This is a genomic window from Agarivorans sp. Toyoura001 (assembly GCF_005405585.1).
Classification (GTDB): Bacteria; Pseudomonadota; Gammaproteobacteria; order Enterobacterales; family Celerinatantimonadaceae; genus Agarivorans.
Map to the genome: position 1 here is coordinate 1 of NZ_BJEQ01000023.1, position 57,671 is coordinate 57,671.

Annotated in this window: 51 protein-coding genes and 1 pseudogene (1 of these 52 running past the window's edge); 17 read left to right on the forward strand and 35 right to left on the reverse strand. The window is 43.0% G+C overall.

The genetic code is table 11. From position 1 onward, the window contains the following. Window positions 1-572, forward strand: a 572-nt coding sequence (locus tag FFR00_RS19430) for a transposase (RefSeq protein WP_137675080.1), incomplete at its 5' end; no start/stop codon positions are given. A gap of 403 nt (window positions 573-975) precedes the next feature. On the opposite strand, the gene FFR00_RS19435 is transcribed toward FFR00_RS19430, so the two are convergent. Next, window positions 976-1,860, reverse strand: a complete 885-nt coding sequence (locus tag FFR00_RS19435; protein ID WP_137675081.1) for an AbiH family protein — start codon at window positions 1,858-1,860, stop codon at window positions 976-978. Window positions 1,861-2,169: 309 nt separating this feature from the next. Here FFR00_RS19435 and FFR00_RS19440 point away from each other — a divergent pair, with 309 nt between their 5' ends. Beyond that, the gene (locus tag FFR00_RS19440) at window positions 2,170-3,150 is read left to right on the forward strand and encodes an integron integrase (RefSeq protein WP_137675082.1); all 981 of its coding nucleotides are present in this window, start codon (window positions 2,170-2,172) and stop codon (window positions 3,148-3,150) included. Window positions 3,151-3,435: 285 nt separating this feature from the next. Here FFR00_RS19440 and FFR00_RS19445 read toward each other — a convergent pair whose 3' ends face one another. The 14 genes from FFR00_RS19445 to FFR00_RS19510 all read right to left on the reverse strand — a co-directional run bounded on the left by FFR00_RS19445 (window position 3,436) and on the right by FFR00_RS19510 (window position 24,116). Beyond that, window positions 3,436-4,866 carry a sigma-54 dependent transcriptional regulator gene (locus FFR00_RS19445; RefSeq protein WP_137675083.1) on the reverse strand — a complete coding sequence of 477 codons (1,431 nt, stop codon included), beginning with the start codon at window positions 4,864-4,866 and terminating at the stop codon, window positions 3,436-3,438. A gap of 9 nt (window positions 4,867-4,875) precedes the next feature. Further along, on the reverse strand, window positions 4,876-7,953 hold the full coding sequence (locus FFR00_RS19450; RefSeq protein WP_137675084.1) for a PAS domain S-box protein: 3,078 nt from the start codon (window positions 7,951-7,953) through the stop codon (window positions 4,876-4,878). Window positions 7,954-7,984: 31 nt separating this feature from the next. Further along, on the reverse strand, window positions 7,985-8,926 hold the full coding sequence (locus tag FFR00_RS19455; RefSeq protein WP_235836265.1) for a phosphate/phosphite/phosphonate ABC transporter substrate-binding protein: 942 nt from the start codon (window positions 8,924-8,926) through the stop codon (window positions 7,985-7,987). Between the two features lies 1 nt (window position 8,927). After that, entirely contained in the window at window positions 8,928-9,626 is a 699-nt protein-coding gene (locus FFR00_RS19460; protein WP_137675085.1) for a CpsD/CapB family tyrosine-protein kinase, read from the reverse strand. After that, window positions 9,623-11,761: an SLBB domain-containing protein gene (locus tag FFR00_RS19465; RefSeq protein WP_137675086.1), complete on the reverse strand. Its 2,139-nt coding sequence runs from the start codon at window positions 11,759-11,761 to the stop codon at window positions 9,623-9,625. Before FFR00_RS19465 ends, FFR00_RS19460 begins: the two co-directional genes overlap by 4 nt. Window positions 11,762-11,772: 11 nt before the next feature. Next, window positions 11,773-12,588 carry an OmpA family protein gene (locus FFR00_RS19470; protein ID WP_137675087.1) on the reverse strand — a complete coding sequence of 272 codons (816 nt, stop codon included), beginning with the start codon at window positions 12,586-12,588 and terminating at the stop codon, window positions 11,773-11,775. Window positions 12,589-12,609: 21 nt separating this feature from the next. After that, window positions 12,610-12,972 carry an STAS domain-containing protein gene (locus FFR00_RS19475; RefSeq protein WP_137675088.1) on the reverse strand — a complete coding sequence of 121 codons (363 nt, stop codon included), beginning with the start codon at window positions 12,970-12,972 and terminating at the stop codon, window positions 12,610-12,612. Window positions 12,973-13,235: 263 nt separating this feature from the next. Further along, window positions 13,236-15,146, reverse strand: coding sequence for a methyl-accepting chemotaxis protein (locus FFR00_RS19480; RefSeq protein WP_137675089.1), 1,911 nt, complete (start codon window positions 15,144-15,146; stop codon window positions 13,236-13,238). Between the two features lie 235 nt (window positions 15,147-15,381). Then, window positions 15,382-17,193, reverse strand: a complete 1,812-nt coding sequence (locus FFR00_RS19485; RefSeq protein ID WP_161985210.1) for a sugar transferase — start codon at window positions 17,191-17,193, stop codon at window positions 15,382-15,384. A gap of 10 nt (window positions 17,194-17,203) precedes the next feature. Next, window positions 17,204-18,289, reverse strand: a complete 1,086-nt coding sequence (locus FFR00_RS19490) for a glycosyltransferase (protein ID WP_235836266.1) — start codon at window positions 18,287-18,289, stop codon at window positions 17,204-17,206. A gap of 10 nt (window positions 18,290-18,299) precedes the next feature. Then, complete coding sequence (locus FFR00_RS19495; RefSeq protein ID WP_137675091.1) at window positions 18,300-19,730, reverse strand: Wzz/FepE/Etk N-terminal domain-containing protein; 1,431 nt, start codon at window positions 19,728-19,730, stop codon at window positions 18,300-18,302. A 229-nt stretch (window positions 19,731-19,959) separates the two neighbouring features. Further along, complete coding sequence (locus tag FFR00_RS19500; RefSeq protein WP_137675092.1) at window positions 19,960-20,709, reverse strand: ABC transporter substrate-binding protein; 750 nt, start codon at window positions 20,707-20,709, stop codon at window positions 19,960-19,962. Window positions 20,710-20,947: 238 nt separating this feature from the next. Next, on the reverse strand, window positions 20,948-21,646 hold the full coding sequence (locus tag FFR00_RS19505) for a VC0807 family protein (protein WP_137675093.1): 699 nt from the start codon (window positions 21,644-21,646) through the stop codon (window positions 20,948-20,950). Window positions 21,647-21,995: 349 nt separating this feature from the next. Then, window positions 21,996-24,116, reverse strand: coding sequence for a methyl-accepting chemotaxis protein (locus FFR00_RS19510; RefSeq protein WP_137675094.1), 2,121 nt, complete (start codon window positions 24,114-24,116; stop codon window positions 21,996-21,998). Between the two features lie 210 nt (window positions 24,117-24,326). Here FFR00_RS19510 and FFR00_RS19515 point away from each other — a divergent pair, with 210 nt between their 5' ends. After that, the gene (locus FFR00_RS19515) at window positions 24,327-24,623 is read left to right on the forward strand and encodes a hypothetical protein (RefSeq protein WP_137675095.1); all 297 of its coding nucleotides are present in this window, start codon (window positions 24,327-24,329) and stop codon (window positions 24,621-24,623) included. Window position 24,624: 1 nt separating this feature from the next. Here FFR00_RS19515 and FFR00_RS19520 read toward each other — a convergent pair whose 3' ends face one another. From FFR00_RS19520 to FFR00_RS19565, 10 genes are all read right to left on the reverse strand, one after another. Continuing rightward, window positions 24,625-25,791, reverse strand: a complete 1,167-nt coding sequence (locus tag FFR00_RS19520) for an MFS transporter (protein ID WP_137675134.1) — start codon at window positions 25,789-25,791, stop codon at window positions 24,625-24,627. Window positions 25,792-25,822: 31 nt separating this feature from the next. After that, window positions 25,823-26,455 carry a LysE family translocator gene (locus tag FFR00_RS19525; protein WP_137675096.1) on the reverse strand — a complete coding sequence of 211 codons (633 nt, stop codon included), beginning with the start codon at window positions 26,453-26,455 and terminating at the stop codon, window positions 25,823-25,825. Window positions 26,456-26,718: 263 nt separating this feature from the next. Continuing rightward, window positions 26,719-26,967: a DUF3297 family protein gene (locus FFR00_RS19530; protein WP_137675097.1), complete on the reverse strand. Its 249-nt coding sequence runs from the start codon at window positions 26,965-26,967 to the stop codon at window positions 26,719-26,721. A gap of 555 nt (window positions 26,968-27,522) precedes the next feature. Beyond that, entirely contained in the window at window positions 27,523-28,581 is a 1,059-nt protein-coding gene (locus FFR00_RS19535; protein WP_137675098.1) for a linear amide C-N hydrolase, read from the reverse strand. A 249-nt stretch (window positions 28,582-28,830) separates the two neighbouring features. Further along, the gene (locus tag FFR00_RS19540) at window positions 28,831-29,028 is read right to left on the reverse strand and encodes a hypothetical protein (protein ID WP_137675099.1); all 198 of its coding nucleotides are present in this window, start codon (window positions 29,026-29,028) and stop codon (window positions 28,831-28,833) included. 127 nt (window positions 29,029-29,155) lie between these two features. Next, window positions 29,156-30,232, reverse strand: a complete 1,077-nt coding sequence (locus FFR00_RS19545; RefSeq protein ID WP_137675100.1) for a GGDEF domain-containing protein — start codon at window positions 30,230-30,232, stop codon at window positions 29,156-29,158. 238 nt (window positions 30,233-30,470) lie between these two features. Next, complete coding sequence (locus FFR00_RS19550; RefSeq protein WP_137675101.1) at window positions 30,471-30,896, reverse strand: hypothetical protein; 426 nt, start codon at window positions 30,894-30,896, stop codon at window positions 30,471-30,473. Window positions 30,897-30,989: 93 nt separating this feature from the next. After that, window positions 30,990-31,358, reverse strand: coding sequence for an STAS/SEC14 domain-containing protein (locus FFR00_RS19555; RefSeq protein WP_137675102.1), 369 nt, complete (start codon window positions 31,356-31,358; stop codon window positions 30,990-30,992). A gap of 200 nt (window positions 31,359-31,558) precedes the next feature. Then, window positions 31,559-31,789, reverse strand: a complete 231-nt coding sequence (locus tag FFR00_RS19560) for a cupin (RefSeq protein ID WP_373681419.1) — start codon at window positions 31,787-31,789, stop codon at window positions 31,559-31,561. 61 nt (window positions 31,790-31,850) lie between these two features. Then, window positions 31,851-32,438: a TetR/AcrR family transcriptional regulator gene (locus tag FFR00_RS19565; RefSeq protein WP_137675103.1), complete on the reverse strand. Its 588-nt coding sequence runs from the start codon at window positions 32,436-32,438 to the stop codon at window positions 31,851-31,853. A 359-nt stretch (window positions 32,439-32,797) separates the two neighbouring features. Between FFR00_RS19565 and FFR00_RS19570 the strand changes: the two genes are divergently transcribed. The 4 genes and pseudogenes from FFR00_RS19570 to FFR00_RS19585 all read left to right on the forward strand — a co-directional run bounded on the left by FFR00_RS19570 (window position 32,798) and on the right by FFR00_RS19585 (window position 35,671). Further along, window positions 32,798-33,088, forward strand: coding sequence for a DUF1330 domain-containing protein (locus FFR00_RS19570; RefSeq protein ID WP_161985211.1), 291 nt, complete (start codon window positions 32,798-32,800; stop codon window positions 33,086-33,088). Window positions 33,089-33,267: 179 nt separating this feature from the next. Continuing rightward, window positions 33,268-33,609 carry a helix-turn-helix transcriptional regulator gene (locus FFR00_RS19575; RefSeq protein WP_137675105.1) on the forward strand — a complete coding sequence of 114 codons (342 nt, stop codon included), beginning with the start codon at window positions 33,268-33,270 and terminating at the stop codon, window positions 33,607-33,609. Window positions 33,610-33,715: 106 nt separating this feature from the next. Further along, a pseudogene (arsB, locus tag FFR00_RS19580) lies at window positions 33,716-34,770 on the forward strand (ACR3 family arsenite efflux transporter). Between the two features lie 121 nt (window positions 34,771-34,891). Next, window positions 34,892-35,671 (forward strand): DUF4344 domain-containing metallopeptidase, encoded by a 780-nt coding sequence (locus tag FFR00_RS19585; RefSeq protein WP_137675106.1) that lies wholly within the window; start codon window positions 34,892-34,894, stop codon window positions 35,669-35,671. Window positions 35,672-35,673: 2 nt separating this feature from the next. Here FFR00_RS19585 and FFR00_RS19590 read toward each other — a convergent pair whose 3' ends face one another. Beyond that, the gene (locus tag FFR00_RS19590; protein WP_137675107.1) at window positions 35,674-36,141 is read right to left on the reverse strand and encodes a MarR family winged helix-turn-helix transcriptional regulator; all 468 of its coding nucleotides are present in this window, start codon (window positions 36,139-36,141) and stop codon (window positions 35,674-35,676) included. A gap of 53 nt (window positions 36,142-36,194) precedes the next feature. Here FFR00_RS19590 and FFR00_RS19595 point away from each other — a divergent pair, with 53 nt between their 5' ends. Further along, entirely contained in the window at window positions 36,195-36,506 is a 312-nt protein-coding gene (locus FFR00_RS19595) for a DUF2834 domain-containing protein (RefSeq protein ID WP_137675108.1), read from the forward strand. Window positions 36,507-36,701: 195 nt separating this feature from the next. On the opposite strand, the gene FFR00_RS19600 is transcribed toward FFR00_RS19595, so the two are convergent. The 3 genes from FFR00_RS19600 to FFR00_RS19610 form a co-directional block, all read right to left on the reverse strand. Continuing rightward, window positions 36,702-37,979, reverse strand: a complete 1,278-nt coding sequence (locus FFR00_RS19600) for an endonuclease (protein ID WP_137675109.1) — start codon at window positions 37,977-37,979, stop codon at window positions 36,702-36,704. An 18-nt stretch (window positions 37,980-37,997) separates the two neighbouring features. Continuing rightward, window positions 37,998-40,538, reverse strand: a complete 2,541-nt coding sequence (locus FFR00_RS19605; protein ID WP_137675110.1) for an ExeM/NucH family extracellular endonuclease — start codon at window positions 40,536-40,538, stop codon at window positions 37,998-38,000. 412 nt (window positions 40,539-40,950) lie between these two features. Further along, window positions 40,951-41,937 carry a hypothetical protein gene (locus tag FFR00_RS19610; RefSeq protein WP_137675111.1) on the reverse strand — a complete coding sequence of 329 codons (987 nt, stop codon included), beginning with the start codon at window positions 41,935-41,937 and terminating at the stop codon, window positions 40,951-40,953. A 521-nt stretch (window positions 41,938-42,458) separates the two neighbouring features. On the opposite strand from FFR00_RS19610, the gene FFR00_RS19615 reads away from it, so the two are divergent. Beyond that, window positions 42,459-44,378, forward strand: a complete 1,920-nt coding sequence (locus FFR00_RS19615) for a methyl-accepting chemotaxis protein (protein WP_137675112.1) — start codon at window positions 42,459-42,461, stop codon at window positions 44,376-44,378. On the opposite strand, the gene FFR00_RS19620 is transcribed toward FFR00_RS19615, so the two are convergent. Then, entirely contained in the window at window positions 44,356-44,628 is a 273-nt protein-coding gene (locus tag FFR00_RS19620) for a hypothetical protein (protein WP_137675113.1), read from the reverse strand. The genes FFR00_RS19615 and FFR00_RS19620 overlap by 23 nt on opposite strands. 455 nt (window positions 44,629-45,083) lie before the next feature. Between FFR00_RS19620 and FFR00_RS22065 the strand changes: the two genes are divergently transcribed. The 5 genes from FFR00_RS22065 (at window position 45,084) to FFR00_RS19645 (ending at window position 48,104) form a co-directional block, all read left to right on the forward strand. Continuing rightward, window positions 45,084-45,320 (forward strand): Imm32 family immunity protein, encoded by a 237-nt coding sequence (locus FFR00_RS22065; RefSeq protein WP_373681420.1) that lies wholly within the window; start codon window positions 45,084-45,086, stop codon window positions 45,318-45,320. A gap of 111 nt (window positions 45,321-45,431) precedes the next feature. Next, window positions 45,432-45,998: a thioredoxin family protein gene (locus tag FFR00_RS19630; protein ID WP_137675115.1), complete on the forward strand. Its 567-nt coding sequence runs from the start codon at window positions 45,432-45,434 to the stop codon at window positions 45,996-45,998. 208 nt (window positions 45,999-46,206) lie between these two features. Then, window positions 46,207-47,187 (forward strand): hypothetical protein, encoded by a 981-nt coding sequence (locus FFR00_RS19635; protein ID WP_137675116.1) that lies wholly within the window; start codon window positions 46,207-46,209, stop codon window positions 47,185-47,187. Window positions 47,188-47,568: 381 nt separating this feature from the next. Then, window positions 47,569-47,823 carry a type II toxin-antitoxin system Phd/YefM family antitoxin gene (locus tag FFR00_RS19640; protein WP_137675117.1) on the forward strand — a complete coding sequence of 85 codons (255 nt, stop codon included), beginning with the start codon at window positions 47,569-47,571 and terminating at the stop codon, window positions 47,821-47,823. A gap of 11 nt (window positions 47,824-47,834) precedes the next feature. Beyond that, window positions 47,835-48,104: a Txe/YoeB family addiction module toxin gene (locus FFR00_RS19645; protein ID WP_137675118.1), complete on the forward strand. Its 270-nt coding sequence runs from the start codon at window positions 47,835-47,837 to the stop codon at window positions 48,102-48,104. Window positions 48,105-48,135: 31 nt separating this feature from the next. Here FFR00_RS19645 and FFR00_RS19650 read toward each other — a convergent pair whose 3' ends face one another. After that, window positions 48,136-48,423 (reverse strand): hypothetical protein, encoded by a 288-nt coding sequence (locus tag FFR00_RS19650; protein ID WP_137675119.1) that lies wholly within the window; start codon window positions 48,421-48,423, stop codon window positions 48,136-48,138. Window positions 48,424-48,705: 282 nt separating this feature from the next. On the opposite strand from FFR00_RS19650, the gene FFR00_RS19655 reads away from it, so the two are divergent. Further along, window positions 48,706-50,316, forward strand: a complete 1,611-nt coding sequence (locus tag FFR00_RS19655; RefSeq protein ID WP_137675120.1) for an ABC-F family ATPase — start codon at window positions 48,706-48,708, stop codon at window positions 50,314-50,316. A gap of 96 nt (window positions 50,317-50,412) precedes the next feature. Here FFR00_RS19655 and FFR00_RS19660 read toward each other — a convergent pair whose 3' ends face one another. Next, on the reverse strand, window positions 50,413-51,252 hold the full coding sequence (locus FFR00_RS19660; RefSeq protein ID WP_255437939.1) for a DMT family transporter: 840 nt from the start codon (window positions 51,250-51,252) through the stop codon (window positions 50,413-50,415). A gap of 346 nt (window positions 51,253-51,598) precedes the next feature. Between FFR00_RS19660 and FFR00_RS19665 the strand changes: the two genes are divergently transcribed. Further along, window positions 51,599-52,795: an IS4 family transposase gene (locus FFR00_RS19665; RefSeq protein ID WP_137675122.1), complete on the forward strand. Its 1,197-nt coding sequence runs from the start codon at window positions 51,599-51,601 to the stop codon at window positions 52,793-52,795. 256 nt (window positions 52,796-53,051) lie between these two features. After that, window positions 53,052-53,954 carry a hypothetical protein gene (locus tag FFR00_RS21925; protein ID WP_235836268.1) on the forward strand — a complete coding sequence of 301 codons (903 nt, stop codon included), beginning with the start codon at window positions 53,052-53,054 and terminating at the stop codon, window positions 53,952-53,954. Window positions 53,955-54,075: 121 nt separating this feature from the next. Here the strand turns inward: FFR00_RS21925 and FFR00_RS19675 are convergent, their stop codons facing one another. The 3 genes from FFR00_RS19675 to FFR00_RS19685 form a co-directional block, all read right to left on the reverse strand. Further along, on the reverse strand, window positions 54,076-56,154 hold the full coding sequence (locus tag FFR00_RS19675) for a DUF4962 domain-containing protein (protein WP_137675123.1): 2,079 nt from the start codon (window positions 56,152-56,154) through the stop codon (window positions 54,076-54,078). A gap of 222 nt (window positions 56,155-56,376) precedes the next feature. Continuing rightward, a complete protein-coding gene (locus tag FFR00_RS19680) occupies window positions 56,377-57,072 on the reverse strand; it encodes a glutathione S-transferase (protein ID WP_137675124.1) in 696 nt (231 codons plus the stop codon). Between the two features lie 276 nt (window positions 57,073-57,348). Next, window positions 57,349-57,671: the final stretch of a PhzF family phenazine biosynthesis protein gene (locus tag FFR00_RS19685; protein WP_137675125.1), read on the reverse strand. 538 nt of this gene lie beyond the right edge of the window; 323 of the gene's 861 nt are visible here — the last part of the coding sequence; the start codon falls outside the window, past its right edge; it ends in the stop codon at window positions 57,349-57,351.

Below are 57,671 nucleotides of genomic sequence, written 5' to 3' on the forward strand. Positions count from 1 at the left end.
CTAAAAAACTCACCTTTCAGCACTACATCAACATTGTTACCGAGCGCTATGAGCGGCTTCAGCATCTTGAGCAAGAGCTACAGATAATTGCCCAAGACTGGTCTTGGTATCCGTTAGTCCAATACCTAACAGCGTTGCGTGGTATTCGCTTCTTATCGGCTATTACTCTGGTCGCAGAACTCGGTGACATGCGCCGTTTTGCTAACCCGCGTTCACTGATGAATTTTGTGGGCTTAACGCCCTCAGAATACTCCAGTGGTAACCGACAAAAACAAGGCGGTATTACTAAGTGTGGGAATACTCATGCACGGCGAATATTGATAGAAGCGGCTTGGGCTTACCGCTTTCCCCCCAAAGTTTCGAGAGAGTTACTGATACGCCAGCAAGACCAATCAATAAAACTACAGCAGCGTTCATGGGAGGCTCAGCTTCGATTATGTCGACGCTTTGCCCAACTCAAACATCGTGGCAAAGAACACAACAAAGTGGTGACCGCAGTAGCCAGAGAGCTATTGGGTTACATCTGGGACATTGCCCAGCGCTTTGACCCTAAGAGCCAACATATAGGGTAGAAATAGAAAGAAGCTAAGTATTTAAACAACTTGAGTGAGTAAGACCTGCGGCAGCGGTGAGAGCAATCCTCGAGGGCGTTAAGCGATGTAAACTCGCGCACCTAGACTGAGGCAAGGCTCCAAAGGCGTAAACAAGTAATGCGATAACCAACTCGCGAATATCAGCAAGGTCAACCGCCGACACTTACTTGCCAAAGGTCTCTCATTCAGGTTTTCTATGCCGGTGTTAATCGGTAGAAGTAGACTTGTGCGTGTTGACAGTGGGGATCATATCAACGCCCCGCTTAAGGGCAAAAATACACAGGCTAAAATTATTGAGCTTCGCGAGGACAGCCTGTGTATTTTTGTCCCAGCGAGCGAAGCGAGTATCTACAGCGGCTTGTTAGAGGGGCTGGTACCAACCTCAGCTAGTTGGGTATGCGCGCCCTAGATTTTTAGACGAAAGAGAGAATAATTTATCACTAGGGACTCCAAGGCTCAGCAATTTACCATGTGTATCTGATACCCCATCAATTTCTTCACCTCTATGATTCCAATTCCTCCAATGTGCATCAGGATAAGCTTCTAAAATGCAATTAAAGTATGGAATGTCGATGCTATTAATAGAGTGACCAAGCACAATGATTTTGGTTACATCTCCATAACTTTCTAGATGTTCCCTATGCTCTTCTAGTATTTCATTGACTGGTTTATGAAATTTATCAGTTACAGATGCTAGAGTTTGAAATGACTCCTCAAACCAAGGCTCATTTTGATTTGGTTCCATAGATCTGGATTGATTGCTATTTCCTATACCATGCCCAAATATCACATTCCATCTGGCTTTACCATGAATATGTAGCACGTCTTCATCTGGCACTAAATATACATCTTGTAGGGTAGATGTATAATTAAAGTTGATAAATTTAAACCCTTTTGGGAAGTCCATAAATTTAGTGGCTTGCTTTACATCTATCCCGTTAATCCAAGATATAAATGCGCTTCTTATATCATCAACCAACTCATCAGTTTTTTGAGATATTTCATCATTATAGCCGTTCACGTATTTAGATGACTCTATCATGTCATCCATACCTGGTTCCCACGCAGCACCCTCTCTGAAGTTATCCTCATCGAAAAGTCCTAAATTTTCTTCGAAATTTGACCATTCTTGGTCATCAAAAAAATTGGGGAAATGAACAAAATGGTCATCTAGTCGCTCATTATATTTTTTATAAAAATACCAATAACTTGTAGGTAAACGATTTTGTATATCAAACCCATTACCAACGATAACTAAAGTTGCCAACCTAATCCCTCTATTGTTAAGAAATGCAAATCACCATTTGGATAATCACCCAGATATATTGCCCCTCTAACGCTAAGTAGGCCGCACGTGCGACCTATCCCATTCAATGATCGCGCGGCCTATCACAAAAAATATGATCTTAATCACATTCGCTCATCAATTCTTGATTTGATATTAACTCATTGTCTAACTTAGTTTTTTACTCGGAATCAATCAATCGTCAATCCATTTCTATCATTGATTACTTTGACAAAAGACGCAAACGAAACTACAAATACTGTATAAATATACAGCCAAAAAGTGCGCAACATGTCAAACACACCACTGCGGCTCCAGCAGCGATTTAGAAATACGATTTATCAGCACCATTACAGTATTCGCACCGAGCAAACCTATTGGCATTGGATAAAACGTTTTTTGTATTTTAATCACAAACAACACCCAGCAAAGCTCGGAGCTGCTGACATTGAGCGATTTCTCACTCACCTAGCGGTCGATAGACAAGTTGCTCCAGCGACTCAAAACATCGCGTTTAATGCCTTAATGTTTCTCTATAACAAAGTACTGCGTATCGAAATGATTGGAATTCAGGCTAAACGCGCAAAAAAAAGAGTCAACATTCCCGTGGTTTTTACTCGAGGAGAAGTGAGCCAGGTAATTGCGAATTTACCGGCGGACTATAAGATCATGGCTTCACTGCTATACGGTTCGGGATTAAGACTCAGTGAATGTTTGAGATTACGGATTAAGGACTTAGATTTTGATCAAAATACAATTACCGTACGGCAAGGCAAAGGTAATAAAGATCGCGTGACTCTATTACCCCCTAACTTGATCCCAACGCTTCGCGATAACATTCTCCTGAGCAAAAGTGTTTTTACCCACGATATGAGTCTACATTATGGCGGAGCAACAATGCCTTACGCGTTAGCCCGTAAGTATCCACATTCTCAACGATCGTTTTCTTGGCAGTTTTTGTTTCCTTCTACTCGCCTGTGTATCGATGCTAGAACAGGTGAGCTCAAGCGTCATCATATTCACCATAGTGTGCTCCAGAAAGCTGTCACCAAAGCCGTGCGTAATGCTGGAATAAATAAGCCTGCAAGTTGTCATACCTTTAGGCATAGCTTTGCCACCCACCTTTTAGAACAAGGGACTGATTTAAGAACTATACAAGAATTACTTGGCCATCAAGATGTAACAACAACCGAAATTTACACACATGTTATCGGTCGTCATACCACGGGCGTCAAAAGCCCTTTAGAGTGCTTAGTTCAAGCTGCAAAATAGATGATTTATTTAAAGCGCTTCAAAGCGATTATGCATTCTAGTTGGCGATTAAACTTGGTTCGTAAATCAAAAACAAAGCCATTAGTTTTAATCGGGAACGCTCATTCATGGGAGAGATGGTCGTAAGAAGACTCAACATGTTTTGGGGCTGAAATGAGACAGACCACAAATGCCCAACAGTTTCTTTAAAGCAATAATATTCAAGCTTATTGTGCATGCTCAAACTTTATTGTTTACCGGCGCTAAGCCCTTCGAACAGGGCATCATCAGCAAGCAATAAGTGAACTAAATAGCCTCAGCCTCTTCCCATGATTGTTTTTTGCGGTAAATGGTTGAAGGGCTTACATCTAATAGCTCGGCGGCTTTTGGAATATTGCCATCGCAGTGATCAATCGCATGTTCAATGGCTTCTTTCTCGGTGATCCACAAAGGTTGAATTTGGTATTGGCTGCCACCCACTACATTTGCGCTAATTTCAGCCGCCTCTACTTCTTCCTGATGGCGACCATCTTTACCAATCGCTCCTTCAGGCACTAGGGTGTTAATAGGTGGTGGAAGCTGGCTAGCTAACACCTCTTTACCGTCATGCAAAACGCAAATATTGCGGATTACATTTTGCAATTGGCGAACATTGCCCGGCCAATCGTAATTACTCATTACCGTAGCAGTTAGGCTAGAAAAACGGCGGAATTGTTTGCCCTCTTCTTTGGCATAACGGCGCAGAAATTTTTGAGCAATGCCCGGTACATCTAAGCCACGTTCACGCAGTGGTGGTAGGTGAATAGGCACAACGTACAAACGGTAGTATAAGTCTTCTCTAAAACGCCCTGCTTGCACTTCTTCCCATGGGTCTCGGTTAGTGGCACACAAAAAACGCACATCAACTTGCTCTTCTTGGCTGCCTCCTACTTTTTGAAATCGCCCCGTTTGCACAAAGCGCAGTAGCTTTGTTTGTAAGTCCATGTCCATTTCACCAATTTCATCAAGGAACAAGGTGCCTCCATGAGCTTGCGAAGCCGCGCCAGAACGCATGGATGATGCTCCGGTAAAGGCACCTTTTACATGGCCAAATATTTCACTTTCCATTAAGTCTTTTGGAATGGCGCCACAATTTATAGCAATAAAAGGTTTGTCGGCTCTGCCACCTTCTTTATGGATTGCCTCTGCACACACTTCTTTACCTGTTCCACTCTCTCCGGTAATAAACACTGTGGCTTTGCTGGGCGCTACTGCTTCAATCATACGATACACATTTTGCATGCTTAAGCTGCCACCAATAAAGCCATGGAAGCTGTCGCGCCCCGCATCGGCTTGGTAGTCTTCTACTAACGATTTTAGTTTGTGCAGGTTAACGGCATTGTTCACAGTCACTTTTAGGCGGCTGGCATCAAAGGGTTTTTCTATAAAATCCACCACCCCTAAACGCATTGAATCAACCGCTACATCCACAGAACCATAGGCGGTAATAATAATCACCGAGGTCGGTAAGCTGCGCTCAACCATCCACTCTAACACTTGCATACCGCCCATATCGGGTAGGTTTAAATCAAGTAACATGACCTGAGGCGATTGTTTTGATAAGAAGTCTATTGCTGCGCTGCCGGTAGCTACGCGCTCTAGTTTAAGGTTTTCTTTACTAAGATACGCTTGATAAGTGGCAGCCAATGTTTCGCTATCTTCTACTAACAATACCGAGGCTTTAAGCTCAGTTCCCATAGCATCTCCCTAGGCAATAACTGTTTTTTCATACTGCTTAATTGCAGTAAGCGTTTGTTCTACGGTGTTCGCCAATGTTGGCACATGTTCATCTAACGCTGATATGTCGGAAGCTTTACCTGCTACCTCAATAGCCAACGCTAACTTACGTAAGCGCTCGCCACCAAATGTTGCCACATTCCCCTTCATGGTGTGGGCAGCTAAGGCCACATCATCAAACTCTTGCTGCTGATGAGCCAGTGTAATGGTGGCCAATTGAGCCTCAGTTTCTTGGTAAAGCAACGAAAGCATTACTGGCAGTGCGTCTAAACCTGCGTCTTTTACCAACTGCTCAAGCACTTGTCGGTTAAGCAGTAAGCTAAGATCTTGTTCGGGTTCATCGTTTGCTACTTCTGTATCAACGTCAACTTGATCAAGCGTATGACTGACTAAAGGAGCTTCAACAACGGTTAGTGTTGGTGTTTTTTCCTTATACCATTGCACTAGTTTAGCTCTAAGCAAGGGGATATCGATAGGCTTAGTGATAAAATCATTCATACCTGCTGCAAAACAAGCTTGTTTGTCTTCGGCAAAGGCATTGGCGGTCATGGCTAATATTGGCGTTTGCTGATTAAGGCCCTCAGCTTCTCGTATCTTTCTAGTGGCAGCCAATCCATCCATCACCGGCATGGCCATGTCCATTAAGATAATGTCGTAATGATTATGCTGACACATTTCTACGGCTATTTGGCCGTTTTCAGCGCTGCTCAATTCTTTAATAAAGTCTTTAAGCACTTGAGTCACCACAGCGCGATTCATGGCGCTATCTTCCACCAATAAAATGCGCGCATGTTTGGCTAATTCGGGATTAGGCTCTTTCTGCTCCAGTGCATCGTCTAGTTGAATAGTAGGCGCGTGTCGCCCTCTAAATGGCAAACGAACAGTAAAGGTTGTGCCGCGGCCAACTTCACTCTCTACTTCAACTTCGCCCCCCATTTTCTCCACTAACTGACGGGTAATCGCCAACCCTAAGCCGGTGCCGGAGTATCGTTTAGTGACACCGCTTTCTACTTGGAAAAACTCTTCAAACAAACGTTCTTTATCTTCTTTCTCAATGCCTATACCAGTATCTTTTACTTTTAGCTCCATGCCATAAGGCTGGATAGGTTTTAGAGCCAACGTTACCCCACCCTCAGAAGTAAATTTAATCGCGTTGCCCATTAAATTAAATACAATTTGCCTAAAGCGCAGCGGCTCACCAAAGTACTCGGGGAAAATGTCATCGTCTATCTGCAATTCAAATTTCAAGGCTTTTTGCTGAGCGGTGGTATTAAATAGCCTAACAATACTTTTTAAGGTCTCCGCTGCAGAAAACCACTCATTGTTAAACTCTAACTGACCGGCTTCAATTTTTGAAAAATCCAATACGTTGTTTACCAAGGCCATTAAGGTATGGCCTGCTTCGTTGCCGGTATCAACAAAGCCTTGCTGCTCTAAGCTTAAGTCTGTGTCTTTAAGGATTTGATTCATATTAATAATGGCATTTAGCGGGGTACGAATTTCATGGCTCATACTGGCAAGGAAACGGCTCTTGGCTAAACTGGCCGCTTCGGCGTCTTGCCTGGCGCGCTCTAAGGATTGCTCAACGGCTTTCTGCTCGCTTAAATCGGTAAAGTGCGCAACGTAATGCGTCACCTCGCCTTCGCTGTCTTGAACCGAAGAAATGCTTAACCACTCAGGCAGTCGCTCACCATTTTTACGAAGATTTACGATTTCACCCGACCACTCGCCCTGCTGTTTGAGATGCAACCACATGTTGTTGAAAAAGGCTTGATCATGCTCACCGGAGCTTAAAATAGATGGTGTTTGGCCAATGGCTTCTTCTTCTGAATAGCCAGTGATTCGGCTAAAAGCGTGGTTCACTCGAACAATTTCTGCGTGTTGATTAGTGATAAAAATGGCTTCGTTGGCGTCAAAGGCTTCAGCGGCTAACTGCAACTCTTGCTCGGTGCGCTTTCTATCGGAGATATCTCGCATAAACGCGGTAAATATTGTGTCATCGCCCACTTCAACCGAGCTAATGGTGAGCTCTGAGAGAAACTCTCGGCCATCTTTATGCAATGCAGGTAACTCTAAACGTTGATTAAGCACCGGGGCTTCGCCGGTTTCTCTGAAGTGTTTCATGCCATTGCGGTGAGCATCCCGAAAGGCCTCGGGCACAATAAAGCTCGCCAGTTCTTTGCCCACCACTTCATCGTGAGTAAAGCCAAAAATACGTTCGGCACTTTGGCTAAACTCCAGCACGTAACCATGGCGATCGGTGGTAATTACCGCGTCCATGGCCGAGCTAATGGTTGCTTTTAGAATCGACTGGTTTTGCTCTAGCTCTAAGGCTAATTTTTCTTGTACCTCTATGGCCTGTTTAAACTCTAAATGTGATTGCTCCAACGCAGCAGACATTTTGTTAAAGGCTCGCGAGACTTCTGAGATCTCATCTTTACCCTTCACATCAAGCTGAATGCCCGGTCCAATTTGGGTAATGGTTTTAGCAGCATCGCGCAGGCCACCGAGTTGGCGGGTAAGGTAAGTGCCAAGCAAAAACGAAAACAAAGCCACTAAGCTAATTTCTAACAGCGCAATGCTTACGCCAAAGGAACTCGCTTCAGAAATTAAGCCGTGTAGGCCATGATCATAAATGCCAATTTGAATGTGACCATAGAGTTTGTTGCCGATAACAACATCACTTTCATTAACAAATATCTTGTGTTCATGGTCACCAAGGTTAGGGTCTACCGAAGGATGCTGATGTGGTTCGATTCCACCTTTAGACAATAAGCGTTTGTTCTGGTCTGTAATCACCACATAGGCGACATCTTTTTGCGAGGAAAATTCTTCAGTTAGGCTATCAAGTGTGGCTAAGTCGGTGGTGATAATGGCATTTTTAGTGGTAGACGCAAACAGCGACGACATCATTCTGCCATGCTGTTCCACTTGTAACTCATTTGAATCGTACAGCCATCCAATGCTGCTATAAACCAATACCCCTAATAATACGGCTTCTATTAGGGCCACGCCGAGAACGGTTTTCGCTTTAAAGCTTAGATTCATCGCGCCTTTCCATGCTTGTCATTAAGGCTAGTTAATGATGTGTATCACCTATACTGAGCTGGCGCACATCGTCCCAATCTTTGTCTTTGGCGACCACAAAACCTTTCATTTTAAGGCCATCCAATAAGGCTTGCTGCTCAGGTTTATTCTCCATTTCAACCAAAGCTTGCTGAATTTTTTTAACCACCTCTGCTGGCACCTCTGGGTGGGCAGCAATGGCATGAGGTGTATAATCTGGCGACTCCCACAGTATTTTCAATTGGTCGGTGACATCTGCGTCACCATTAGCAAAAGTGCGCGGTATTCCGCCACCAGCTGGATACAAGCCTGCCGCTACCGCGCGATATACCGAGTCATGCGAACCAACATACTTGGGTACAAACTCAACACCCTGTTGCTCTAAGTATCCTCGAGTGACTACACTCGCTGCAAAAGCCCGTGGAGCCGGAAAGACTAAGGTTTTACCATTCAATTGTTGAACATCGGTGATATTGATATCACTATCAGTCCTTACCACTATAATACCATTTAGCTTTTTGTCTTTAGTTTTAGCAAAAGCTTTATATCCTGGCGAAGCAGAAAACACTTGGTAATGAAAAGGATTCATGTAGGCAAAGTCATATTCGCCGTTGGCTAAACGCTTCTCAAACTCAGGAATACTGGGGGCGGTTTTAAACTCCACTTGATAACCACTGGTGTCGCTAACCGCATCTAACACGGGGCTCCACTGCAGTGCTAAACGGGTAGCCGATTGCTGTGGCACTATGCCAAAGGTATAGCTTTTTGCTTCAGCACTGCTGCTAATAATCGCCAAGATCACCAGCAAAATAGCCACTAACAACACGGTGACTTTAATCTGCATTTTTCGCTTTGCTTTGTACTGTTTACTCTTAATCTCGAGAAACGCTATATCTGGTTTCTGCTTACTCAATGTGGCTGATGCTCCATTGTTGGTTTGTAATATAAAAAACATATCATACCCTTATCGAAAGTAATTGAGAGTTAACAAGAATTCTTTGCAGCACACGCTGGAAACGAGGAAAGAAAATGGTAATTCGTGAGGTTTCTCTCACTAACTCAGATTGCAGGCTGGGATTAAAGCGATCGTTCATCACAACTCCGAGTAAACGAATGTCTTCGGTTCGTAGGTCTGCAATGGCCGCTTCAAACGCCGGGCGAGAAGTCACTCCAGCCATCATGGTCATAATGCTGGCATCACAACCCGCAAGAGCGCGTTGCGCTGATACGTTGCCACAGTTGTTTTGGTTAACTGCTGAAGTATCAATCAGCACCAACTGGTAACTTTGTTTCCACTGCTCTGTCCATTGCTCAATCACTCCTGGTTCTTTTAACGACAACAGCGATACTTTGTCTAAGGGTACTGGCAAGTAATCAATGCCCGATTGTGGGTCTTTAATCATTCCTTGTACCTTGCCTCTGTCCCAGCCTAAATCAAACACGGGTTGGTCAAAGTGACGGGGATGGTGCAAGTTAAAATCAACCACTAATACGCTACGCCCAGCTCCGGCTGCGCGCCTTGCAATGGCATCTACCAAGGTGGAAACCCCTTCCTCTGGTTGACTTGAGCTCACCCCAATACAGGTGTTTTGTTGAATCGGTAAGCGCTGATATATGCGCTCCAACTCTTGATAAGTTGACGGTAAATTAATCATAGGAACCCCAACAATGCGCTAATGGTAACAATACGGAATACATCTTCCATGCCCTGGCGAGCTTTGTGCCAACCACTTTCTTCACGTGATGGAATGTAAACAGTGTCGCCAGCTCTAATCACTGGCAACATGCCAAAGTCACCGGTTTTAGAAAACTCTAATAGGTTGAAGGTACGCGCTTGGTCTTTACAGCAAGACAGGTTTACTACGGTGATTTTCTCAGGGAAACCATCGTTATCTACACCACCCGCTTCGGCTAATAAGTCCAACAAGGTCATATCATCGTTAAAGCGGTAGCGACCAGGTTTGTTTACCGAGCCCAATACCCGCACGGTGCGTTCTTTCTTTTCAGACAACCAGTTGCGGTCTTTTTCAGGAATGTAGATTGAGTCGCCCGGTACTACGTTTGGTAGCAAAGACTCATCACCTGTTTCGAAGTACATCGCTAAATCTAGCTTTGATACTTGTGAGTGTTTACCGTTGCGGTGACTAATTCGCACATTGCTAATGTCGGCTTTTTCCGACGGGCCATCGGCCGCTGCAAGAATATCCAGAAAGTGCATGCTTGGGTCAAAACGGTAGCGACCAGGGGCAACCACTTGACCAAATACGTAGATTGAATCTTCGCTGGCTTGGCGCACCCATTGTGATTTATTGTCACTTGGGTCATCTGGCAACTGCGGCACCATAATGGTGGTACCCGCCACAATCTGAGGTAAACGCTTATTGCTAATCTTACCCGCTAGGTAAGCATTTAAATCAAAGTTAACCGAGCGTGTATTGCCGTTAGCATCGCTAAACAACACCGTGATTTTAGCCATATCGGCATTAGGTTTAGGCCCGCCAGCATGCGCTAATAGGTCCATTAAGTTCATTTCGTTGGCCCACTCAAAGCGGCCTGGGCGGTTTACTTCACCCATTACTTTTACTGCACGGTTTGGTGATACCTTGGTCCACGACTTTTCATTTAAGTCGGTTTTCTCAGGAATAAATATCGCATCACCAGGTGTGATTTTTGGCAGCTGGGCTGTGCGCCCTTCGGTGAACGATTGCAAGTCAAAACGCTCAACCGTTCCGTTGCTGCGAATCACTCTAATTTGGCGGGTTTCAGCAAAGCGCGTTGGGCCGCCAGAGTTAGCTAATACATCTAAAAATCCAGCTGACTTGTTACCCTCGTACGCACCAGGCTTAAATACTTCACCCATTACATACACCGTATTTGCACCGGCTTTAATCTCTTCTTCTTGCTTAGGCACAAACACGGTAGTGCCGGCGCTTAACTGTGGCAGCATGTTGCTGTCACCAGTATCTAAGTAGCGCTTTAAGTTAAACAGCTTTGGCTCACCATTAATGATGACGCGAATTTGCTCCACACTGGCATAACGAGTCACCCCACCAGCACGCATTAACATATCCACTAACGAGGCTGATTCTTTATATGAAAAACTGCCTGGGTTATATACCTCACCAAATACTTTAACTGCGGTACGATCTTCTGCTGCGTCGCCTTTGTCGTTAAGCGTTTTAGGGTCAAAATCCACCGCGACATTGCCAATTTTTGGCGATGCAGGCACAAACAATACATCTAAAGATTCCAGCTCAGGCAATACACTCAAATCGCCAGAATCTAAGTAACGCTTGTAGTTAAATATTTTGGCTTGCTCAAAGCTGTCGCGGCGCAGTTGCATGCGGTCTAACTGCGCGCCAGAACGTAAACCACCAGCGGCTTGAATTGCCATTTGAATGCCAGCACCTTCGGCTAACACCACTTCGCCTGGCTGGCCAACAAAACCTAATACACTAATGCGGATACGACGCTCTTCGAGTAACACACGCAACCCGGCTAAATCACGATAAGCTTTAGATAACTCGCGCTTAATCTTTTCTTGCATTTGCTGCTCGGTAAAGCCCGATACCATGATTGGACCCACTTCTGGCAGAATTAATCGGCCATTTCGGTCTACCTCAAAGCTTTTGTCGAGCGAGGCTTCACCAGGAAGAATAATGCGTACCACGTCACCCGCCTGTACTTGAGGGCTAGCCGCTAATGCATTGGCGCTAAAGACAATGCTCATAACAAAACCTAGAATCATCCATGCCGCCACAATGCCTTTACATACTTTTGAAGTATTCATGAGCGTGCTCCTTATTGACCACGTTGAGCGAAAAAGTGATTGTCGGCGTCGATAACGCTAATGGTAACTCGACGGTTAGAGTGGCGAATCGCGTCGCTTTCGCCTTCAGAATAAGGTTGTGAATCAGCCACTGCTGCTAGCTTAATCTGTTGTTCGTTCATACCCATCTCAGCCATGTAATCAGCCACCGCTTGGGCGCGAGCTAAAGATAAACGCTGCTTATAAGCCTCATCACCTTTGCTGTCGCTATGGCCGGTAATAATTAACGCTACTTTGCTCGCAGCAATAATTGGCGTGAGATTAGTGAGTTGATCTTTGTAGGCTGGAGTCAGTTCGCTTGAATCAAAAGCAAACTGATTATTGCTGTTTAGCGCGTCGCTAATGCTGACCATTAATTGTGAAGATTGAATGTGGCCTAAGCGGTCGGTTTGGCAAGCACCGCTTTCGGTTACTCGGTCTAGGCGCTGCTCAAGCATGTTCACAAAGTGTTGTTGAATTTCGATATCATTGGCAGCATCAAAGGTTAAGCCACCCTCTAATTCACGAACAATGCGTTGCTGCTGCAAACGAGCCTGAGTGACAGAAGCAGGGAAACATAATTCGGCACCTTCTAACACCAACAAATCTAACTGATGCTTAACTAATACCGCTTCAAAATGTAGACCGTGTTCTGGGCCTAATTCGCGAAGATCGGTAGTGCCAGTGTCGCCGTCCATCCAAGCCAATATAGCGTGTTGATGCTCAGCAAAACCACCACGTCCTTGTTCTGGCCAACTGGTACAAGCTGAGGTCATTGTTAACAATACGGGGATAATAATGCTACGCATGATAGGCTCCTTGAGTCCTGCTTAAGCGGCGATAGAAGGTAAGGTGTCAACACTGTTTGGTTGACTAGGAAGCGTGTCTAACATGGTAATGATGTGGTTAACACGAAGCATCACGAGTAAATCTCGCGGCTGTTGTTGAGCGCCTACAATAATAAGACGACCACCCGCTGCATTAATGCGTTTGAACATAAATACCAACGCGCCAATACCAGAAGCATCTAAAAAATCGACATGCGCCAAATTCACAATAACCAGCTTGCTGGCCGCTTGGTGACAAATGTTTTCAAACTGATTTTTGTGCTGAGCACAAGACTTAGCATCAAAGGCACCATTGATAGATGCTGTTACGTCGCCTTGGTCTGAAGTAGTTAGTTGCATATTCATAATTCGCTCCACAATTCCTGATTCTCAAGACTGTTAAAGCGAGTTCTGTGCCACTTACAAATTAGTAATTATAAACAATGAGTTATATGCAAAATAGCAAAGTAAAACAGTAAGTTTAGATGGGATTAACAGTGCTTTTGCAAATTGCAATTTGGCTAGTTTAGGCTTTAACAGTCAATGCTTAATTAGTGGGCAGTGGCAATTTAGGCCATAAAAAAGCCCGAGCGTTTGAGGCTCAGGCTTGGTAAACGAAGCGGTGTTGCTTAGAGTTTAAACTGATTAATCATGTCACCCAATTCATTATTGATGGCAGCAATACGCTGGGTTTCGCTACGCTGGCTTTTCCCTTCATTGTTTAGGTTTTCTACCATGCCGTGGATTTGGTGCATGCTTTTATTAATGTCTTGAATAACAATATTCTGCTCGCTGGCCGAGGTAGATACCTGGCTATTCAATTCGTTAATTTGGTGAATAAAGTCACCCAGCTTTTGCAAACTGACCGAAGTTTTATCGGCCTCTTCTACCGTATCTGAGCAGGTATGTTCGGTACTGCCAATCGACGACACCACTAAGCTAGCTTCTTGCTTAAGTTTGGTTAAGGCCAAGCCGATCTCGCTAGTACTGGTTTGAGTGCGACTGGCGAGTGCTCTAACCTCATCGGCCACCACTGCAAACCCTCGTCCTTGATCTCCTGCTCGCGCGGCTTCAATCGATGCATTAAGCGCTAACAAGTTGGTTTGCTCGGCAATACTGCCAATCACTTCAACAATATGTTGAATACTCGCCGTTTCATTATTCATATTCTCTACGTTGCTAGAGGTTTCATGAATCTCAGTGGCTAGGGCTTCAATCTTTTGTTGAGTAGTTTTAATGGTTTGTACCGAGTCTTCACCGCTTTGATTGGCCTCATTGGCGTATTTGGCTGCGGCTGAAGTATTACCCTCTACTAGCTCAGCGGTATTAGATAACTCTTCAATAGCGGCCACAATTTGGGTAGTTTCGTTGGTATGCTGATTAAGAATCTCACTGCTGCTTTGGCTGTATTTATCCAGCGTTTCAATACCGTCAGAAAGCTTAGAGCGGGCACTGTTTATTTCTAATAGCATAGTTTGCAACTGTGCGATAAAACCGTTGATGCCTTGGGCAATGATGCCAATGTCATCGTCGGTTTTCACCTCTAAGCGCTGGGTTAAATCACCACTACCTTGGCCTAGTTCGGTCACTAAATCTCTAAGCTTAATAATCGGCTGGTAAAGCTGATTCAATACAAACAATAGAATAATAACCGACACTAAGGTTGCAACAGTAATAATAGTTGCTACTTTATAGGTGGTTGCTTGCAGGGGCGCAAACGCTGTTGATTCATCTACCGCAATCAATACATACCATTCGTTATCGCCTAGTAAGCTCACTCGTTGGCTGACAAACAACGTTGATTGCTGATTAACATCGGCATACTGAATCGCTTTATCTTGTCCTATCAAGCCACGATAAACCTGCTTAAATACATCCAGATCAGCAATATTGTCTTTTTGCTTCACCCACTCGTTAGTAGAGGCTAATACCAAGCCACTTTTATCCACCACTAAACCTGTTGCACCGGCAATTTCGCTTAAAGAACTCAACTGCTTTTGCAGATGGTCAAAACGCAAATCAGCCATAATCACCCCTTGCTTGATTGGGTGCATCACGCCAACCATTGGCACGCCATCGCTGCGCGTAAAAAACACATCGCTGAGTGACAAAGTAGCGGTCTTTTTAGCGGCTTTATACCACGGGCGAGTACGAGGATCGTATTTATCTAAACGCCCCACGCCCTCTGGAAAAGACTCAGAAGCTTTAGATACAAACGAGGAACCATCGTCAAAGCCAATAATCACCTTATACACGCCACCTAAGCGAGCGGTATATTCGGTCATAGCAACGTGGTTACTGTTTATGTTTTTCTCTTGGTATAACTTAGCGAGCTGATTAACCGCGCCGGTTGTGCGCTGAAACGAGGTATTAATCTCTGTAGTTTTTTGTTCAATAGTATGATGAATATCCCTTAACAAACTATTGGTAATCTGATCTTTTAGCAGAGTGTAAGAAAGGTAACCTGTTACTAATAAAGATAAAACAAGCATAAAAGTCATAGCCGACAGCAAGCTTGATTTAAAGCCAAAGCGATTCATCCATTTTCACCATTTGTAATATTATATATTTAACAATACTGCTTTTAAGTGACACTTAATGTTAAACACTTCAACAAAATGAAACTCTATGACTGCAGAGTAAATACCTTCTTTTAACGCCTCACAAACATATTTCAACTACAACACACATTCTGCATCTGGTTCGCGGGCATTTTCAGCCCGTAAAGCAGAGATACGGTCAGCCGGCATCGGTTTGTAGAACAAACAGCCCTTATCACTGCCCTTTACCAGCCACTACCACCCATACTGTTTTTATTAACACTCCCATATCTTGTATTAACCAACTACCACATTGGCTTAGGCTTAAGGCATAACAATGGTCATAAGCTAGCTTCTGTTTTACGTCTTCAATGCTTGAGTCATAAGCTAAATTCACTTGTGCTAGACCGGTGATCCCTGGCTTAATGCCTACCGTGCGTTCGCTATAAAAGGGAATGGCTTGCTCCAAGCTTTGATAAAACACTGGGCGCTCTGGGCGCGGCCCTACCAAAGACATTTCACCTTTAAGTACATTGATTAACTGCGGCAATTCGTCGATGCGTGTTTTACGGAGAAACTTACCTACGCAAGTAATTCGCTTATCTTGCTTGGTGGCCCACACCGCCCCACTCACTTGCTCAGCATCACTGCGCATACTTCTAAATTTATAAATTTCAAATAGCTGCACATAGTCTTTAGTGATTAACCCTACTCGGGTTTGCTGGTAAAACACAGGCCCCTTTGAATCTAGCTTTATCGCTAAGGCCATTAGCGGAAATAAGGGACTAAACACAACCAGTAATACACTGGCGCCCACTATGTCGAAAAACCGCTTGCCTGCACTAACCCATGGACTAACAAAACACGTTAAACGCTTTTTCTTAAGCTTTTTAGCCACATAGTCCACACAACCCAACATGCTAGAGAAATGGCCTTCGACTAAATAGTTAAGGCTACCGATGGCTCCAGGCAACGTAACCTTAGGCAATACTCTTGGCAACATAGCAAGGCTGTAACCTAACAGTTGCAAGGTAAAGAGTACCGCGAACAAGGTAGATTGAGTGCTTAATATCATTGCACCAAAGAAGCTAGTTAACATAAACAAAGGAATAGTTACGCGTAAAGCCTTGCCCGAGAAGAAGGTAAAAGCCACACCTTTAAAACGCGGTAACAACATATGACGCAGGCGAATTAATTGCTGTAAGTTACCAGCACCAATGCGCTTTCTGCGACTGCGATCTTGGCTATCGGCCGCATGCTCAAGCTCTAAGGCACGAATATTAGGCTCGTATATGGCGCGGTAGCCTTGCGCTACAATATCCATAGGAATAACAAAATCATCGTTAATGGTGTCTTCTGGCATACGTCTAAATAGCGATTTTCGAATTAAATAAAATGCCCCGTGTGCGCCTAGTGGCGCGCCCATTTCAGCTTCACAACGTTTCACTTCGCGCTGATAGTCCCAATATGCCTGCTCACCCACCGAACCTGGGCTAAGCAAATGATAATAACCACATACCACTCCAACATCGCTTTGCTTGAATTGGCTCGCAGCAATGAGCATGGCATCTACCGAGATAAGGGCAGATACATCCGACAAGGCCACGATGTCGGCTTTGCTTTGACTAATGTGCTGATTTAATACCGCCACCTTGCCTTGATTTTGAAACTGCTCACAGACTTCTATTGCAAAACTGCAAAAAGTGAGTTCTTCCAAACACGCTCGCGCTTCTGCAGCGGTATCATCAGTGCAACCATCGCAAATAATCTTAATCGTTAAGCGAGCGTCAGGGTAATCGAGTGTGGCTAAGTTAATTAACTTGGCGGCAATATAATCTTGCTCGTTGTAAGCCGGAATCAACAACTCAATAAGCGGTAACTGAGCATCGTCTTCGCAATGGTGATATTTGCGCACCACTGAAACAGGTATCGCCTGCGTTGGCTGTTTATGCCCTTTGCTGAGAAGCTTAAGCAGCAAAGGATAAAGTGCATGATGATAAACCACCAAAAACATCGCGATCAGGGTTAAGTAAATGAGAGTATTCATAATCATGCCCCTATAAGTAACGATGACGAAGTGCGGCGTAGTTACGCGCGGTGGTACGTAAATCACCAGACTGCTTAACAAACTGGCGCGGATTGCCAGTAGCTGGCTTTTCTAGCTTAAGCTCTAAAGCTTGGGCCATAGCAAACGCTGAACCCGGCTCAACTAATGTGCCAGTGCGCGGGCATAAGGCTTCGGTAGATGCGCCTACATTGGTCACAACGGCGGGGACCTCACAAGACTGTGCTTCTAATATCACTAACGACAAACCTTCGAAATAAGAAGGCAAACAAAACAGATCTAAGCTTTGGTAAAAGCGCGGCATTGACTCAATGGAGCCTAAAAAGTGCACGCGTTCTTGTAAGTGTAAAGATTCAACCAATTGTTCTAATTGCTTACGTTGGCTGCCATCACCTGCAAATGCTAAATGCACATCTTCTGGTAAAAACGACAATGACTCGATCAATACTGCTTGGCCTTTTTCTAATTCCAAGCGGCCAGCGCAACCAATTAAACGAAAATGCTCTGGCAAACCCAGCTCACGACGAGCCACTACTTTGCTACCTGGTGCAAAGCTGCGGGTATCTACACCATTTTTAATCACCTGCACTTTTTCATCATCAAAGCCTAAGGCCGCCTTTAGCTCACCAGCCACTAAATTGGCGTCTGCGACCAGCATAGGTTTAACAAATTTGAGTGCGGCAGCTTGCACCAAACGGCGGCGTTGCTGACGTAAATGCCAAGCATCATGCTCGGTATGAATCACTACTTTCACGCCAGCTAAACGCGCGGCTATGCCACCATAAATAAGCGGGCCAATATGGTGAGTATGCACTACTGGCACTGCCCAGCGGCGAAACAAGTTAACCAACTTCCACAAGGTTGAAAGTCGAAAACCCGGCTTTTTGTCTAAAAACATCAAGCGGTCAGCAAAGGGGCGAAGGCGCGGCCATGCCGCCAGTGCTTCTTCTTTGTTGCCTTCCAGTGAGATAATTACCCCCTGCTCATGCGTCTCTTCCATGCGTTGTAAATCTAAGGCCATGGTTTCTATACCACCGGGCTGTAAGTGCTGTACGACTTGGATCCAAATACTCATCATGTAATCCTCTTTAATGCGATTCATTAAGCGGAGGAATACGGCTTAACACCGACACTCCAGCTATATCTTCAATATCTTTAATGGTGCGTAAACTCGAATCAGTTAGCTCAGCCATCACCGCTAAGCTGATACCGATAGCAACGCCACCCACAAAACCAGCAACAACAAACATCCATAATGGCAAGGTAGACGGGCCACTGGGGGTATAAGCGCGGTCAATAATTTTGATTCGGTCAGCTTGCTCAAACACCCCTAACGCACCGGTTACTTGTGCCATTTCGTAGCGGGTTAACATGTTTTCATACAGGCTGCGTTTCACTCGCAAATTGCGATTTAGAATACGGAGTTGTTTCTCTTGCTCACCCACCGAGCCAATTTGTTGCTGTATAGAATTTGCCAAACTTTTTAATTGCGATACCTCTGCTGCTAAGGCGTCTACTCGCTGGCGAGCAATCATTAAGGCCTCTACTTGCACAATTAGCATTTCACCATTGGATTCAGTAATTGAGATTTGCTGCTGCAGTAAGGCAGAGCTGTCGGTTTTGCTTACCGCAGATTCGGGTAAAGCGAGCACTTCTTCTCGTTCTTGCTCCAAATGGCGCAGTACCCGTTTAATCGCCAAAACTTTAGAGTGCCCCTCGGTGTAGCGAGACATTAAGGTGGCCAGCTCAGCACGATTAAGCACAATTTGTTCTTCTAGGCGGGTTAACACAGGATTAGTACGAGATAACTGTTGGTCAATGCTGCCTAAGCTTTGCTTAGCGCCCGCCAATTCGGCCTCGCGTTCAATTAGACGCTGGCGCACTCGCGATAGCCGCTCTGTATTTGCAGCATGCTGCTCGGGCAAACCATCAGAATGTAGCGTGCGATAACTCGCTAACGCTTGCTCTGCTTCTTCAAGCTCTATACTACTGGTACTTAAGTGCTCGCGAAGAAAGCGTTCAGACTCTTGAATAGACGAGCGCTCAGGGGCTAAAAGCTGCTCAATAAAATGTTTAGACACCGTTTCTAATAACTGACTCATGCCCTGCGGAGTGGTTGATTTGTAATCAATTCGAATTAAATCCTTACCCACTTGGCGAACCGTTAAGGCCGACGATAAACGCGCAATCACCTGCTCTTTACGCTGTGGGCTGTCGGTTTCAAACATCAAGCCTTGCTCAATAGCCACTTCGCTCAATACGTGGCGACTATGCAGCAAGGTGGTCAGCGCTTCCATTCGGCCTTCTACATTGGCCGATACGGCTAAATCTTCTAAAAATGGATTAAGGCTGGCAGTTTCCTGCACTAACATACTGGTATGCGACGCATATTGTTTGTCCGACATTAGTGACACAACAGCCCCAACAATCGGCATCAATAGAATAGGTAGAGCAATTAAGTAACGTCGACGCCATAGGGCATCAACAATTAAATATATTCTTGGTAGTAATTCGCCCATTGTATTCTCCACTTGATTCAAGCTTTGAATAGCGAAATCCGTACCAACATTTTTAATTGCTATTTATCATGCACTTAATGATAGTTTCAAGTTGAAATCTAGAGGGTATTGCATTTTGCAAGACAGTCTATAGCAGCAAAGCGTGTTCAAGTAATATCAGGGATGTATGGCGTAGCAATCTAGAGCGACACTTAACACAAGGCTTAGCGGATACAACATGCTAGGGTGACTATTGAAGATATTTATCAAAAATCATATCGTAGGTGCCATCTTCCTTCATGGCTGAAAGCGCTTTGTTGTATTCACGAATAACTGTGGAAAAGTCACGTTTTCTGGTGAATGCCAAGTAACTAGGAATGGCTTCTAAAGGAGGGGATAACTGCTTTATTTTATGGGCTGCCCCCAACGATTTTGCTGTACTAAAAACCACATGCCGATACGAAGGTATTAAGTCCACGCGGCCAGCCAGCAGCTTTCGAACATTACTTTTAGAGCTTTGAGCTTCATCAACGGTCTTGAATAACCGCTTCTCCAAAGCAGCGTCAAGCCTTGGGCCATAGCTAGTCTCATTGATGACGCCGATTGATTTATCTGCCAATTGTTGAATATCACCATCAAAGGTGATGGATGAATTAACAGAAACAAAAAATGCCTGTATTTGTGTTATCAGTACTTCGTTCGTATAACTCAAAAATGTTTGCCGTTCATTTGTTAAATATACTGAGAATATTCCATCGACAGTGCCTTCTTGAACCGACTTTAAGCATCTAGCCCAAGGCATTAGCTTTATTTCTACGGTAAAACCCGCTCTTTCAAATGCTTCATTTATAACATCAACTAAAATACCTGTTTGCTCACCGTTCTCTATATACGAGGTAGGAATACTGTCAGCAGCGGCGGCAAGCACAATTTTTTCGGCATACACCGTCTCAGAATAGAGAAGCAGAACTAAGAAAAAAAAGGATAGAGCTTTAAGCATTTGTCTTGCCTTTGGCCACCAAAAAAGATGTTCGTATACTACGACTGTATGACATATCGATACTTTTTCAAGCTGTGCCAAAAATTACAAAAACGTTCAATTTGATATTTTGGCCAGCCTTTAGTAATGCTTAAAGCCTAGACGAAACACCCGTTCTTATGAGTTTTCAGACCGACTGCAGGCTTTTAACATGCTCTAATTGTAGAGCCCAATAGCCCGGCCGACCTTAGATAGCGAATTATTTCTTAGAAGCAAGAACCTCTTCTAGCTCAAGCCCAGTTAGGCTATGAATAGTACGCCACAAGTAGTAAAAAACAGCCATCATCATCACCATAGATGGCAAGGCAATCATCGGGTAACTATATAGGGTTAACTGACCTAGCTCTTCGTTAAATGCAGACGTTCCGGCAGGGCTAGTGACTAGCCATTTGGCAAGGATATAGTTCATCGTCGCTGAAAAGGCGAAGGAACCAGCAATAAAATAGGTAGCCTTTAACAGGCGAGCTTCGAAGGCAGCACCGCTGTTATGTTCTGCTAAACGTTGTTGGATTTTTTCCACATCCATAATATCTGGGTTAAACAGCAAAGCTTTAACCAAAGGATAAGGAGTAAAGGTAGACACTAAAACGGCAATACCTATCACAGCAGGAATGGCCGCTTCTTTAATGGCTAACCATTTGGTATCAAGCTCAAATAAACCAATCCCACCCGTTAACAAAACACTTACCAAGCCAAGTAAGGCAATGAAATTAAATTTCCTATATCTAATTAGCTCGAAAAGCCCCCAACCAAGTGGAAAGGCAAGCGCAACAATCAAACCTCCACTAGCACCTAAGGCATCTTCGCCGCTTAATTTCATGAGTACAAAAGACGGTAAAACGATACTGACAACTAGATCAACTAAGGGCCGTGGCTTATGTGTTGGAGAGCTTTTCATATTTTCTATGCGTTATTGCAAATTACGTAGAATGGTTATAACTAATTATCAACAATGAAACAATCGGCAAATAGCTTCCCGACGTTCTTTTGAATACTAATTCCTGTGCGAACCACTAGCTTAACTAGTGCCGCCATAGCCAAGCGTTGCTGCCCGTTTTGATGCCCGTATACGCAGAATCAAGTCACTAATTCAGTCAATGGGTTCATAGCTGCAACACATCACGCTTATGCATTGGCAAACATACGGGAAATTGGCTACCGAAAACGAAAAACACTCGACAAGATAATAATGCCGAGTGCTCTTTTTACTACATTGATACGATTGCTGATTGTAGTATATGGCTGCTTTAGCCTACCAGTTTAAACTTGCCTACATTACTTTCTTGCTGGTTAGACAGCGCATTTAAGCGTTGCCCTTCCGCGGCAAGGGTATCTAAAGTTAAGCTATTTTCTTTAGCTTGCTGCGCCAGTAAGCCCATTTCTTGAGTGATACTGGCAGCACCTTCTCGCTGCTGTTCGGTGGCAGTATTAATGCTATGCGACATATCGCGAAGCTTTTGAATGTCTTTACTCACCGCCGTAATCGCCTCTGATAACTCACTGTTTAAGTTAAGCGTATCGCCCATTTTGCTGCGGCTTTCACCCATTAACTGCATAGAGGTACTCGCTTGTTCTTCTAAACGCGCCATAACTTTAGCTATTTGCTCAGTTTGCTCGCCACTGCGCTTAGATAACATTCTCACCTCATCAGCGACCACTGAAAACCCGCGCCCATATTCCCCAGCACGAGCCGCTTCAATAGCCGCATTTAATGCCAGTAAGTTGGTAGCGTCAGCGATTGATTGAATCACCTCTAACACCGTTTTAACGTCACCAATATCTTTCAGTAAGCTTTCCATTGCTCCATGAGTACTATTAATATGCTGATCTAAGGCTTGAATAGTTTGCTGATTTTGCTGCATAACCGCGGTACCGCTTTTCAGTCGCTTATCGGCGGTTTCTGTTTGCTGGAAAGAGTCACTCGCAATGCCGGCGATTTCTTGGCTGGCATTAGCCATTTGCGCAATCGCCGAACTCACACTGCCTAAGCTGGTATTTTGATTGTCGTTTTTGCCTTTAATGTCACCGGTTATACTGGCGTTACTGGTGGCCATAGTTTCTAGCTCACTAGTCACTTGCACTATTTCACTCAATGAATGATTGGTATTTTCTGCTACCTCATTCACCCAGCCAGCCACTTTAGCAAACTCCCCGCTCCATCCGTTTTGCATATGCAAAGTAAAGTCGCCATTCGCCATCGCGCGGGTTACCGTTGCTAAGTCGTCAATCGGCCGCTTAATCAAGCGATTGATTGAAATACACGAACCAACTGCAACCAACAAAGCAATAATACCGGCAATACTGGCGCTAAAGCTGACCTTTGTAACTAACCGCTCAGCATCACTTACCATTAGTGTGCTTTGCTGGTCAATACTAGTAACCAAATGTTTTAGTTCAACTATTTGAGCCTTGATATCAGCTTCTAGCTGGGTACGCTTTAGCCCAACTTGTTCAATGCTTTGCTGGTTTTTAAGCACCCTAGATAACAAACCTTGTGGCTCATTTACATGCTTGATAAAAAACGCCCAGTTACTTGTGATGTCTGCGTGTTTAGTAATAGATTCCACTTCAAAGCCAAGATCGTCAAAACTACTCGCTAAGCGCTTGGTGCTGGCACGAATCGTTTCTAATAATTTGGTAATGGCCGCAGGACTGTCTACAGATACCAGCTCAAAGCTCTTTAATTGCACCCGCTGCGATGCAGACATATAGTTTCGATAAATGTCGCGAATATATTGGTCTTCTAAGGCATAAGGTTCTACTTGATAGCCCATGTCGTTGTACAACTCGGTAGACTGCAAAACAAACTGGCTAAATATTTTCCTTAACTCAACCTCTTCGGTATAGCTTTGAGAAAGCGCTTGGTAAACCAGAGACAACTCCTTATCCAAGTGATCTATCATTTGTCGAGAAGATTCAAAACCAGTGGCGGCGTTAGTTTGCTGTTGTACTTGTGAACGAGTGACCGCTTGCGCCAGTAATTGCTCAGTGCTATCGCGCAACTCTTGCCAATCGGCATAAAGAACATCAAGCTGCGACTGGTCTTCTGATGTGAGAATAGCCAGCACTAAGTGATTCATTTGTAAATAGGCGGCTTCGGCATCAGAGGCATTTTGCAAAGCAACTAACGAATGACTAGCCAATTCCTGATTACGATTTTGAATGGTATTCAAGCCAATAATGGCAATTAAAATGGCGGTAACAAAGGTACTTGCGATCACCACAACCACCATTACCACCTGCCTAGGAATAGACATTTTACGTAAACGACCTAGAAATGAAAAAACCTGAAAATCTTTAAACATGCTGTACCCCATTACCAACATCTCTTTCCATAGTGCTGGTAGCAACTTAGCGAGGGTAAACATTTTCAGCAATCTGATTTACGTTTTTTTATGGTGAGGATCAATAATTATCAGTTAATTCATAATGACTTTATTTTTACATCTTAAACTTTTGATTTAATTGATTAAAATATAAAACTTTAAAATAGTTTGGGTTTAACAAAACTGTTGCTCAACTCTTACTCAATACCGCCGATATAGAAAGAGTTAAAGGGATTTAATCGGAGAACAGCAGTGTCGATATCGTCAATCAACTCAGCAGCAAGTAATGCATACATGGCTCAGGCAAAAGCTAAACAAACGCCCGTTATGGATAAACCGGTTGAACCCAAGCAAGCACAGCCCACTATGCCAGAACCGTTAAAAACAGATAAAGCAGAAGAAGACAGCAGTGTAAAATCGTTTGCTTATGGCGCACTAGGCATGGACAAGCCTAACGAAGTAGAAGAAAACGAAGATGGCGCTTATACCGCAGGCCAAGTGCTTAAAGCCATTGGAACAGTAGGCAGCATCATCGCCATTATGGTGTAAATTATTGGGTTTTAAGCGCCCAAGTTGTTTCTCGGTGTTGCTCTGGGTGACGCGGAACCAAGAATGAGAACGCCAGAGAAGCCACAGCAATAGCAGCGCCAAACCAAAATACTAACGACGGCGAATATAACCAAACAAAACCTAATAGTGCTGGCAGTATTACTGCCGCTATATGGTTAATGGTAAAGCTCACCCCCGCTGAACTGGCAATATCTGCCGGATCGGCAATTTTTTGAAAGTAGCTCTTAATCGCAATCGCCATTGCAAAAAATAGATGGTCGATAATATACAAACCTGCCGCCCACTCTGCTGTTTCTACCAAAGCATAGCCGCCAAAAACGAACACCAAGCCGGTGTATTCAATCATTAATGCTCGGCGCTCACCAATATGACCAATTAGCTGGCCAATTTTACCGGCAAAGATAATGTTCAGAACTTGGTTAGCAAGGTAAAGTAAGGCAATCTCTGATACTGAGTAACCAAACTTTTCGACCATCAAAAAGCCAGCAAACACCACAAAGATTTGCCTGCGCGCGCCGCTTAAAAACACCAAGGTATAAAACAGCCAATAACGCTGGCGTAAAATCAGCCTTTTATGTTGCTCGTGCTCGGCGGTGTAATGCGGAAAACGCAAGGCAATAAACAGTACCGCTAATATGGTAATGCCGCCAAACAAGGCGTACAGCGATACATACTCAAACTCACTGTATTCCAACAATACCCACAACAAACTATAAGCTAATACCGCTGCAGCACCTTTAACCGCAAGCGCTTTCCCCATAAAAGCCGGGGTTTCGGCTTTAGGTATCCATTGTAAAGTAAGCGATTGATTCACTGTTTCAAAATAGTGAAACCCCACCGACATTAAAACGGTTGTAAAATACAAGCCATATACACTGGGGAAAAAGCCGGTAAGCGTAATACCGATAGCCAGCACCAATAAACTGATTAAGGCAAAGGTTTGCTCTTTAAGCACTAACAATACAAAAATAGCGGTAAAGGCCAAAAATCCGGGAATTTCGCGTAGGCTTTGTAAAATGCCAATTTCGCGCCCAGTGAACTGAGCCACTTCAATGGCAAAGTTATTTAGCAATACCATCCAAATCGAGAAGCTAAACGGCATTAAAAATGCCATCATCAACAGCAATTGCTTTTTAGAACGTTGCATCATAATCCTTTAATTCATCAAACAAGCGGGCTTAACTTAGCTCAGAAAATGCCAAACGAAGGCCAAAACCAGCAAACACTCCACCTAACGCGCGGTTTAGCCAGCGTTTAGCCCGTTGGCTGGTTTGCACCCGATGAGAAATAGACACACTCAACCACGCCAATATATGCCCCCAAATCATCGCATTAAGGTTAAACACCAAACCCAACACAACAAAAGCTAAGGCTTTATTGGGCTCAGCTGCATCAATAAATTGGGGAACAAAAGCCAAGAAAAATAACGCCACTTTTGGGTTTAAACTATTGGTAAGAAAGCCTTGGCGAAATATTTTTGCGTAACCCGTACTACAGAGTTGTTCGGCTTTAGGCTGGCTTTGCTCTTTACGTAAAGCCATTGAAAGCCCCATGTACAAAAGATAAATACAGCCAACCACTTTTAATATGGTAAAGGCAGCAGCAGAACTCGCAAGAATGGCAGAAAGCCCAAATGCGGCAGCACTAATATGTACAAATGTTCCAGCACCAATGCCAAAAGCCGCTACCGAGCCGGCTTTAAAGCCTTGGCTAGCACTGCGTGCAACAACGTATAGAGAATCGGGACCAGGAATTAGGTTAAGCAGTATTCCCGACACCACAAATAACCAGAAATCATTAATGCCTAACATTGCTACTACTCCGTTAGCTTTGCGCCATGTGGCCTAGCTCACAAGATTAACACGGAGTTTGTTTAATACGTTAAGAGGAAATGCCCATTTAGTTTGGCAAAAACTGGTAGAAAGTTTGGTGAATAGATGGCGATGCCAGCGATAGTACTAAGTATGCTTAACGCTTAAAGGGCTGACGACTGAGTTGATAAAAAGCTAAGGCTAAGCGAGTGATGAGAATACCGCTTAGCCGAAGCAATAATTATAAAAATTTAGCCGTTCGACTAAAGATAGAAGGCTTCAACTGTGCCTTTTAGTGTCACCATCAAAGGCTGACCACGGCGGTCTAAAGCTTTAGGTGAAGGAATTTTGACCCAACCTTCACTTATGCAATATTCCTCAACATTAAAATGTTCTTTACCGTTTAGTTTAATACCGATGTCGTGCTCAAACACTTCCGCTACATGGTGCGGGCTGCGAGGGTTGCCTGAAAGACGATCAGGTAAAGTAGGTTGTGATTCGTTATTGCTCATGGCTTGGGCTCAAGGTAAATAAAAGTGCGTCATTGTAGTCAATATAGGGAAAGCCCTCAACAGCTTAAGCGGGGCTTTGCTGGCTAACACTGCCTCGAAGACCGATTATATAGAAAAGCGTAATACTCATTCCTTCTGGGAGTTGTTTATCTAGCAAGACGGCTGTAATTAATTGATTCCACCGTTGAGGTGAGAGCAATTAGCTTGCATAAGTTCAGGTGCTAATACCCAGAATGTTACTTAATCAATTACAGAGTGTACGCGGTTTAGAATTACCTTTGAGAGAAGCAATACTCTAGCGCGGCCCTTGCGTTCATCAGATCTGGAATAACAACAGCCACTCGAGCGATAACCAGTGGTGAACGCACTAACTTTGTACTTTGGCTATATGGAGACCGTGGACGATTACCACAGCAAAGTGTTAATCCTGAGAACACAAGATGCTCAAGTGCGTTGGACTTTGCCAAACGCTGCATCTGACAACTTCGCCCCCTTTTAAATCCTAAGCTAAAAGGCATTTTGCGCATACTTGCACAAAACGCCTATCGGTTAGCCTTAGCTACAAGCACCAAAAGTAGCGGTGGTTTGCTGCTCGGCCTGCTCAACTAAGTCTGCACAAGACACCTCTTTCGCCTTGAATGCGTCATTAAGATCAATGCGTATCTCAGCGTAAGTATCTAGATTCCGCATTTTGAAAGAACCATTATCAAAGTTGTAGGTATATTGGATCCAAGTGGCATAGGTTTCGCCATTAACGGGGTCGATAATATCTTGAGCTACAAGGTTGCCGCTATCGAAAGTAGACTGCAATTTACCTTCGGTTTGTGCCCAACCAGCATCTTGCTTGAACTCTACGTTAGCTGAATTGTATAAACCGCGTAACATCCGATCTGAAGATGAAATAGTAGAACCAATTTTGCTGCCGTTTTCAGGCTTGCTCATGTCACCTACTGCTTTGGCATTGGCATCGTGCTGTTGCTGCAATGGTGCGTTTGCCATTACTCGCATATGGTCGTTTACGCTACCACGGTGCACTTGCATTTCTCCGCCTTCGTTTAGCTCAAACAATGCGATATTACCGGTTTTATCTTGTACTGAAATATGCAAGCCGTGCTGGTCACCATGAATGCCATCGGCCCAAGCAAACTGAAATTGATTAGCTTCAAAAGCTGCAACTGCTTCGTCTACGGTGGCAAAGTTCTCTGCCATAAACGTGGCGGCGTCGCCCCAGTTTACCGCTGGTGCGCCAGTGTCTTGATAGTCTTTAATAAACGCTACCGAATCATATAAATAAAGGGTTGATGCCGACAAGCCTTCTGCATTTATCGCTTCACCAGCGGTATCAACAAATACCTTGCGCTCTTCTAAGATCAAGGTTGGGTATTTCACTGTCCAAGCGGCAGCTTTTTGATAAGAAGGTACATCTTTAGTCTCTACTTCAGTGCCAACTGGATGCATAATCGCAACAGTGCCCAATTGCTGGCCCCAATCTAAAGTACGAACTTGCGACACCCCATGCGGCGTATCAAGGGTAATACGAGAACAAGCATTAGCGGTTTGTAAAGCACCAAACGTTACTGCGGCGATAGTTAAAGCAATCATTGATTTTTTCATTTCATCTTCTCTTTAAACTTACCCAATCCTTGGGGAAAATTTGGCCAAAGATCCGGCTACCCATTAGTTTTAGCAAGCTAGCCAATGTTGGCTAAACTTCACTTAACTTGGTGCTAGTAAAACATAAACTTAAGTTAACAATTAACTAGGTTCTTTAAGTTTAACTAATAGGCAAGAAACAACAAAGATGATGCAAATGAGGCTAGATTTAAAACCTTTTAGAGCTTACGAGGCGACGTTTACAGCTAGCTATTCATCACCAAATACAGGCTTATCCAAAGCGACCCTAACACACACGGCGAACGCGGTATAAAACCAGCCAAAAGCGCTAACTAAAGAGGAAAAAGTGACTAAAGCAAAAACAACAATCAACAACAGTTTGAATGTAAAAATGATGGTACGCATAACCAGTCTCTGCAAAATGCCCGTAGCTAAGTCTACGCGCATTATCTGGAGCCTAGTCGCCGAAAAGTTGCTTTATTGATACTTAACGAACTAACGCGGTAAGTTATTTATTAGAAGCCCTGTTGGCCTCACGTTTTATCAATAAAGAAAAGTAGTCCAAGCTAAACAACTATGCCCTATACAATTGCACACAATTTCTGCCCAGATCTTTGGCCAGGTACAGCGCTTTATCTGCTTGTTGAAGGGTTTCTTTTAGCGTTTGGTTACGTAGGCTGCTAGCCACGCCAAAACTGGCTGTGCAGCTAAAGGATTTCTCGCCAACAATGGGAATAATGTGCTTTGATACGCGTTCTCGCATACGCTCGGCGGCTTGCTGCGCTTGTTCGAGCCCAGTGTTTGGCATAGCAATGACAAACTCTTCACCGCCAATGCGCGCAAACAAATCTTGTTCACGGCAAATCGCTTTTACCTCTTTGCTTATTTCCACCAAGCACAAGTCCCCCACTATGTGACCATAGCGATCGTTAATACTTTTAAAATAATCGAAATCGAGCAATACCAAACTAAAAGGCTGGTGAAGTTTATGCGACTGCTGCAACATGGCATTGCCTTGGGCAAAGAAACAATGGCGATTTGCTAAACCAGTGAGTGAATCGGTAGAAGCTTGTAGCGTGAGTTGCTGTTCATTGGCTTCGATTTGGCGAGCGAAAATGGTTAAAACAAACACCACTTCAATCATGTTCACCAACACTACCGACTGATAAAGCAAATGATTAGTAGCAGCATCTAACTCAATTAGCGGTGTTAAATTGGCTGTATTTTCGCAATATAGAAACAAGCCTACGGAGGCAGCACTCAGCGCTAACATTTCTCGTCGCTGGCGCAACTCAAACAGTAAAAATGCACCGGTTGGCACTAAGAAGTAGTAAAGGTGAAAGCCACTAGCATTGGTTACATACACGTTGGTGCAGATAAGCAGATGTACCATCAGCACAGAAAAAAACCAGGTTTTAGCACCCGATACATAACCTTTAGCCATAAAAGCGATAGTCGCGAGATAGGCTAAGGTGAAACCAAAATTGATTAAAGCTACCTGTGTATTGTCTAACAGTAACCAATAGTTTAACGAATATACACCTGAAATAATGGTGGTAATTAGAGTGATAATATTGGTGAGACGTATACGACTAACGGCTGCAAATGAGTGCCCTTCGGCCCCCACATTTAGTATTTTTTGAATATCCATGTTGTTCTGCTTGCTTCCTTTCCGGCTTCAGACTAACACACAAACAGCGAACAAATTGTGGCAATGTTTATTTTTATAATTAAACAAATAAGCTTAAATTACGGCAATAAATACGCTAAAAGTCAGTAAGATCGCGTAACTGTTTATTTATCATAAACTAAAAACGCCGCCAGATTAGATGAACTTATTTAACATGCCCAAATGATGGAGGTTTAGCACTGCAGGTAAATTGAAGATTCTATTTTGGCATTTCTATAAGTAAATGCCCTTGTTGAGCTTGGCTTAAATCTACTTCGAAGCGTTGTGGAGACCAACCATGAACTTTATCGCGGGCTTCAATGTAAACGATAGAGCCCACTTCTGGATGAGGAACATTGCTCAAGCTGCGAGTAAATGGCTGCTCGTTAACATGGGGGTGAAGCAATTCACGCTCGCCTAATACCGTACCTTTAGCATCTACCACTCGCCACATATTGGCATAATGATCCCAACCGCTATCTTCATGCAGCAAAGAGACATCTACTTTCCAAGTGCGTTGGCCGTCTTTGGTAAACTCTGCCGCGACAATGGTGACATCATTGGCAAAAACCGACGGTACCAACAAGCTGGCGGCTACATAGCATGCTTGAATAAAGCGAGACAAATAAACAGATTGACCTTGCATGAGTAAACCTTATTAGCTGCTGGGCGAGATAGCTAAACCCTAGCAGCAAAGGCAAAACTTGAATAGCAAAGATTTGTAAGAACCCAGCGAGGTTTAAGGGCTAGTCAGCCACAATTCAGCTTGGTCCACTTGGTTCATATCAAAGGCTTTAATGTGCAAGCCAGGGATCAGTTTTCCCTCTAACTCGCTAATGGTTTGTATCCATTGCTTGTCGCACATCACTGCAGCACGTTCAAACTGGCGAATCAGCTTAAACATTTCAGGAATACGCATAAATTCTACTGCAATGGCACTTAAGGTAGGCAATGCGAAGTCTTCGATACGATAAAGCATCAGGCCGTTATCGATGCCTACTGCTTTGCTACTTAAGTCATCCAAGGCAGCTTTCATCTCTTCACTATCGAGCTTGCCACCAAATTCAATGTCTAAACGATTATCTGCCACTCTAGTTACGGTAAACATGGTTATTCTCCCACAGTTAACTGCACCTTATTGCTTAAACATAAGCCAAAAATGCAGCCTTATTATTGCGCTAGGTCGTATTTTTAAGCGCTTGCGGCAGCCTTTTTTGTCAGCGGTTTAACGGTAGAAAACAGCTAACCAAATGGTTGCGCCCTTGGTAGCTGTGGTAAGTACTTTGTGTTTTTGGTGTGCGGGAATATTCATATAGTCGCCTTTCCCCAGTTCAAGGCTTTTACCCTCTTCAAAGCTAAGGTGGCTGACCCTTCTAGCACTATTACCCACTCATTTTCATCTTGGTCATACCAACCTTGTTCTGGGGAGCTTTGCCCATAAGACACTATTCGCTCAACTCGAACATGTTCACTTTTTAGCAAATCGTTAAAGTGCTCTTGGTTTACATCTGTAGGAAGTTTAGCGAATAGATTAGCCATGATGAGTTGATCCTAGGTAGTGTAAAATGGAGAGTGTGGTGTCAAATAGTGTTTGCGGTGGTTAATTGGAGGGAAACAAGCCAGTCAGCGTTTGCCTAACAATGGCTAATAGTTCTTGTTCGCTAGTAAGCACTTTTGATAACACACTTACCCCCATCAGTAGGCTTTGTAAGGCTAGCGCCTTCTCACGTACATTAATATGATGTAATTCTCCCTTGGTGACCGCTAGATCGAGTAAACCCTCAAAACGTGAAACGTTTTCTAACACCATACTTTGTAGATTCTCGCCCAATGCCTCATCAACTGCCGCTAACTCAGAAACTGAGTTGATCACCAAACAACCACGTGCTTGTGGATCGCTGGCTCTAAAGCGGCAAACATCGGCAAAAAAGTCAGATAATAATCCCAGTACAGAACTCGCCGACTCAGCGTGGTTCAGCACTTGGTCTGGCGTTTTGGTAGCGTATAAATCTAAAGTTTCTAGAAACAAATCTTGGCGAGAGCCAAACGCGTTATAAAAGCTTGAGCGGGTAATACCGAGCTTTTCGGATAAGGCTTTTACTGAGCAGGCCTCATAACCGTTTAACCAAAATTCGTTCATGCACGTTTCTACAGCGACTGCCCTATCAAACTTTATTGCTCTACCCATTTCTGCCTCTGCGCACTTTACTTAATTACTGTTCACTTATGTACAAATTAGCATAGAACCAACCATAAGCTAAGCCTACGCATTAGATAAAGAGCCAAATAACAAAAGAGTTTATGTGGAAAATGTAGGGCTCAACCAGGCCGTTTGCAGTGTCATTCTCTTTTATCGCTAAACCCCTTAATCCGTTGCGCCTGCACATTGAGTAACAGTGCTTTGCAAACAACGCTTAACAAACTAACTTTGTTCACATGTGGACAAAACCAATTACCATGAATATAGTGTACACACATGTACATTTTACATGTCTACGCAATTCATCACTGCGTGGTGTGATAGCTAAACAAAAGGATTACCGAACTATGACTGCGTTTTTTATTGCAACAAGCCAAATTAAAGATCCTCAAAAATTTGCCCGCTACGGGCAACAGGCGGCTTCCACACTTTCTGAGTTTCAGGGAGAGTTGGTGATTAAAGGTAAATTTTCAGAAGCGCTTGCAGGAACAGCCGAACATGATGCAGTAGGTGTGATTAAGTTCCCCACTATGGACGCCCTGCAAGATTGGTATAAAAGTGACAACTACCAAGCCCTTATTCCCCTGCGAGAAGAAGCAGTAAATATGAGTATTAGCACCTACGCGGTACCCGCATAACCGACTCATAATTGGCCGATTAATCATCGGCCAATTATTTAACCTCTCTTAGCCTTAGCGCTATGTGCTTAGCTTGCTCTTTAAATTGCTTAATAAAAAACCTTGAGAAAAAAAATGAAAGGCGCAACATTAATCGCAAATCGACGATTAACTATATATAAGCCATCACCGAGTGATTTATGACAACAGCATGTAACAAAGCCAATAACCAAGCGTTTTCTACAAGCGAACAACAATTAGCTCAAGAACAGCAATTTGCTGCTTGGTCAAAAGCTTTAGCACATCCAGCGCGAGTAAGAATATTATCTATTCTGATTAACTTGGATAAATTAGGTGGCTGCCTGAATAGTGATCTAGTCTCACAGCTAGGTTTGGCGCAATCTACCGTGTCGGAGCATTTACGCATTCTTAAGCAAGCTGAGTTTATTAGCGCAGAGCCAATGCCGCCTAAAATGTGCTATCGAGTAAATCACAGCACACTGACCGTTTATAAAGAATTACTGAACACTCTCACTGGTTAAGAGCTGATCAGTTCGACCAATTTGCTCTTTATTACAAATAAATCAATCGCTATTCGACGAATAACGAAAGTACGAGTAAACCACTTAACTCACAACAGGTTTAACCATGAATACAAAACCCGACCAACCTACTCTTAGCTTTTTAGACCGCTACCTCACCCTATGGATTTTTGTTGCCATGGCAGTAGGTGTAACAATTGGCGTGGCCTTTCCACAGGTTGTAGAGCTGAATGAAGCCATGTCGGTAGGCAGCACCAATATTCCTTTAGCTATTGGCCTCATTTTTATGATGTATCCACCGTTAGCGAAAGTGAATTACCGCTTGCTAGGCAAGGTGGCTAAAGACAAACAAGCCATAAAGCTCTCGCTCATTATGAATTGGATTGTTGGGCCTATTTTAATGTTTAGTTTGGCGCTGATCTTTTTAGGCGACCACCCAGGATACATGGTGGGCATTATTCTTATTGGCCTCGCCCGTTGTATCGCCATGGTATTGGTATGGAATGATATTGGTGGCGGCAATAAAGAATACGGCGCAGCCTTAGTGGCATAAATAGCCTGTTCCAAATTGTTACCTACAGCTTTATGGCGTGGTTGTTTATTACCGTATTACCGCCGTTGTTTGGGTATCAAGGCATGGCCGTTGATATTTCAATGTTAGAGATTGCTAGCAGCGTATTGATTTACTTGGGCATTCCTTTTCTAGCAGGCTTTTTGAGTCGCGAAATTTTGGTTAAAGCTAAAGGTGAGCAGTGGTATAACGAGGTATTTATTCCTCGTATTTCGCCAATTACCTTAGTCGCTTTGCTCGCCACCATTGTGCTGATGTTCAGCCTTAAAGGCGAAATGATTGTAGAGCTGCCGATGGATGTTGTACGCATTGCGATACCGCTGGCGATCTACTTCGTATTAATGTTCTTTGCCAGCTTTATGGTGGGCAAAAAAATGGGTATTCCTTACGACAAAAATGCCTCTATTGCTTATACCGCTACTGGTAATAACTTTGAATTAGCCATCGCGGTATCTATTGCTGTATTTGGTATTAATTCAGACCAAGCTTTTGCTGGCGTAATTGGTCCGCTGATTGAAGTGCCAGTATTGATTGCATTAGTGAACGTCGCGTTGCGTATGAAAAAACGCTACTCGCTCGCGGCTAGCTAACGCAAGGGCTTAGCCTTAGTAAGCTCGAGTCGCTTTGCTTGAGCCTACTGCATGTTCTTCATGTCGCTAATCAAACTGCGGTATGCTTTAAGGAACAATAACGCTGCGAGTAAAAATTATTATGACGTTTTCTAGATTGTTACTTGTATTAACTTGCTTAACATTTATTCAGAGTGTAAGCGCAAACCCTTCACCAACAACAGATAAGGTTGTTTCAATAGTCTTAGAGCAGCCGACCGGCCAAGAGCAAGCAAGCTATGACCTTATTAAACACAGTGAGGTTAATCAGCAATTCGAGCGTTTGTTAGAACAACATTTTCCCTTTGAACATGCTGTTACGCTGCAATACGGCAGCAACGATGGGCCACTGTATGATCCTGAGCAACACGCTATTTTCATCCCCTACTCTTTTATTAGTGAATCTCTGCAGTTTTTCACCAACAATCACTACGCCGAGCAGCAAGGCGTTTCCGCTGAAAAGGCCGCCTTAGATACGCTATTACATACCCTATTGCACGAGGCCGCCCACGCTTATATTGCAGACCAACAGATTCCCATATTGGGCAAAGAAGAAGATGCAGCAGATAACCTAGCAACGTTAATGTTGTTGAATTATGTAGAGCACGGCGATGACATTGCGATAAGTGCCGCTGATATGTTTGCCTTTGAATCGGATGAAAAACCCAGATATTACGAAATGAGCGAATATATCGCCGAGCATAGCTTTGATTTACAACGTTACTTTTCCACCCTTTGCTTGGTATATGGTTCAGATCCCGAGCGCCATAAGCAGCTATTAGATGAAATAGAAAAAGACTACCAAGCAGAGCGAAAAGAGTTTTGTATTTATCAGTTTGAGCAAAGTAACTATGCATGGCATTACTACTTGGCTCAGCCTTAAGCTTACTCGGTACTGGCTAACACCGCTTGAATAGCCGATAAACCTTTAAGCACTTGAGCTAAACCCTCACTCCCTATTTCTGTAGTGAGTTTATTGTCTAGCTCAACCAACAGTAACCTAGCGTCGGCCATCAACAACTCGCCTTGCGTAGTAAACACTATTTGCTTCTGCTTACCCACGCCATCGGTTTGCTCTAAATAGCCTTTTAAGCATAAATCTTTCACTGTTTTAGCCACCATTTGTCGGCTAACACCTAAGTTTCGAGCAATCTCAGAACCGTAGTTAATACCGCACTCTAACGCACTTAAGAAGTGCAGAGTATTTGGCGTGATTGAGAGATAACCTTTGCCCGTCAATGCTGTACACAAGTAATGACCCGCTAAATCTTGAACCTTAGCACCCGTCATAACCAACTGTAGCGAGCGGCTGTCTACCATTGCCACGCCTTTATTTGTCAACCTTGTTGACATAGTCATTTCCTCTCACTAGGCTTATGTCAACCAAGTATACATAAGGACAGAATATGAAACATCTCTACTTATTGTTAGCCATTGTGGGTGCGGTAGTTCCTTACCTGTTTTTCTTTGAGTTTTTTAATCTACACGGAATAAGCTTAACGCTGTTTGTTAGTGCCTTATTTGCCAATGGCGCCGCTGCGGGCTTCAGTGCCGACTTGCTAATTAGCTCATTAGTGTTTTGGCTATTCATGTTTAAAAACCAACAAGCTCACTCACCCAAGCCCTACTTGTTCATTGTACTGAACCTCACCATTGGCTTAAGTTGTGCGCTACCTGCTTACTTATATGCAAAAACTAAAGCCGACAGTTTGCTTTAGCAAGCTAGGTTTAAGCTTATTCAAAGTGCTTCAATCAAAAGCAAATGCGAACAAAAAAGCCTTATCCTGGGTTGGTTAACACTCAGGACAAGGCTATATGTAAAAAGGGAGTCACGACCCAGTGTAGGACGCTGACTAAAAAGCGGTTTACCCTTAACTAAACTTGGTGATTACCATCTCATGCGCTAGTACCTTTTATTCAAAGGCTTCCCATGCTGTAGTCCCTTCAACTTGCCAAATGAGTTTTACCAACTCAGGGTGGTCAATTAATGGGTTTCGATTACCTTGGTAACGTTGTGCAGCGTCGTTACGATCTTGTTCTTTTTGACTAACAGGATCGTTAAGGTGCCACTCCATTAAGGTGCGTAACTGCCAAGTTTTAAACACTTTATCGTTACTTCCATCAAGAATACGGCTTACCGATACGTTGCTGTTAGATACATCTATCCAATTAGACACCTTATCTTCATAACGAATAGCCAAATACAACAACGCACGAGCAATATCACCTTTAAACTCGTTAATAGGCTCAAATACGAAATAATTTTGGTTACCTCGTTCTGGGTGCCCATAACCATATTCGGTACCATTTTTCCCCTTCCATTGGCTATCGTAAGGGCTAACAAAACCAAAGGGTTTAGCATTATTACTATCGGTACGGTGTAACGACCCAATACTGCTGTCTACACCAAAAATATGGTGAATATCACGATCCATCGGATAACGATTGCTGCTGCCTAGCAACTCTGTACGGAACATGCGGGCATAGCTGTAACAAACGCCTTCTTCATCGGGATATGAACCACTTTCACAAACATCAACAATGGGCAGGTAATTATAAGGGTCCTGGCCAGTAGGGTTTTCTGAAAATATATCGACAATGTCCACACCTTGCTTATCATCGAAGTATACGTCCAAGTCATTTTCAGCAATAAAGTCATTGATTAAGCTAGTGCTTTGAATTGTGTGGTTGGAAGAACTTATCTGATGCAGCGCTGTTTTTAGTTCGTAGCCACGTAAACCTTCGGCGGCCTGATACTCAGACCGTAAGTTTGTGGCAGTGTGACCCGAGTAGTTAGCAACGTCAAAACGAGAAATGTATTCGTCAACAAACAGTTCGCCGTTTTCGTCAAACTCCTCGACGTTAGCAATTACCTCTCCATCAAGCTTTAGCGTCACTCGCCCTGCACCATGAGTACAACAAATCCCATCATTACCGGTATCGGTTAGCACAAAACGATAACTATTCGGTTGTAGAGCAATCACTTCTTCATAATAGGTTTCGTTGTCATAGTCTTGGCTTTGACGAATTTTATTCGCGTCGGCATCATACAAAGCCCAAGATAACTCACCCGCAGCTCTGTCGGTCATCACTTCAATCACCAACATGGTATTGTCGTATTCATGCTCCTTTGCACACCCAACAGCAAGTAAACATAACGCCATGGCAGCATAGGTATTTTTAAGTCTCATAAGGTTTTCCTTTTATCCCTAAGCCTGACGGCGGCGAATAAAGCCCACCATTACTAACATCATCATTAAGTAACCCGCCGCGCTACCGCCATGCGTTTTATCTTGCTCATTCACCAGTATTGAACGCTCACTGATTAGGCTGTCGTTGTGAAAGTAAGATACAAGGTTTTCTCCATACCCAACGTTGATTAACGGCATAGAAACCCACCCTCGCTGAATATCACTGCTATTCAATACGCGAATTTGACTGCGTGAGTAAGTAGACACGTCATATTGATTTCTATCTGAAATAATCGTTTGAATGGTTTCCCCTATTTGTAGGCTCGTTACACCTAACTGGGTTAAATCCACAACGGCAGTAAAGGTATCACCCTGCTTAGGATGGTTTTCACTTGGCATGTCCTTAGGCACGGTAGGTAAGTCGATAGACTCTCCTAACTCATGCTTATCTAAAAACGCTAAGGTTAAAATGGCAGGATCATGGTCAGACGACCGGTAAGGGTCTCGATATTTGGGAAACTCCCCGGTATACGCCGTTGAGTACTCAAACAAAGTGGATTCACGAGAATTAATATTCCATTCCGTTGCATCTATAACATGCGGAACAAGGCTTGGTGAAATTAAGGTGTAATCTAAATTACCAACGGTATCGCCATAAGCGTAACTAAAACCATCAGGGTGCAGTTGGCCAATAATGTCAACGTAGTTGTAGCGATCACTGAGCACTGCGCCTCCATTGCCGTGCAACTCATTGCCATTTACGTAAGTATTGCGTGCCGCTTTAAGCGGATAACCAGAGGGCGCAGTATTAGTTAACAGCATTATGGCGTCTTCTTTGGCATAAGAATTTAAATCACCAAGAATGATTTTGTGCCCCTCTAACTCCGCTAAAGTCTCGCCTAAATGATAAGCAGCAGAAACGCGAAAATTCTCACAATAACCTTGCGCATCTATATCGGTTAGTTCACCGGTTTCTTGGTCGTAATCTTCCCAACATTCTGATCCTTTCGATTTAAAATGATTGGTAGACAAAATTAGCCGCTCACCACTGCCATTTACTGTAAAGGTACCCGTCATTGAAGCACGCTGAAATGCAGAGCTAGCTTCAACACCTGTTGGCCAATAGCGAGGATGAACATGCTGCTCAGGCATATTAATAATCTTTACGCTTTCGAGACTCACTACCGAAGGACGGTAGATAATTTTGGTACTAATGGCGTCACTGCCCACAATTTTTGAGTCAGAGTGGCGCATAACCGCATAGTGCTTCTCACGTGGCAGTTCTGCGTTCAGTAATTGAGTAATGGTAACGATTGATGACATGGCGTCGTAACCGTTATTTTCTACTTCTAAAAAGCTAAAAATATCGGCGTCAATGGCTAACATAGCGCTTGCTAACTTGGCTCCCTGAGTTTCAAAGTCGGCAAATTTCTCTGCTCCTCGATTTTGCTCTAAAGGGTTATTAGCGCCACCAAAAGGAGACGTAAAGAAGTTTAAAACGTTAAAAGCACCAATTTTAACATCTGCTTCTTTCACATCAGGACGCGCCGTTCGTTCAATTCCGCTATGGTTGAAAAAACTGGCGTCGGCGGTATTTGTTACAAACAAGCGATACTCATCGTATGAGTAATTAACAATCCCTTCCATGCCATCTATCGTGGCGCCAACACGAATATAATCAGCAGTAGTTCCCGTTCCGTCATCTTTACCAAAGTTGGGATACCACGGTAAAACACCATTTTCCGCTTTATCTTCTGACTCAATAATCACCCTACGCATTTTATTTGCCTGCGCAGCGGCAATCGCTTCGTCTGAACCTGGCACATTTTTTTGATTAGGATGATAGTTGAGAGTACCGTGAGAGGCGGTCATATTATTGCGGAAATCACTGTAGTCAAAACCAAACGTACGCGCGACTTTCATGTGTGATAGCTCATCAAAGCGCACTAGCATGTTCTCGTAACGCTCTAGCGTAATCTCAAAGTTATCTTGCTCTGATACCCCATCAACAACACAATCTTTAACCAGTAACGGGGTAGGCTCAATAACGCTGGTTACGCCGGTCTTTACAACACCTTGTACACTGGTTAATTGAGACAAGCCATAGTATTCCTGAACCTTGGCATAAACATACACCTCATCCCCTACATTCAGATCTAATCCATAAGGATTTTGATAAACAAATATTCCACTAGATGCACAACTGCTTTCATCAACTTGAGGATCTTGAATGTAAAAACCTCGTGTCATCACCCCATTTGAGGCCTTAAGGTAAGTAATAACACCCTGTACTTTAAACACTTCATCTGAGTAAAATTTATTGTTATCTGGATCGGTAAATGGCGAATGAGGCCCCTCTCCTTGCAAGGTGGCAATGGTGGCTTCTTGGTCAAAAGCGGGCTCTTCTGCCGCTAGGCTTTGCGCAGTAAACAACATTGTTTCGGTTGTTTTTTGTGATGACTCCGCCCCTGCATTAGCGGCCTGCGGGCTAAACACCTCTGCATTTGCTGTTAGTGCAAACAGCGCTAACGATACAGCAGAGTATTTATAAATATCCATATGTGTAACCTTTAATATAAGTATTGCTACAAGCTGTGCTTACCATTGCTAATAGTTTGGTATTTACGACACCTCTATTAAGCTTCGGCAATAGTAAACACAGGGTAGTTGTCTATATTTTCTGCATTCATTACAGGCACACCAAAAAAATCACACAAGCTAACTAAGTCACTTTTATTATTTATGTAAAATAAAAATAAAATACCATAAGTATATAAGCGTAATTAGATGGGTTTAATATAAACAACATTCTTAATCTAGTAGAAAAACCCTTCATGTAATGTCATTTAATTTTTGAACATAAACTATACACAGGAGAAAAATCAGGCAATGATTAAAAACATACCAAACATTGCCTAAACACTCGTGGTTAGTAGCTTATATTTCAAAAAACATCATGATTAGTGAACAACTAGAAGCTATAATAAAGCTTGGCATAACTGAATGTTCCATCTTCGCCACCGCTTGTTACTTCCGCTGCAAGACGTACATTAGGGCGATAATGATAGTTCACACCTACGGTGAACCAATCTTCGTTAACCTGCTCTTCTTCGTAATACTTATATTCTTCGTCAAAGCTAATATTAGAATACGTTACAACGGCTTCTACAGTACTTGTAATTTGATAAGAAGCGGATAAAACAGCAATAATATTATCTTGAGATAAGTAACCATTCTCCTCTTGTCGGTCTTCAACGGAAACTAAACCACCAAAGCCCCAATCACCGAGGAAATAAGTGCCGTGTAGAGAATATATTTCGCCGTATTCTTTTGCTGTTTCACCACCAAATAGTAATGACCAGTTGTTAGCAAAGTAACCCACATAACCATTAAATACCGCGCCTTCGCGAGAGTCTGTTAGGTATTCATCCCAGCCTCTCAATGAGTAAGACATACCCATCTGTACGTTGTTGTAACTTCCTTGATATTTAATCGTATTATCTTGGTCGCCAGCCTCTTTTACTTCGCGTGCGCTATCTACAGAGAAATCACCGTGAGAGTCAACATCATCATAAGCGGTATCGTTTCTACCAAATTCTACAAAGTGCTCTGGCAAAAACTCCCAGCCAACATAAACCTTATCTAAAACAGTTTGAAATTCATTGTCTTGAGTCCAAGTCATGCGTTCAAAATCGATATCCAGTACACCGTACACATCCCCAGCTCTGCCTTCAAAACTAATATCGGCAAAAGTGTCATCGGCGTAGCCTTGATACCAAGTCCACTCTTCTCCAAGGTCATTGTGAGACTTGCCAAACCAACCGCCTACTTCTATGCGGCCATTCAGTTTTACGTAATCGCCCTCAGCCGTTTCATACAAAGTAATGGCTGATACAGAAGTGGTTAAACCCATTCCCAATAAAGCTGCAATAGAAAATGCAATTGCATTCCTTTTCATTTAAATCCCTTTGATTCATTCTAATATAAAAAGATAAGATGTAAAAAGCGCCCTTAAAATAAACTTCTCACAAACAAACCATTAACAAGTGAACATTAAAGCACCGCTTCAATAGTATTGAAGCCAAACACCCGGCGAATATATTCAAACAGCTCAAACGAATCAATAACTTAAGAAGCCAAAATATAAAACAAACAAAAACATAAAGAGCAATAAAAATAAATAAATCATCCCCTTACGAATAAGCATTCACCTAAAACCCTTAGAAGACAATAAGGATTCAACTAAATAACATTTTCACACAAACCACCTAAAAATTAAAATCTCAAACAAACAAGATCAAGATCAAATAAAAACCAGCTAAAAAATCAAACCGTTTATTTAAATAAAAAATGGTATTAAAATAATAAAAAGCGGGTGCAGATTAAAAAACGTTCGAAAAACAAAATATTCATACATTATTGTTTTAAATCATCACGGCTACACATTAAAACAAGCTTTAGATATACAAGGACATATAAATGAAAGGATTTCTTACGTTATCAATAAAGAACCGTATGATAACAACGATGCTTTTAGCCATTATTGCTTCCACTGCTATTGTCGCTTACGTTGGACAATCAACATCAAGAAACCTTATGGTAACCCGCCTGGAACAATTGGACTTACCTAATCTTGTTCAGAAAATAAGAAACTCTATAGACAGCGAAATAGTTTCGATGGAAATGATCGCTCGCTCTATTTCCCATAACCCAATGATTATTGGTTGGCTTGAGCAAGGCGAAAGCGCGCAAGGCGAACAACTGTTAACTCAATATTTAAATGGCATTGCCAAAGACAATCAATTTAGCAATACGTCTTTTGCAGATAAGAAAACAGATAAATTTTGGAACCAAGATGGGTTTCTTCGAGTAATGAACTTACCGCGTGATGGTTGGTTTCAACGATTAAAAAATAGCGGTGTGGCAGTAGGCTCAAGTGTCTATAAAGGCAGTAATGGAAAAACCGATGTATACATCAATTACCAACAGCCTAATGGCCGAGGACTTGCTGGAGTATCTAAGTCCTTTGATACCATGATTAATACCTTAAACGAATACACCATTGAGAAAACAGGCTTTGTCTATCTGGTTGATCATGAAGGTTTCACTAAAGTGCATAAGCAATATGCATTTAACGATAATCAAAAAGTGGCCGATTTCTATAAGGGCTATGATACTCAATCGCTATTTACAAAACGAGACTTCTCATTTATTCATACCGACAAATACATTATTGCATCTAGTTATATACAAAGCTTAGATTGGTACGTTGTTGCAGAAGTGCCCAAGAGTGAGCTTTACGCTGGATTAAATGAAGCTAGAACGCACATTATTATCGTTTTAATCATTATTATTGGCGCTTTCATTGCTGTTTGTACCATTCTCGCCAATAGCTTAATTAAACCAATAGAAAAGATGTCGCAAACGTTTCAAGAGCTAGGTGAAGATAACGGAGATTTAACTTCTCGAATCGAGGAAGGGAACATACGAGAAATTGCCAGTTTAGCCTCTGGATTTAATAACTTCGTCAAAAATGTGCAAACGGTTGTACAAGATGTGTCCTTAACATCCACCAAAGTTAAAGCGGCTTCTGGAAACGTAAACAACGACGCAAAAGAATCAAAGATAGCGTTAGATAAACAGCGTAAAGAAGCGAATCAAGTCTCGGTGGCCATGAATGAAATGAGCTCAACCATTACCGATATTGCCCAAAACGCTAGCGTTGCTGCGCAAGCTACTAATGAAGCCACCGATAAAATGGCCGGCGCACAAATAGTGGTGAATAAATCCTCAGAAACCATTGACGTAATGTCTAAAGAAATGGAACAGGTTTACGCTAGCATCGATAACTTAGAAAAGCAGAGTATTGCTATTGTTAAGGTAGTAGAGGTTATACAAGGAATATCAGAACAAACCAATTTGCTCGCGTTAAATGCCGCCATTGAGGCCGCAAGAGCTGGACAACAAGGCCGTGGGTTTGCCGTGGTTGCTGACGAGGTTCGTAACCTTGCTCAACGCACCAATCAATCTACAGTAGAAATAAATCAAATGATTATTGATTTACAAAACGGCGCTAAAGATGCCGTTAATTCAGTTCATCGAAGCCGCGAACACGCAAAGTTAAGCGTAGAGGCCGCTAGCCAAACCAGTGCGCAACTAAGCCAAGTAGTAGACAGAGTGAAGCACATCTCTGATCTCAATACCCAAATCGCAACAGCGACTGAACAGCAATCAATCGTGATTAACGAAATAAACACTCATGTTGTCAATATCAACGATAGCAGCCAACGCAGCTTATTGGCCTCACAGAATATCGAAACCTCTAGTGATCAACTCAAATCAATGGCATTAGATTTGGATGCGCTTGTTGGCCATTTTAAATGCGTAAGTTCTGATTAAATCTGACACCACTCAGCAACATAGAAAGTTGCCAATGTGAAGCAATGTAGAGCCCTCGCCAGAGGGCTTTGTTATTGATGCCAGTACTTGCCCCCGATTGATTGGGTAGCATCATCGCTATAGCACTGCGATCTATAGGCTTTTTGGCCTCAACACCCTCAGCCATTTTATCTACGGTGGTATTTTCAGAGTGGATATCAGCGCGTTGTAGGCAGCGTTTATTTAAATGCACTGACTTAAGGCCAAACAAAGCCCCCCTTTATAATCTGGAGCAGTTTTAGTTAGATGAAGGCGAATTGAAATTGGAACAAGAATAGGAGTAAGACGACAAAAGCGAGTACAGTGCAAGGGGCTCGTTTTTGTGACTAATGCTCTACCCAGTTACCAGTTACAGAAGCTCCTGGAAATACTCCTGATGACCTACTTTCCCCTTCACTTTCTTACTTTTTGGCGGGGAAAAAACTGCGATTATTTACCCATAATTTTTGACTCATTCTTTCCACAGGCTTTTTCATTAACTGATATTTATATTGACATTCTCATCAAATAATAACCTAGATGGCTGATATAAAAAAGAAAAGGTGATAGCCTTGCTGTTACAAAATATATGAAAAGAGTCCGCCCCTTTGTTTAAACAAGGCACTTTTCCTCTTAATAGACTGTTAGAGCTATAAGACAATGATAGAAAAGCCGGAACTTCTTAGCATGGTGACAAAAACCGATGGGGATGTAATCTACATTCATGCGGATTTAAGTGGCCTAAAGCGATTAAGAGGCTCTATTGACTCAATGATCACCGAGTTGGAATCTGGTGTTTGTGATCACGACCATCTTCATACTGAAGATTGGGCGGGATATGAACTTACAAACACAATGCTAGAATCCGAGAGAATTAATGGGTGTACTCAAGTTCATCATGTAAAGCTATATGCATGGACCTAAGAGTGGAAAACTAAGCATGAGCTTTAGAAGCTCTGACAAGCGAACCCAGCCACGCGCTAATGCGCCGGCTGAGTAGAACGTTTACTCACTCAATACTGGAGATTAGCCGATATGAAAATCGCACTATTTCTACTTACTATTTGTCTAATCGGCGATTGTTATGCGAGCCAAATATATAAATGTAATGTAGCAGGAAAAGTTGTGTTTACGGATAAAAAATGCGACGGAGAAATCGTAAATCTTAAGGCTAATAACAGTAACTCTTCTGAGGAAGTTAAAGGTCTCTATAATGACTCTAAATGGTATCGTAATTACCCAGGTTATATAGAAGCACTAGAGCTTAGTGAACGAATTAATGTACCCGTTTTATTATATTTTCAAGCAGATTGGTGCGGTTACTGTCGGCTGTTGGAAAAGGAGTTATTATCAACATATAGAGGGAAAACCTCTTTGAAGCGCATAATTAAGGTAAATATATCCCCCGAAGCCGGGGATGACGAAAGTTTATTATTCGAATCTTTGGGTGGTAAAGGATACCCAACAGTCTTAATACAAAACCAATTCGACAAGCCTCCCACCTGGCTAACGTTTATGGAGAAAATCAATGGGAAATGGAAGACAAAGTCAGCCAACTATTTGGATACCATCATTGATTCATCTATCAAAAGCATCCAATGAATAGAGATATACATGCTAGTCAGTTGAGTTGCCTACCACTGTTCTAGTCAATAGCCTAATAAGTGGCTTGAAGTGGTGAGGGCTAATAAGCCTGACTTAAACGCCAAGCATTTCCTACTCGCAGGCTCTATAACCTTTATTCTTTTTGTGTGTAAATCACTTAGCAACTAAGCTAAAGGGAATCAGGGATCAATAATATAGGCTCTAAATGAACCTCAATTCTCAACGAGGCATCACCGCCTCTTCAGCCATCATGTTCACTACCCTTTTATCTATGTCGCCAGTAACGTCAGCCAATGGCATTAGTAACTACAGTGGCTCAGGTAGTATTACTCAAGGCCTCGCTAAAACACTTGCGTCGAATATTTTTGAGTGTAAAAACGGCCGCAGCCGTGTTGCAGGTATAGGAGAAATTACCGACTCCAACGGCCAAGTATGGACGGTGCCAGCAAACAACAACTTTGCTTCTGGGCCTAAGGCTGTCGATTTGTATGAAGAGTGTGCAGGAGTTACTCATAAAAGTATCGCTGATGTCGATGAGACATCTGTCCCTCTTGTAATTGTCGACCCTGAGGGAGACGAAATAACCGGCTATATTTTTGCAGACAATTACTTTGAGCTGTATATCAATGGTGTGCTGATAGCTGTTGATAGCGTGCCATTTACGCCTTTCAATTCGAGCATAGTGAAGTTTAAGGTCAACAAACCCTACACCATTGCAGTAAAAGTGATTGATTGGGAAGAAAATCTTGGCTTAGGCTCCGAGAATAACCGAGGTAAGGCATACCACCCTGGCGATGGCGGCTTTATCGCTAGTTTTAGCGATGGAACGGTTACCAATGCAAACTGGCAAGCGCAAACATTCTATACCTCGCCGATATATGACCTTACTTGCCTACAGGAAATTAAAGGTCGACGCTTATCAGAAAACTGTAGCACTCAAGGCACCGATGATGGGAAAGATGCTTATGCGGTGCACTGGCCTACACCACAAGATTGGATGGCAAAAGGCTTTGACGCGCAGTCTTGGCCTCGGGCGACTTTATATACTGAAGATGAAATAGGCGTGAACAATAAAAAAGCCTACATGAACTTTATTGAGAAATTTAGTGGTGCCGGGGCCAGCTTTATATGGTCAACAAACGTTGTACTAGATAACAAGGTGCTATTGAGATACCAAGTAAAATAGATTGTTTACTTTGGTTAACGCTAGTGAGTCTTTAAAGTCGGATAAAGCCAATTTTGGCGTGGGTGTATTTAAGGGTAGTTATTCAATAGTTGAGATAGCGGATCACCAATTGAAGTAAGCGTTTAGTATCCGCTCCAAAGCCCTGCGTTACTGGGTTTGTCATTTTTGTAAATACCTCGATTTAAAAATATGTACCGCTATCTGTACCAGATGTCGGTAGCAGTAAGTTAACGTTACTAAATAGATGGGGGTTAAAGTCTTAGCTTCAAGTATGAAACGCCATCTATTGATAAAAAATTTAAGTCGCTTTATACTTGTACGTAAATAAGTACAACTAAATGATTGTACAGCTAGGTAGAACTTTAAAAAGAGGTGTCAATAATGAAGGCTTATTCTTATTCAGAGGCGCGAGCCAATCTTAAGAGTATGCTGGATTCGGTGACTAATGATTGTGATCAAGCGCTTATACATAGGCGTGAAGGTGACGACGTAGTGGTAATGTCAGTTAGTGAATTTAACAGCTGGCAAGAAACACTACATTTATTATCCAATCCAGCGAATGCCATACACTTAAACGATTCAATAGCGCAGCTTAAAGCTGGCGAAGCTAAAGAGCGTGAATTGATGAAAGTATAGGTTGTTAATCGATGCCGAAACGCACTATTAATTTTACAGATATTGCATGGAAGGATTACAAGGGTTGGCAAACGGAAAACGCCAAAATAGTTAAGCAAATAAACAAGCTTATTGAAGCGATACAGCGAGAACCATTTAAAGGCATTGGAAAGCCTGAACCACTTAAAGGAAATCTGAGCGGATTTTGGTCTAGACGAATAACTAGCGCCGATAGAATCGTTTATCAGATTACAGATAGCCAAATAAATATTGTCAGCTGTCGTTATCACTATAGTAAGTAATTAAACCCTGCTCTATGCGGGGCTTTTGTTTCTAATCGTAATCAGCAAAGCGTCCTTGCACTCGCAAGTGTTCTGACATCTTATCGAGATATATACCGTTGAGCGTTTTACTGCTAGACCGCGCTCTGGCTTTCAAACTGGCCTCAATATTCTTGCTGCCAATACCAAACTCAGGTTTTTTATCATTAAAGTGGTCGATAGAATCAAGCGTTGCATCGAGTAGCTTTTCATCGTCTAACCAGACTGCTTTTTCAATATTACCAAGCAATGTTTTGCGGCGGTCGGGGATTCGCTTCTCATGGTTATTGATAACAGACATAGTGGCTAAGGACTAGGCGATGCGAAAGTCGCCTCTCCCCCTCCCCAGCCGCTCTTTCGCTTGCCAATTGACACAACCTTATAAGTCTACGGACACTTTCTAATGCTAGTGGCTTAAAGCATTGAAGGACCCATTCAAATAAGGCCGCCGCTAGTAAGTACTGTTTAAACTTCATACAACTTAACTCGACATTGGTCACACTTTTCTTTATAGTGCGCCCCCTTATACGCTTACCTTTGCGTGCTTGCTTAACAGCCTTATTGACCTAATCGGGATTACCTTTTGATTTCTACCGCAAACATCACCATGCAGTTTGGCGCTACGCCTTTGTTCGAAAACATCTCAGCTAAGTTTGGTAACGGTAATCGTTATGGCTTAATTGGCGCTAACGGTTGCGGTAAATCAACCTTTATGAAGATTCTAAGTGGTGAATTAGTACCAAGCTCTGGCAACGTATCTATCACGCCTGGAGAAACGGTAGGTACCCTAAGCCAAGACCAATTTGCCTTTGAAGAATACACCGTGGTTGATACGGTAATTATGGGTGATGCAGCACTGTGGAAAGTAAAACAAGAGCGTGACCGCATTTACTCGCTGCCAGAGATGTCTGAAGAAGACGGCATGAAAGTAGCCAACCTTGAAACAGAGTTCGCGGAAATGGACGGCTACAGTGCCGAAAGCCGCGCTGGTGAGATTTTACTAGAAGCTGGTATTGCCGAAGAGTTTCATTACGGTTTAATGGCTCAAGTGGCTCCCGGCTGGAAACTACGCGTATTGTTAGCCCAAGCTTTGTTTGCCAACCCAGACATTCTGCTGCTCGACGAGCCCACCAACAACTTGGACATTCATACCATTGAATGGCTAGGCACGGTGCTTAACCAGCGTAAATGCACCATGATTATCATTTCGCACGACCGCCACTTTTTAAACTCGGTATGTACTCACATGGCTGATATTGATTACGGCGAGCTGCGTATTTACCCAGGTAACTACGAAAAATTCATTGAAGCGTCTTCGCTAATTAGAGAACAGCTACATACTGAAAACGCTAAAAAGAGTGCTGAAATAGACGAGCTACAAGCCTTTGTTAACCGCTTCTCGGCAAACGCCTCTAAAGCGAAACAGGCTACTTCTCGTGCTAAACGCATGGAAAAGATCACACTCGATGAAGTAAAAGCCTCTAGCCGCCGCAGCCCATCAATAAGCTTAAGCCAAGAGAAAAAGTTACATCGCCAAGCGCTAGTAACAGAAAACCTAAGCCATGGCTTTGAAGACGGCCAGCTATTTAAAAATGGCAACATCATTTTAGAAGCGGGCGCAAAGCTAGCGGTAATTGGTGAGAATGGTGCAGGCAAAACCACCTTTTTACGTTGTTTAATTGAGCAACTACCGGCTAATAGCGGCACTGTTAAGTGGTCTGAAAACGCTGAAGTAGGTTACTGCCCTCAAGATAGCACTAGTGACTTTGATAACGATCTGACTCTATTCGATTGGATGTCGCAATGGCGTAATGCCAAACACGACGACCTAATGGTACGTGGTTTACTAGGCCGTTTATTGTTTACTGCCGACGACTTTAACAAAAAAGCCAAAGTATGTTCTGGTGGTGAAAAAAACCGCTTGTTGTTTGGCAAATTAATGCTGCAAAACCGCAACGTGCTGGTAATGGACGAACCGACCAACCACTTAGACATGGAAGCAATTGAAGCCCTAAACAGTGCATTAGAGCTCTACGACGGCACGCTTATTTTTGTCAGCCACGACCGCGAGTTTGTTTCATCACTAGCAACCCGCATTGTTGAAATTAAAGACCAACAGGTGGTGGACTTCCAAGGTACTTACGAAGAGTACTTGGCCAGCCAAGAACAGCAATTAAAGGTAGCTAACGGCTAGTTTGTTTGCCGATAAAAACTATAAAAGCTCAAGCCAATGCTTGAGCTTTTTTGTTTCAGCTAAATAGATAATTACCAAAGAACTTTGAACGCTACTTTAGCCTTTTTTGCCTCTATACATCTTAATCAAGCTTCTGAACTGAACAATCAACAAACCCGATAAAATCAGCAGCGTTCCCCATAAATGGTAAAGCTCAAAGCGTTCATCCAAAAACAAGTAACTAATCATAAATACAAGCACTGGCATCAAGTTCATAGACAGCGAGGTTTTCATCCCCCCTACTCGGTCAATTGAGCGCTTCCAAAGCCAAGGGGCAACCATAGAGAGCGCACATGATGCGTACAATACGAGAGGAATAGCCTTTTGTGATGGAACAACGCTCTCGCTCATCACCAACATATTCGGCAACAACATTAACGAGCCGAGAAACAACTGAACATAAATAAGCACTGCGCCCGATAGCGTAACCGGCCACTTTTTTAGTAATACGGTATAAAAACCATAAGACAGCGTGCCTACGCCCATCATTAAGTCACCACGGTTGAGCGGCGTGCTAAGAACTTGCAGTACCTCCCCGCTTGATACAATAAAACCAACGTCGATAAGCGATATTGCAATGCCTAGCGACTGATAAGCCCTAACAGAAGTTTGTAACAACATAGCGCTAAAAACGATGCTAACAATGGGAATCATCGAGTTTATCAAAGACATTTTGGCGGCACTGGTATGGTAAGCAGAGAAATAGGTCATGGTTTGGCTAAGCACCATTCCCGTAGCGGCCAATATCAACAAATAGCTAAGATTACTTTTTATCGCCTGCCATTGACGAACCGCAGCAGGAAGCACCAATGACGTCATCACTACAAGTGCTACAAAACAGCGGTAAAAAGCCAAAGTAGCTGGCTCAATATTGCCTACAGCCAGCTTGCTTACAATATAACTTCCCTACCAAATCAAGATGGTGAGAAATGGATAGATGTATCCACTCATAACACCACCCTACATCCCTGATTTCGTATCATTACAGCAACTACGTTTAACTATCCCTTTTTTTCATCATACAGCTTGAGAACAAAAGAAATGCATATAACACTTTGTATTAAATGACTTAAATCAACTCTCTCTGTATTAGGCTATAACACAATAGAAACGGTACGCTAAACCCTAGCGAATCCCCTCATAATCCCTTGGGAATTCATATAAGTAGACGCACACCCCGTTGTTTGATCTAATTAATTTCGCCAAAAACAAATCCTATCAAACCTGCACGGAGGCAGTCGGGATGCGCGAAAATCAAATTCTACACCAAATGCTTATTGAGCTGTGCCCCAATATTCACAAAAAACGCCTTAACTCTCTGATGGTTGCAACAACATCATTATTAGATGGCGATAAATTGTCTCTCACCGAGCTAGGGCGGAATATCACCAGCCGTACCTCACCCAAACACAGCATTAAACGCATGGACCGTTTGCTCGGTAATCATCATTTAAATAGCGAACGTTTAGCCATATATCAATGGCATGCTCGACAAATTTGCGGGGCTAATCCCATGCCTGTGGTCTTGGTCGATTGGGCGGATGTACGTGAGCAATTACGGATGATGACCTTGCGAGCATCAGTCTCTATTAAAGGGCGCTCCATTACCTTGTATGAACGCACCTTCGAGTTCAAAGATTACAATGCACCTCGTAGTCATAATCAGTTCCTATCCGAACTAGCCAGTGTGTTACCAGTAGGCTGCACCCCATTGATAGTGACGGATGCGGGGTATCGCAATACCTGGTTTAGGGAAGTGGCCTCTTACGGCTGGTATTGGTTGGGTAGGCTACGTGGCGAGGTCTGTTATCAGCTCAGTGACCAATGGGCGCTGACTAAAACGCTTTATGCTTCAGCGAACAATAAACCACGTTATATCGGCGCGGTGCAAATTGCCCGCAAGAAGCCCATGCCTTGTCACTTATACGTGTTTAAATCTAACGATAAGCACCGTAAAGATAAACGCTCCCGCCGCTCAGGCAATAACCATTCAGCGAAGAAGCTATATCATCGCTCCGCTAAAGAACCTTGGGTTCTGGCCACAAACCTGCCACCAGAACTGTTTACCGCTACGCAAGTGGTAAAAATGTATGCCAAACGGATGCAAATAGAAGAAACCTTCCGAGACTTAAATAGCCCACAATATGGCTTTGGTTTGCGCCATAGCCGTTCACGATGTCCGCGCCGGTATGACGTACTACTGCTGATAGCAATGCTGGCAGACATCATTTTATGGTGGTTAGGGTTAGTGGCACAACAGGTTGGATGGCAACGACACTTTCAGGCCAATACCATCCGTAAACGGGCGGTTTTATCGGTAGTCAGGTTAGGAAAAGAAGTACGGCGAAGGCCAGAATATGTGATAACAGAACAGCGAATACGCTGGGCGATTAACGCGTTTCGCTGGTTAGCTCACTCTTCGGGGATCAAAGATTTATGAGGGGATCCTCCAGCGCTAAACCTAAGTTGCTGAATAAATTATAAACACTCTAAATTCATATTTAGTATTTTGGCTTGCTGAAGTTTAAAGCGTTAACTGCTAGAGTATTCGCCATGAATATAGGGCTTATGTCGGTAGCGCCTATATGACTGATAAGGAAATCTACTTAACCTTATTGCCGCATTGGTTGGCAGGTGAGAATTTGAAAGGGAAAACTAACAAATCAATCCGATACGTTAGTTGATAACACTACTCTATGAATAAGATATTCGATAAAAGTAAAAGTGCACTAAGTACAGCCACAGATAAAATCCGAGAAGAATTTGACTCTGGAATAAAGATAGTCAGGGATGTCGTCAATGGCCTTCCGGTAATTGTTTCACTAGAACGAACCGAAGCCGCTAAACAAAAATATGATGAAAAACATTATTTTGTTATTCCTTTTCATCTATGTGAAGCAGGGTTCACTCTTCATACAATGCGCTCTTTGCCTAACTCTGTCCCCGAAATAAATGACTTACCTAAACGAAGAATATTTCATTTTCCTAACGAGCATTATGAAGCAACACTGCGAGAGCACCTTTTAAGCTCAGCTAAAGATTTGTGTTACGAAAACAATGCCGATAAATTGAATCCTCTCGAATCCCTAGCAAACGATATTGACCAGCTTGACTCAAAACTCACTTATGGAATGATAATTGTGGGAGGGGTAGCTGCGATATTTAACCCTTTAGTTGGCGTGGGCATTGCAGCTAAAGCAGTATTGCCAAGTATTTCAGGCTTGTTAGCTAAACATACACTTCGGCCTTTGGGTGAACGATTGTCACGCAACCAAGTTGAAAAAGAAGCCAAAAATGCTGAGAAAGCGGTGTTAAAGCAGTTTTCGGAATCAAGCACTCTTAAAGTGACAAACCCCATATTACAAGAACTTGAGTTGACCCTTCGAACAAATCAAGACCAGCATGACCCATTAACTGACCCCAACTTATCAATAGGTAGCATTCCTGAGTTAGATAACGAGAGTTGGAGAAACTTAACAGAAAGGGCTGTTTACCATGTTTACCATGAAGTTGTTGATAACCCGAAAGTACACGATGCAGCTAAATTGGGACCAGAAGATATCCGCTGGTTAAAACACTTATTTGTAGGACTTACTTAATACCTTTAGGTAAGCTATTTGATTACATTGGCTCCCATCAACAACGAAAAAGCCACCCTCAATAAGGGTGGCTTTTAATAACGCTTCGTGGCTGAGTTTTTAATGCAAACTCATTAAGCAATTACAATTCAATAGTAACTACTTCACCATCTACGCTTAGTTCTAATGTGTTACCCACCAACTTGTGAGAAACGTTTACGCTCTCGCCGCTGTTTTTGTTAGGCACTAACAGCGTAAGAATGTTGTGTTCTTTCGCGGCTTTAAACTCAACTTCTACATGGCGGTGAACTTCAAGATCTTTAAATTCGTATGGGTCTACCTCACCGAAACCTTCAACGTTTTTCACCGATAAGATCTTATCAGCACTTTCATTAATGAATTGAACGTTTAAGTTAGCTTTTTCACCTTGAATAGCAAAAGATTTGTCAGCGGTCTCTGTTGCATAAGTTGTATGCATTAACCAAGTAAGATCTTTCTCTTCAGTTAGCGTTGCTTTTTCTTGCATGACAAACACTTTGCCCTTAACAAACCAAACCTTACGTTTGTAAGACTCAATTTCAGGTGTAAAGAACGTGTAAGAAGCGGTCGCGTCGCCTTCAACAAATTTCACATCAGATTCTGTATCGTAATCAGTGATGTTACCACCCGCTTCGATACAGTATCGGTCTTGGTGCCCTTCAAACTTGGTGTTCTTGTTCTCACCATATTGGCCTTTACCACCAAACAGCGGCAAGTTTTTAGAGAAGGTATGACGACGCCACTTAGTGTGCATGTCTACCCCAAAACCACCGTAGTAACCGGTTACCGAAGCAAGCGTTTCACCAAAGGCATGTAATGTAAACGCGTTTTGGTCACCATGTGAGTGACTAATAGAGCCAAACGGAGAACACTTAAATACCATATGAATGTGCTCATCGCGCTCACACATTTTATTGTGGAATGCTGCCCAACCAGTGATTGGGAATACTTTAAGTAGCGGGTCGTTAGACGGCGCTTTTTCTTCTGGTGCATCCCAAAGGATATTGAAGCGAAGATCGTCATAACCAAAGTCCCACCAACCAAAGTTGTAGAATTTAGTATGTGCTTCAGTATCACGGCTTTTAAGTTGGTTGTAGTACCACACGTACTCTGGCTTTTGGTTAACACCCGCGTAATGCTTAATGTTGTAAGCCAGTTTAAGGCCTGGGTAATCACCAATAGATGATTGGTCACAAAAGCTAGCACGCTTAGAGTGAACAGGCATACAGTACAGTGGGAAATCGCCAGTGTTTTCGTAGAATGTTTTATTAAACATGTCTACGCCACAGTAGGCTTTTAATAGGTCAAATGCTTCGCCTAAGAAGGCTGTTTGAGTATTCCAGTAATCTGGACCTTCTGCCCAACCGCCATCTACACCGCCCCATGGTGGGTAATGCACTGCGTAGTACTCTAGAGCATAGGCAATGTACTCACCGGCTTTTGGGTGATCGTGATAAAGCGCGATACAGGTAGGAATAATCGCAGAAGAGATTGAACGTACACCGTGGCTGTTTAGTGGGTTGTTCAGCAGATCAACCGTTACCTTTAGGTGGTGCATAATTTCGTCTAAGCGAACAATCAAGGCATCTTTTACAGTTTCACGCTCTTGGTCGGTAAAGTGACCATTTAACCAGTCGTAACCCCACGCCATGGCGGCCACAACACGGAATGCTGCTTCATCGTTGTAACCTCGCGACGTAACACCTTCTGGATCGTAGGTGGCCAGCTTTAAAGTCCATGCCTTGGCTTTTGCAATAAGCTCTTCGTCTTCACTTACGATACCCGCAATAGCGAGATTACGTGTGGCATTAAGCGCCATTTGGCAGTCAACGTACATTTGGCGCCAGTAAGGTCGCCAAAGAGAGGCTTTACCTACTGTTTCTTCAGGATAGGCTTGAGGCTCGTCAAATGGTGCTGTTTCATAGAACTTAACTGTCGAGTTTTTGATGAAATCATCGTACATACAAAATGATGGATCAGCTTTCACCTTGGCTTGAAATTCAGTAAGGTCTTTACCTTGAACAAGAAGGCGCGGTCGCGCTTCACTCAAGTTATCTAAAAACGATAAATCAAAATCGCGTTTTTGTACTTCGATAGGAAGTAGATCTACCAGGTTGCCAGCTGAAGTATCATTTTCTAACTTCATTTTTCTAATGGCATCAAGGGATTTTTGCTTGCTCATACTTGCTCTCTTATTCAATAAAAAGTGGAGAGGGATTCAATAAAAATAATTAATACTATTGTATTATTAATAAGGCAGAGTGTAAAACCTAGCACTTTATTTTTGGTCAAAAACGCGTGATCAATAGCAAATTTTCCACATGAATTTGTATTTGCTAGGCAAACCACAAAAGAAGCATGGGTGTCCTTCTCTGTTTTGCTCAAATTTTTAGAGAAAAGCGAGCTAATCACCAAATAAAATATCTTCCTGCGTGTCTAGCCACAGTGGAAATTTGAACATTGCCTTTGAGAACAAACGGCTTTGCAAATGGGCATTTAACCAAGCTTGCAAATGGGTATATGGCCCCTGCAAGTAAAGCTGACGATTCACCTTTGAGAACTGGCGAACAAAAGGTAATAAGGCGTAATCCAATAAGCTGGCTTTCTCCCCCATCAAAAAGGCATGCTGGCTTAAGCGCCGCTCTAGCGCCTGAACAAAAGGCTCACACTTTAATCTACATGCTTCTAAGTCACCGTGGTGGTAACGTTTAGCGTCTTTGTAGCGCTCGAGATCGGGTTTAAACTGTTTATCATTTTGTTCAATAACATTAAGCATTTCAGCAAGCGCATCAGGATTAGATGCACACAGTAAATCTTCGGGGTCATTACGTTGTAACGCCCATAACATAATGTCTAAGCTCTCATCAATAATCTGTGCTTCCCTAGAATGCTGCTTAGCGCTCTGCTTTCCATCGGCTAAAGGCTCAATAACTAGCACTGGTACGGTGGCTTTCGGTGATACTGCCAGCATCTCTGCGGGTTTGTTTTTCATCACAATGGGGCGTAAGTGTATTGTTTGCTGAGCAAGTAATATTGCCAAGCGCGCACGCATTGCGTAAGGGCAGTTTTGCAGAGAGTACAAAATGGGTAAGGTTTTCATTATGCGTTTAACAATCCTTTGCTTAATGCGGGCTAATACACTTCATGGCCAATAAGGCTAGCATTTAGTTTAGCTCGGTAAGCAATACAAGTTGACCACTTTATTGAGTGCCCAAGCTTTTGGTACTCAAACCGAAAGGCAATAGTATGCACTCAGCAAAGATACTTAAGAACATAACTGAAAAGGGTTTTGATGGCTTTAAAAGATTCTACTGGTTGAGGATAAGAATTCGCGCGACTAAATTGGGGATGGGAACAATCCATCTATATGTGCCTGTTACAAGGAGATGACTAGCGTACCAATGCTAGTTGCAAAACCGCCCACCTTTACATCAATTACTCTTGAATGTTCAGATTGAATAGATGCGGTAATAATAGACGCACTTCCCATCGCCCTGCCTTGCTCAAAAACATAATCACTACCCAGCGCTAAATGCTCTGAAAGATAGCACGCTAAGGCGCCACTAGCGCTGCCTGTAGCAGACTCTTCAGGGATACCAAACAACGGGGCAAAGTTACGACAGCTAGCTGTAAGTTTATTTTCCAACTTACAAAGTTCAAAAACATGAAAACCTACCAGCTTATTCTGTTCGCAAAAAT

Coding starts and splice junctions, on each gene's coding strand:
- FFR00_RS19595 (WP_137675108.1), top strand. CDS start 36,195: ATGAAACATCTCTACTTATTGTTAGCCATTGTGGGTGCGGTAGTTCCT.
- FFR00_RS19675 (WP_137675123.1), bottom strand. CDS start 56,154: ATGAGCAAGCAAAAATCCCTTGATGCCATTAGAAAAATGAAGTTAGAA.
- FFR00_RS19575 (WP_137675105.1), top strand. CDS start 33,268: ATGACAACAGCATGTAACAAAGCCAATAACCAAGCGTTTTCTACAAGC.
- FFR00_RS19490 (WP_235836266.1), bottom strand. CDS start 18,289: ATGATGAGTATTTGGATCCAAGTCGTACAGCACTTACAGCCCGGTGGT.
- FFR00_RS19680 (WP_137675124.1), bottom strand. CDS start 57,072: ATGAAAACCTTACCCATTTTGTACTCTCTGCAAAACTGCCCTTACGCA.
- FFR00_RS19540 (WP_137675099.1), bottom strand. CDS start 29,028: ATGCGCGTAGACTTAGCTACGGGCATTTTGCAGAGACTGGTTATGCGT.
- FFR00_RS19610 (WP_137675111.1), bottom strand. CDS start 41,937: ATGAAAAGGAATGCAATTGCATTTTCTATTGCAGCTTTATTGGGAATG.
- FFR00_RS19615 (WP_137675112.1), top strand. CDS start 42,459: ATGAAAGGATTTCTTACGTTATCAATAAAGAACCGTATGATAACAACG.
- FFR00_RS19565 (WP_137675103.1), bottom strand. CDS start 32,438: ATGGGTAGAGCAATAAAGTTTGATAGGGCAGTCGCTGTAGAAACGTGC.
- FFR00_RS19535 (WP_137675098.1), bottom strand. CDS start 28,581: ATGAAAAAATCAATGATTGCTTTAACTATCGCCGCAGTAACGTTTGGT.
- FFR00_RS22065 (WP_373681420.1), top strand. CDS start 45,084: ATGGTGACAAAAACCGATGGGGATGTAATCTACATTCATGCGGATTTA.
- FFR00_RS19505 (WP_137675093.1), bottom strand. CDS start 21,646: ATGAAAAGCTCTCCAACACATAAGCCACGGCCCTTAGTTGATCTAGTT.
- FFR00_RS19500 (WP_137675092.1), bottom strand. CDS start 20,709: ATGCTTAAAGCTCTATCCTTTTTTTTCTTAGTTCTGCTTCTCTATTCT.
- FFR00_RS19510 (WP_137675094.1), bottom strand. CDS start 24,116: ATGTTTACCCTCGCTAAGTTGCTACCAGCACTATGGAAAGAGATGTTG.
- FFR00_RS19560 (WP_373681419.1), bottom strand. CDS start 31,789: ATGGCTAATCTATTCGCTAAACTTCCTACAGATGTAAACCAAGAGCAC.
- FFR00_RS19495 (WP_137675091.1), bottom strand. CDS start 19,730: ATGGGCGAATTACTACCAAGAATATATTTAATTGTTGATGCCCTATGG.
- FFR00_RS19530 (WP_137675097.1), bottom strand. CDS start 26,967: ATGAGCAATAACGAATCACAACCTACTTTACCTGATCGTCTTTCAGGC.
- FFR00_RS19465 (WP_137675086.1), bottom strand. CDS start 11,761: ATGAATACTTCAAAAGTATGTAAAGGCATTGTGGCGGCATGGATGATT.
- FFR00_RS21925 (WP_235836268.1), top strand. CDS start 53,052: ATGAATAAGATATTCGATAAAAGTAAAAGTGCACTAAGTACAGCCACA.
- FFR00_RS19545 (WP_137675100.1), bottom strand. CDS start 30,232: ATGGATATTCAAAAAATACTAAATGTGGGGGCCGAAGGGCACTCATTT.
- FFR00_RS19555 (WP_137675102.1), bottom strand. CDS start 31,358: ATGTTTACCGTAACTAGAGTGGCAGATAATCGTTTAGACATTGAATTT.
- FFR00_RS19650 (WP_137675119.1), bottom strand. CDS start 48,423: ATGTCTGTTATCAATAACCATGAGAAGCGAATCCCCGACCGCCGCAAA.
- FFR00_RS19470 (WP_137675087.1), bottom strand. CDS start 12,588: ATGCGTAGCATTATTATCCCCGTATTGTTAACAATGACCTCAGCTTGT.
- FFR00_RS19455 (WP_235836265.1), bottom strand. CDS start 8,926: ATGTTTTTTATATTACAAACCAACAATGGAGCATCAGCCACATTGAGT.
- FFR00_RS19645 (WP_137675118.1), top strand. CDS start 47,835: ATGCCGAAACGCACTATTAATTTTACAGATATTGCATGGAAGGATTAC.
- FFR00_RS19640 (WP_137675117.1), top strand. CDS start 47,569: ATGAAGGCTTATTCTTATTCAGAGGCGCGAGCCAATCTTAAGAGTATG.
- FFR00_RS19630 (WP_137675115.1), top strand. CDS start 45,432: ATGAAAATCGCACTATTTCTACTTACTATTTGTCTAATCGGCGATTGT.
- FFR00_RS19570 (WP_161985211.1), top strand. CDS start 32,798: ATGACTGCGTTTTTTATTGCAACAAGCCAAATTAAAGATCCTCAAAAA.
- FFR00_RS19585 (WP_137675106.1), top strand. CDS start 34,892: ATGACGTTTTCTAGATTGTTACTTGTATTAACTTGCTTAACATTTATT.
- FFR00_RS19520 (WP_137675134.1), bottom strand. CDS start 25,791: ATGCAACGTTCTAAAAAGCAATTGCTGTTGATGATGGCATTTTTAATG.
- FFR00_RS19550 (WP_137675101.1), bottom strand. CDS start 30,896: ATGCAAGGTCAATCTGTTTATTTGTCTCGCTTTATTCAAGCATGCTAT.
- FFR00_RS19665 (WP_137675122.1), top strand. CDS start 51,599: ATGCGCGAAAATCAAATTCTACACCAAATGCTTATTGAGCTGTGCCCC.
- FFR00_RS19635 (WP_137675116.1), top strand. CDS start 46,207: ATGAACCTCAATTCTCAACGAGGCATCACCGCCTCTTCAGCCATCATG.
- FFR00_RS19460 (WP_137675085.1), bottom strand. CDS start 9,626: ATGATTAATTTACCGTCAACTTATCAAGAGTTGGAGCGCATATATCAG.
- FFR00_RS19445 (WP_137675083.1), bottom strand. CDS start 4,866: ATGGGAACTGAGCTTAAAGCCTCGGTATTGTTAGTAGAAGATAGCGAA.
- FFR00_RS19450 (WP_137675084.1), bottom strand. CDS start 7,953: ATGAATCTAAGCTTTAAAGCGAAAACCGTTCTCGGCGTGGCCCTAATA.
- FFR00_RS19475 (WP_137675088.1), bottom strand. CDS start 12,972: ATGAATATGCAACTAACTACTTCAGACCAAGGCGACGTAACAGCATCT.
- FFR00_RS19525 (WP_137675096.1), bottom strand. CDS start 26,455: ATGTTAGGCATTAATGATTTCTGGTTATTTGTGGTGTCGGGAATACTG.
- FFR00_RS19605 (WP_137675110.1), bottom strand. CDS start 40,538: ATGGATATTTATAAATACTCTGCTGTATCGTTAGCGCTGTTTGCACTA.
- FFR00_RS19485 (WP_161985210.1), bottom strand. CDS start 17,193: ATGAATACTCTCATTTACTTAACCCTGATCGCGATGTTTTTGGTGGTT.
- FFR00_RS19480 (WP_137675089.1), bottom strand. CDS start 15,146: ATGAATCGCTTTGGCTTTAAATCAAGCTTGCTGTCGGCTATGACTTTT.
- FFR00_RS19590 (WP_137675107.1), bottom strand. CDS start 36,141: ATGTCAACAAGGTTGACAAATAAAGGCGTGGCAATGGTAGACAGCCGC.
- FFR00_RS19440 (WP_137675082.1), top strand. CDS start 2,170: ATGTCAAACACACCACTGCGGCTCCAGCAGCGATTTAGAAATACGATT.
- FFR00_RS19600 (WP_137675109.1), bottom strand. CDS start 37,979: ATGAGACTTAAAAATACCTATGCTGCCATGGCGTTATGTTTACTTGCT.